This window comes from Methylocystis sp. B8 (assembly GCF_005771425.1).
Classification (GTDB): Bacteria; Pseudomonadota; Alphaproteobacteria; order Rhizobiales; family Beijerinckiaceae; genus Methylocystis.
The window spans coordinates 57672-114794 of record NZ_VBTZ01000008.1; the positions used below are offsets into that span (position 1 = coordinate 57672).

Genomic DNA, 57123 nt, shown 5'->3' on the forward strand with positions numbered 1-57123 from the left:
AAAACCAACAGGGTTCAAGCCACCAGCCTCCCTGAGAAGTCAAGCCGAAAGACACGCGCAAGACCCCGGAGCCGCGCGCTAAAGACCCTTGACGCCGATCCCACGGCGCCACGCCTCGTCGTTGGCGTGGGCGCCTCGGCCGGTGGACTGGAGGCGTTCACTCAATTGCTCAAATATTTGCCGACGGATGCCGGCATGGCTTTCGTGCTGGTACAGCATCTCGATCCCCATCACGAAAGTGCGCTCACAAATCTTTTAGGGCGCGCGACCTCTATGCCAGTCACGGAAGTCACGAACGGTTTGCGTGTAGCTCCTGATTGCGTTTACGTCATTCCTCCCAACGCCAACATGGTGATCGCAGACGGGGTTTTGAACCTTCGGCCGCGCCGTGCAACAGTCGGCGCCCAACATTCGATTGATTTCTTTTTTAGGTCGCTGGCGCAGGATCTGCGGGAACGCGCGATCGGCATCATCTTATCCGGCACGGCAAGCGACGGCACTCTGGGGCTCGAGGCGATCAAAGCCGAAGGCGGGATTACCTTCGCGCAGGATGATTCAGCCCGATATGACTCCATGCCGCGCAGCGCGATAGCCGCCGGTTGCGTGGATTTCATTCTCAAGCCGGAGACTATAGGCAAGGAACTGGCGCGTATTGCCCATCATCCCTCTGTCACGGAACGACGCCTCGATCAGCCGGAAGCTGATGGGGCTTTCACCACTGAACATGAGGACGATGAAACGCCTCTCCCCTCGGGGGGGCATGGAGCGCGGGCCATGAGCGTCAAACCGCGGAGCGCCGAAAAGGGAGCCAAGCACGGCAAGGCGGATGAGAACGGTTTCAAGAAAATCCTTCTTCTGCTTCGCAACCATTGTGGCGTGGACTTCTCACTCTACAAATCAGCCACCATCAGGCGCCGCATTACGCGACGCTTGGTATTGAACAGGAAGCGCTCGCTCGCAGATTACGAAGCTTTCCTACGCGGAAACGCCAGGGAGCTCGACGCGTTATATTCTGACGCACTCATAAGCGTGACGACTTTTTTCCGCGATCCGGAAGCGTTTGAGATCCTTAAGCGTCAGGTCTTTCCAAAATTTCTTGAGAAGACCGTACGGGAACCATTCCGGGTTTGGGTGCTTGGGTGCTCGACGGGCCAGGAGGCCTATTCTATCGCCATGGCCTTCGTTGAAGAGGCGGAGAAATCGCCTCACGCGTATAAGCTGCAGATATTTGCTACCGATCTCAATGACGCGCTGCTCGAAAAGGCGCGCCAAGGTCTTTACGCCAAGACTCTTGCGCAGGACGTTTCACCCGAACGACTGCATCGGTTTTTTGTCGAGGAAGAAGGCGGTTACCGGGTCCGCAAGCCCTTGCGCGAAATGGTCGTCTTCGCGAGACAAAATCTTATCAGCGACCCGCCGTTTTCGCGCATGGACTTGGTAAGCTGCCGTAATTTGTTGATCTATCTTGAGCCAAGTTTGCAGCACAAGCTGCTTCCCACATTCCACTATGCGCTGAAACCTGAAGGCTTTCTGTTCCTTGGCGCGTCGGAATCGATAAGCGGCTTTACGGACTTGTTTGATCCGCTAGACAAGAAACACAAGATCTATTCCAGGAAGGGTTCGCCGAATTCGAGAGCCCATGTCGCGGCGAAGAAAGATCGCGACGACTACAGGTCACATCCTCCACGCTCGTGGATTGGCGCGCCTCGTTCGACTCGTGAAGCGCAGGAAGAGCCAGATGGCTTTCGCGCTGAACTCGGCTCTTTGCGGGAAGCCGATCGCGTCACGCTCAATCGATATGCGCCTCCTGGCGTGCTCGTGAACTCTGATCTTCAAATCATTCAATTCCGCGGGTCGACCGGCCCATATCTTGAGCCGCCGACCGGCAAGGCGAGCTTCGATGTGGTGAAAATGGCCCGCGACGGCTTGATGCTGCCGTTGCGCGCCGCGATCGTCAAGGCAAAGAAAGAGAACAGCGTCGCACGCAGGGATAACATACCGCTCGAAGGGAATGGCGAGAAGCGTGAAGTTAATGTCGAGGTTATCCCGCTCAGGAATTTGCGCGAGAGCCATTTCCTAATCTTGTTTGAGGAGGCAAAAAAGCAAACCGGCGATGCCGCTCCGAGGCCGCTCGCCGGAGCGAAGCGTTCTGTCAGCGCTAACAAGAAGGAAGAAACCAGACGCCTCGTCAATTTGGAACGGGAGCTCGCCGAGACGCGCGAATATCTTCAATCCATCCAAGAGCAGAACGAAGCCGCCAACGAAGAGCTGCAAGCGTCCAACGAAGAGACCCAGTCGGCCAATGAGGAGCTTCAGAGCGTCAATGAAGAACTTGAAACGTCCAAGGAGGAATTGGAGTCGGCGAATGAAGAGCTGACCACGATCAATGACGAAATGGCCAGCCGCAACGTCGAACTCAGCCGTCTTAACAACGACCTCGTCAACTTTCAAAGCGCGACCGATCTCGCCGTCGTGCTTGTGGCGCGGGATCTGAGAATTCGCCGTTTTAGCGCCAAGGCCCAAAGGTCCTTCAACCTCGTGACTGAGGATGTCGGACGTTCGCTCGACGGCGTGCGTCACAATCTCGACATCAATGATTTGGCGGCTATTGTCCGCGAGGTCATAGCCAGTGTGCGCGAGCAGGAGCGCGAGGTTTGTGACAACTCGGGCCGCTGGTTTTCACTTCGCGTCCGACCATACCTTACGCTCGACAGCAAGGTGGACGGGGCGGTGTTGGTGTTGGTGGACATCGACGCGCTCAAGCAAACGCAACGGAGCATCGATGAAGCGCGCGAGCTCGCCGAGTCCGTTATCGAAACCGTCCCCGATCCACTCGTGCTTCTACAGGGAAATCTGCGCATCCACTCGGCGAATGGCGCCTTCTATGGGACCTTCCGGCTTTCGCCCGCGGAAATGGCAGGTCGGTCGATCTTTGAGATCGATGACGGCGCATGGGCGAACCCCGATCTGCGCGAGCGTTTAGAAAATGTCATAACCCGCCAGAAGGCCTTCAACGACTTCGAGGTCGTCTACAAATCGAAACGATTGGGTTCGCGAGTGCTCTTGCTTAATGCGCGGGCCATTCGGCAAAACGCCGACAACCCTAAGCTTATTCTTTTGGGCATGCGTGACGTTACCGAGCTCATGCGCTTACAGACAGTGACGCAAGAACTCGCCTCCATCGTTAAGTTTTCGGCAGATGCGATTGTCGGCGAGGATCTGGACGGCGCCATCACCAGCTGGAATCAGGGCGCCGAAAGGCTTTTTGGCTTCACGGCGCAGGAAGCGCTCGGTCAATCGGCCACGCTGTTCATTCCCCCTGAGGGCGTCGACGAAGAGAGAAATCTCCTTCAGCGCGTCCGGCAGGGAGAGTCGATCGAAGACCGCGAGACCGTACGCCGCCGCAAGAACGGCGAACTCGTGGCTATTTCGCTGACCGCCTCTCCTATTAGGAATACTCAGGGCCAGGTTACTGGCGTCGCGACGGTCTGTCGCGACATCACTGAACGCCAACTGGCGGCGGAGGCGTTGCGTTCTAGCCATGAAGTGCTGCTTTCATACTCCGAGGAACTCGTCCGATTCAATCGTGTTGCGGTGGGGCGCGAAACGCGCATGATCGAATTGAAGAAGGAGGTCAATGAACTATGTCAGAGACAGGGCGAACCAGCCCGCTACCCCCTCGAATTTGGACAGGGCGGGGATGACCTCGAGGAATGATGGCGGCCCGATCAGACAGCCTGAGCAGCTAGCGGGCCGTTCGGCCTTCCAGGGCGTGGGGGCGCCGAGCGGCGACGCCGAACTTGCTCAGCGTGCGGCTGAACTTCGGCAAATCAACGCTGAAGTCCGAGAATCGCGCCGCGCCGCGCTGAATCTTATGGAGGACGCTGTCCAGTCTCGTAAGGCCGTCGAAGCCCTTAATACGGCGCTTGCGGAAAGCAGAGACAGCCTGGCTCGCGAATTGGCCGCTACGCAACAGCTTCAAACGGCAAGTGCATCTCTAGTCCAGGGCGGCGACACGGGCGCGCTCTATCAACAGATCGTCGATGCAGCAGCGGCCATATTGCGTTCGGACTACGCGAGTATGCAGACGGTCGACGAGAGCAAGGACGTGCTTCGCCTGCTGGCGTACCACGGATTCGACCCCGCGTTCGGCAAAATCTTCGAATTCGTAGGACGCGATGCGGAGACCGCTTGCGGCGCCGCTTGGCGCGACGGCCGTCGCGTGATTGTGCCGGATATTGAAGTCTCTGGTATCGACATCAGCGCCCGCGCGCTGGACGACCAGCGCCGGGTGGGCATTCGGGCGGTTCAGTCCACGCCGCTGTTTTCCCGCGCCGGGCGTCTGCTGGGGATTATTTCTACACATTGGCGCGCGCCGCATGCACCGACCGAAATCGATTTACGTCAGTTTGATATCCTCGCGCGCCAGGCGGCGGACCTCATCGATCGCGTCGAATCGGTTCAAAGGTTGCGTGCCGCGGAACATCGCCTGCGTCTCGCCGCGGACGCCGCGCATCTAACCTATATCGACGCGGATTTCTCGCGCCGCTGCATCCGATCAGGGGAAAATTTCGCTACGGTCATGGGATACGCCCTTCCAACGCCATCCCCAGGGCAAGAGGTCGACCTCTCTGTCGCTGCATCCATTCTACGCCGACATGTCGTTTCCAATGACCGGACGAAAACGAGGGCCGCGGTCATGGAACTATTGCGCGGCAAGCCGAGCGGAAAGATCGAGTGCCGAGTGCTAGGCGACGACGGGATGGAACGCTGGATCGAAAGCATATGGTCTATCGAGACTGCCCACGACGGCTCACCCGTGTCCGCCTTTGTGACCGGCCTCGACATAACCGAAAGAAAGCGCACGGAGGAGCAAATTCGATTACTTATGAGCGAAGTCAATCATCGATCAAAGAATCTGCTCAACGTTGTGCAGGCGATTGCGCGTCTGACAGCTCGCGGCGGCGATCCTGCAACGTTCGTTGAACGATTGTCGCAGCGGATCGACTCGTTGGCGGCAAGTCAGGATCTCTTGGTCAAGAACGACTGGCGCGGGATTGATATGAGGGAGCTCGCCAAGGCGCAGCTCGCGCATCTGGGTGATTCAATCGCCCAAAGCCGGGTCCAAATGGAGGGGCTGAGCGTCCGTCTAACGCCCGCGGCGGCTCAAGGCGTTGGCATGGCTCTACATGAACTCGCGACCAATGCCGTCAAATATGGGGCGCTATCTAACGCTCGAGGACTCGTGCGCATAACGTGGCGCATTGCTCGCTCGGACCAACCTACGTTCCTAGTTGAATGGAGAGAAAGAGGGGGACCGAAAACTGGTCCGCCGACTCACAAGGGTTTCGGACATACAGTCATTGAGCGGATGGCGTCATCTTCTGTCAGAGGGACGGTCGAGATGAAATATCCTCCAAGTGGACTTTGGTGGCGACTATCGGCTCCCGCCGAAAACGTGCTCGAGGGGGGAGTTCGTTCGAAGACAGCGGAGCTATCGATCCCCTGATATTCAAAGCTTTGATGCGTGCGCGCCGCAGGGTCTCAGTGTGCGCAAGGTGGTGAAGGGGTCGGAATGGATGGAGTTGCGTGGATAGGTGTTGCGAGATGGCCGACGATCTAAAAACTTCGATTACGGATAACCCGCTGGTTCGCGCCCTATCCAGATGGGAGAACGAGGGTGGTCGAACCGATGCAGATCAGGAAAAGCGGGCTGATCTGGCAAAGGATGAAGAAGCACTTATTTTGCAGTGCTTGGGAGCGGCGGTCATCAGCCGCTGGAACAAACTACCCACGGAGATTCAGCGGGAACTTTTCTCGGGCGCGGTTTCTATCGGCGCGCCGCTCCCCACAACGGACCTGAAAGAACAAATCGCCCGTTTTCTGCACAGCCACAAAGATTTGTGACTGCCGTGATCGTTCGCTTTCCTCCTACTTAAATATTCTCCGACTTCTTTTTTGTCCGGTCCTCTCCATATGAGGTGCTCAATCTGGGCGAGGTCCCGGATACTGTGGACACGCTAAAGCCGCAGCCGTTGCACTGATAGGAATGGAAATCATGGATACCCAAACGCTCCTCCTAATTGTTATCGTTGTTCTCCTGCTTGGCGGAGGTTGGTACGGCAGGGGACGGTGGTTTTAGACGGCTGGCAGTTATCGCTGGGGGATCATATTCGAGCCTAAAACGACGCGCTGGGTAAACTGACGTTTTTGGACGCCCGTCTGAAAGCTGCAGTCTAAACGGTCGACGTCTGACATTGATGCTGAAACCATTCGAGATCGTCACGAACTGGAACAAATATCGGATCAAACCGGCCTTCTAAAAAGAAGCGGATCATTTCTGCTGATGCGTCCGGACCATTTGAATCCGTGTGCGAAGCCGCCGCGCAACCGCCTGACCAGGCATGGCCAAGACCTTCCACTAACCAATGTTCAGCGTGGGGCGCACAGCTGCCGTCAAAAATGGACGTGCGAAAATATCTTCGCCCCCGCCCCTCGCCGACAAATCTTGCGCTAGAGGTCGAATCAATACTGCAGGCCTGAGCAAAAATTGTGTTCGAGTTGCATGGATGGACTTGGCAGTCATCCGTTCCGTGAAACACTATCGTGCGCACCGGTTCCGCAAAGACTGATCGGCAGAAGTGTTTCGTGATTACATCTCCTCGCATCGCCCTCAGCGCCGACTCCAGGTCCACCGCACAACCATAGGGGAGCCCGGAATGAATGCCTGCCGCGGCGTACAATTCGGGATATGTGGCGGTTAGAACGGCGGCCATCGCGCCCCCGGCAGACAATCCCGCGATGTAAACGTGGTCGTGATCGATTTCGAAGTCTTGAATCACTTGACGCGTAATGCCGGCGATAATCGATGGTTCGCCAGAGTCCCGACGCTGATGCCCCGGCTTATACCAGTTCCAGCACCGCATTCGATTGGCGTCCAGAGCCTGACAAGGATAGGCGACGACGAACCCGTGTCTCTCCGCGAGAAGGTTCATGTTAGTGCCGCCGGAGAAATCGTGGGAGGTTTGGCCGCAGCCGTGCAGCATCACTATCAGCGCTGCGTTGGCCCGGATATGGTTTGGAAGGTAAAGTGAGTATTCTCGTGCTCCGTGCTCGCCATGAAATGTTCGTGTTGGGTAGGCACCGTTTGCGGGGGTGGATATAGAAGAAAACGACCGCTGGGCATCCTGATTAGGAGTGGCCAGAGCCGAGATATTTTGCAGCGGCCTCTTCCGACAGTTCTCGTCAAATTCCGTCATTCCCATCCGACCCAGCGTTGCTTGGACAGCAGCGATTGCTCCCCAACGCTCAACTGCTCCGGCGAAGACTTGTTCCTTTGTGTGAGAGCCGATGGATCGCGTCTGATCAGGAAGCGACGCTCCTCGCTTCGATTGATGAGATCTACAGTGAATGTTCGCCAACTCCGATTTGTTGGAGCAGGCCCAGAAGGTACGCTCTGCGCCCTCAACTGGGAGAGGGAGACGCAGGCGCCGCCGATAGCGCTGCGCAACCTCTGAAGCTCTGCCGAGCGGGTTGGCATGTCCAGGATCGTTCCAACTTTGGCGAGCCAAGCGCTCAACGTTCTACTATTACCGAAAGACACCCTGATCTAACGCGCGCCGCTTGCGCCCCGCAGGGTCGGAACATTGACCAACGCTTTGAGTTTTAGCCGATCCCTCAATCACAATCTCTGGCTCGATGGCGATGACACAATCGCGGCTAATGCCCAACGACGATTGCGACGGCTTCGCTTGGGACAGAAGAGGCTTTCGATGAAGATTCGCGCCGGCTATGAAATCTCCTATGACTGCCCCGCAGTCGACGCCAATGATTCTGACGCTCAGCGTTCATCCGTCACGCTTCGCAGATGTGCTGAGCGGATCGCATGCGCCTCGATCCGCACGTCACCGCCAACACCTATTACGATAGTTTTGGCAACTTTTGCCATGTCATCCGCGCTCCTGTGGGCCGGCTAACAATGTCCTCTGACTTTCTTGTGCAAGACAACGGCAAGCCTGAGCCAATCGCCGCGGAGGCCGAGCAGCATGCGCTCGAAGACCTGCCGGTGGAGGTTCTGATTTATCTGCTCGGCAGCCGTTACTGCGAGACCGATCGCTTGTCCGATTTGGCATGGTCGCTGTTTGGCCATGTTTCGAAGGGTTGGCCGTTGGTGCAGGCGATCTGCGACTATGTCCATGATCGCATCCGGTTCGATTACCAGCATGCGAGCGCAACAAGAACAGCATATGACGCCAACACAGAACAACGTGGCGTGTGCCGAGACTTCGCCCATCTGGCAGTCGCGTTGTGCCGCTGTATGAATATTCCCGCGCGTTACTGCACCGGCTATCTCGGGGATATCGGTGTGCCGGCCGACGAAGCCGCGATGGATTTCAGCGCCTGGTTCGAAGTGTATCTCGGCGGCCGTTGGCACACATTGGACGCCCGCCACAACAAGCCGCGGATCGGGCGTATTCTGATCGCGCGGGGACGCGATGCTACCGACGTCGCGATGGTAACGTCCTTTGGCCCGTGCACGCTCGCGAGCTTCAGGGTAATTTCGAAAGAGATCACTGCGTCGACGCCTGCGATGCCGTGACGCGGAAAGTCTTTATGAACTTCAGCAGAACTTTATTTCCGCCTGAGCTAAAGAAACCGAGCCGCTTCCAAACCCGTTGTGCGTTCATCACATAAGAGGGCGATCACTCAAGGCTCGAAGGACCAGTATTCTCGAGCTGTTGCTCGCGTGAAGAGGTCAGCCAAGCGAGCGTGAGAAATCCGGCCGCGGCCGAGGTGAGCGAGGCGCTAAAAACGCCAATCTTAACCGAGTCGACAAAGTGGGGCTCGAAAGCCAGTTCAGCAATGAAGATTGCCATGGTGAAGCCGATGCCAGTCAAAAGGCTGCCAGAGGCCAGCAGACCCCATGAGAGCTGGGGAGGACGGGTCGCAAGGCGCAGCGTCACGGACAGAAAGCTGAAAAGCACAATCCCGATAGGCTTGCCTACGACAAAGGCGGCAAAAACCGTGATTGCAAGAGTTTGGTCGAAGCTGACCGACGCCAAGGACACACCCGCATTTGCCAGGGCGAAGAGCGGCAAGATCATGAATGCGACCCAGGGATGAAGGGCGAACTCAAGGCGCTCGATCGGTGACACGGCCTCGCGGGCGGCAACCCCAGCCTGACGGAGGTCGCGCCGCGCCGCACCGTCATCGCTCCAGTCTTCGCGCGGAGGATAGGCGATCACACGGTCGAGAATCGCGTGAAGGCGCCGATCGCTCACCCAGCTCCGTGCGGGCGTCATCAATCCGAGGACGATGCCAGTGAGTGTCGCGTGGATGCCCGACGCATCGAGCGCCAACCAGATGCCGGCACCTACCGCGAAATATATGAGAACGCTGCGTATGCCAAGACGCGCAATCCCAGCCACGACGGCGAGTCCGAATCCAGCGAAGCCGATCGCGATCCAGTTCAAGGCTCCCCCATAGCCGATTGCCACCACGAGTACGGCTCCGATATCGTCAAAAATTGCCACAGAAAGCAAAAAGAGCCGCAAGCTTTGCGAAATGCGAGAACCGAGCGCTGCAAGGCACCCCATAGCAAAAGCCGTGTCTGTGGAGATAACCGCACCCCACCCGCCCGCACCAGGCCCACCGCGGATCAGCAGCAGATAAAGGCCAACAGGCGCCACCATGCCGCCAACAGCCGCCGCGAGAGGAAACGCCGCCATTCGTGGGTCGCGCAGCTCTCCCAGGATCAGTTCACGTTTCAGCTCAAGTGCAAGGACGAAAAAAAAGAGCGTCATCAGCCCGTCGTTGATCCAACTCTTCAACGAACGAGAGAACTCGATGTCTCCCAGCCTGAACCCAGCGTTGATATTCCACATCGCCATAAATTGCATGGACCACGCCGCATTGGCGAGCGCCAAAGCAACAAGCGTGCTTAGCAACAGTACAGCCCCGGCCATAGACTCAATACGCAGGAACCGCATCAACGGCTGCGTAAACCAGTCTGCTGGCACCTCGGGAAGACGCGTGCGGCTATCGCCCATTCCGTGAGACTTTCAGTACCGCCTTAAATGGGCATCGCCCGGAGTTACGCCATCTTTGCGCTTCCCCAGAAGAAACGGAGCTCGCGTTTTCGTATCCGTCTCCCGCGCGCGCGGAACCCTTGGTTATCCTAGACGAAGCAAATTGCCTTATTGCGTTTGCCGCGTTGGGCGGCGTGCACCATCTCAGCTACGATTAGGGCGCGACCGCTGCCGCGGCCCGCCGGTTGACCCGTTCCGACAACGCGCCGGTCCCTGCTCAATCTTCCCGGGACGATATAATCGAGTCTAACCGAGCCATTGCCTTGAGAAGGTAATCGCCAAAGGGCAAACCCCCGACAAATTGCTCCGTACGCTTGGGTTCTTTACCCCAAATGATGAGAAATCCCGCTAGCGCCAACAAGCACGGCGAGCAAAAATGATGTGAGGCCGGCGGAAACCGCAATCCCCAGGGCAATTCCCATCTTAGTTCTATAATTCATTATACCCCTTCCGATCCTCGGGAAAGACTAGCACAGCAGCCGAGCTGCGGCGCAGAACGCGGCAGTGTTGTCCACGCCGTTGCCTCATCTCGGCAAGCTCAGCCAGGACGAAGACGCTGAGCACGAGCTTGGGGAGCCGGGCCATATCGGAATGGCGAAAGTCGAACAGCAAGAACATTACTTTAGCTTTGGAAGAGCCCACGAATGCGTGGCTCATTAACTGCCAAACCTTTGGCTGGGCGCGGTGGTTTGGCGCTCGCCGGAAAAATATGCATGGCGCTCACCATTCACGCCAAGATCGAGGAAGAGATTTTCTATCCAGCAATGCGTAAAAGCATAAATGACGAGGACCTGCTCGACGAAGCCGAAGTTGAGCACGCGAGCGCCAAACAGCTTATAGCCGAGATCGTATCAATGTCTCCCAAGGACCATTTTTTCGACGCAAAGGTCAAGGTGCTCGGCGAATATGATGCACCATGTTCAAGAAGAGCAAGAAATGTTCCCCGAGGCGCGCAAGAGCGAAGTCGACCTAAAGGCCCTAGCTGTCGAACTTTCCCGTCGCAGAGCCGAATTAAAAAAAGCTGTCTAATCTAATGCCCCAATAGCGGCAGTCAGCTAGCAAAGCGTTTTCCAAGCGACTCTAATGTTGCAATTGCCTTTCGGCAACGAAGCAAGGGCCGTCACGCGTGGCGGGGCTCTAGTGGGCTGGTTCGCTAATCAAGGTATGCCGACTTCGCCGAGCCCCGTCGCGGAAGTGTCAAAAACCTGCACTCGCAACCTAGGAAACGGACGCATATGGAGGCGATCCACGTTGCCAGGCCCGTGCAATTAGGCCGACGCCCTTCGACGGCCGAGAGCTCGAATGCGTATCCTGATCGTCGAAGACGAGTTTGCTATCGCCATGGACAACAAGCTCGTGCTGGAAGATGCCGTATGCAAGGTTGACGTCGTCGCGGCCACAGTGCCAAGAGCCCCGGAACTCATCTAGGGCAACGGCCGAGACGCCGTTGTTCTTGATGCGAACCTTAATGGACTTAGTGCAGAGCCCGTAGCAGTGCCGTTGCACAACGCCGCATTCTATTTGTTGTCCTGTCCGGTTACAGTTCGGACCAAATGAGAGGAGCGTTCGCAGAGGCCCCGTTCCTTTCCAAGCCGAGTGTGCCGGAAACTTTGGTGTCCGCTGTCCGCGCGCTGCATCGGTTACCGCCACCCGCTTACTTTCCATCCAAGGTAAGTCGGATTGCTTTTAGAAAGCGTACGACGCCCGGCAGGTCGCGCGGCCTTGCGGTCAGAAATCTCAATCTCATATACGTCGCTTACAACGCTGTACTTCGACCTTTGCTGGCGCTCGCTACCCCGCAGCAGTGTGGTCAGTTTTTCTCATTTCTCTGTAAATTTGCAGTCGTCGCAAAGATCTTCCGTTAATGAGATCTTGGATAGCTGTTTCAACATGGCGAGCGCGCCCCTATAACTGGAATTGGCGATAGCGACTAAGGCAAGAATGTCCGCGCCAAGAAATCATAGAGGTTATCCATGGCCGATATCCAGATGGCGAAAGTCGAACAGCACCCAAACGGAATATTGCTTTTCAACGTTCGCGTTCAGGCCAGCGAGGGCAGAATAGAATTTCCAATCGGGGTACACGACGAAGGAACGACGGCGGGGAATGAAGTGGCCGTCCTTCGATCTACGCTTCGCTTCGCCGAGGAATTGGCCGCGGCCGTCCGGTTACGCCTCAGATCATGAGTTTCGGATCGAAGAAACAACTTTCGACGATTGCTCCCGGCCCAGTGGTTTTGCAAACATTTTCACTGGGGAGCGTGCCGTTGCTGTCTGCTTTCGCACGTTGTGGTTATGGATTTTTTGGCAAAGCGTTTGAAAAAATATGAGGGTTTCGTCGACGGATTTGATCCCTCGTTGACGCTTTGGATTTTCCTTTTGCTTCGCCGTCTTGTCCGGCGCATACGGCTTCTAATGCTGCGGCACAGCCGCGCGATCTTGAATGCAATTCCTCGACATCGAGAACACCATCCGCCACTCGCTCAAAGCCTTCGGCGTTCGGTTGAAGGGAACGTCGCGCGGCGATTTTGAGCAGGTTGTGCGCGAGTCTGTCGCCAATGATCCGCTCACCGGAGAGTTGATGGACGCCATGCTGACGGCGCGCGCAGCGCTGTGGAAGCAGTATTGCAAGCTGCACGATCTGGTCGTGAAGTTTGTCTCCCGCAGCGAACTCTGCCAGCGCTTCATGGCGATCCCGGGCGTCGGGCCGGTGACGGCGCTGAGCTTCATGACGGCGATCGACGATCCATCGCGATTCCGACGATCACGCGACGTCGCCGCCTATTTTGGCTTGACGTCGCAACGGCGTCAGTCCGGCACGTCGATCGACGTTCAGGGCCGCATCAGCAAGGCCGGCGATCCCGAGATGCGCCGCGCGCTGTACGAAGCGGCGAGCGCGCTGCTGACGCTTTAAGGGCAAGGACAAACTCAAATCATGGGGATTGACGTTGGCCAAGCGCGGCCGTCGTCGCAAGGCGACGGTCGCTGTCGCCCGCAAAATGGCGGTCGTCATGCATGCGATGTGGCGCGACGGCGCCCTCTATGTCGGCGATTCAACGGCGCGCCAGGCCGACGTCGCAGCGCGTGCGACCGTCAAGAATCGCAAGCTTCTGGGCGCGCACGCATGACGCCGCGACGCGCAAAGATTTTGCAGACGATCATGCCAAACATGATCGTCTTTTGAGCAAAGGAGCTCCGCGCAAGCGGATGAGAACTGGTGCAGACCAAGGACGACGGGAAGCACGCTATCTTGCCTGTGGCCGTTCACCCGGACCACGCCGGAATGCCTGTGACGCTGCCCCGTGAATCCGATGGCAATATGCGCCGCGACGGATCCGATGTCGTTTGGCTATTGCAGCCGAACGACGAAAAGTCAGCCGTCGATGAGCGCGGAAGAGCGCACGGCGCGCCAGAACTCTTGCCTGTCAAAGAGCTGCTTGCTGCTGAAAAGTTTAGAGAAGACTATCGTGCAAGATCGGAGAGACGACGATGTCGAAGAAGTCGACGAAAATGCGCCCGATTAAGAGGCCCGATTAAGATGCCCGCGTAATTGGGCTTGCTTCGAAGTTTGGGAAATTTGCAGCGGGAAAGGTGGCTGTCCTCCAGGATAGCGGTGCTGATTCGGGGTCGCCCAAGCGCCCCAAGCGCCAACGAAGGACAGCCATGGAGTATTTTGCCGGATTAGACGTGTCTTTGGAAGAGACTTCCATCTGCGTGATCGACAAGGAAGGCGGACTCTTGCGCGAAACCAAGGTTGAAACAGATCCGGATGCGATTTTCGTAGCGCTTAAGGCCTACGCTGGGCGATTGCGGCGCGTTGGTCATGAGGCGGGGTCACTGTCGCCGTGGCTGCAGGTGGAACTGAGCCAGCGCGGACTGCCGGCTGTGTGCCTTTAAACGCATCACGCGCGCTCCGCACTGAAAGCGATGCGTAACAAGAACATATTGTGCGCACGGGATGGTTCAAGCAGGTTCACGTGAAGAGCGCTGAGAGCTATCGGCTGCGGCTCCTGCTGACGCATCGGCGCAATTTGACGCGCAAGTTTTTGGACATTGAGAACGCCATCCGGCATTCGATCAAGACTTTCGGCCTAAAGCTTGGAGCCGTCAGTCGCGGCGCATTCGAGGCGCGTGTGCGTGAGCTTGTCGCTGGCGATCCACTGATTTCTGGAATTGCCGATTGCATGCTGCGGGCGCGTGCGGCGCTATGGCAAGAATATCTCCGGCTACACAAGATCGTCATCGCCACCGTAGCGCAGGACGAGGTGTGCCGGCGTTTTATGGGCGTTCCGGGCGTGGGACCGATTAGCGCCCTTTCATTCAAAACTTCGATCGACGATCCGCGGCGTTTTCGCCATTCGAAGACCATCGGCGCTTATCTCGGCTTGACGTCGCGACGCTGGCAGTCAGGAACGTCCATCGACGTTTCCGGTCATATCTCCAAGGCCGGTGACGGGGAAGTCCGACATCCGCTTTATGAAGCGGCGAACATTATGCTGACGCGCTTCAAAGGCTTTAGCAGCCTCAAGGCTTGGGGCATGAAGATCGCTCGAAAGCGCCGGTCACAAACGCGCCTCTGTGGCGGTCGCGCGCAAGCTCGCGGTGATCATGCACGCCATGTGGCGCGATGGTTCGACGTTCCAATTTAGAGCGCCGGCGGCGCAGAAAACGCCGCAAGGAAAGCGTGCGTTGAAGCCCCCTTGGCGCCGCCACGTGAAGCTCAATTTGCTGACTTGACGGCGGACTGAGACGATTTGAATCGAGGGAATCCGCGCGAGCGGAGAACAGTTCTGATGCAGACCAAGGGCGGCGGGAAGCACGATATCTTGCCTGTGGCGCGCATACGCGCGACCACGTTGATATGTCTGTGGATGATGCCCCGCGATCCCGATGCGGACATGTGCCGCAGCGTTTTTTTGACGTTGCTGAGCACAGAGGAGTGCACGGCGCTTCAGAGCTTTTCAAACGCGGGAGCGGTCCTGGCATGAGGACTTCAATAGTCCCCGCGATCAACCGAAAACGCGCGCCTTCGCGCGCGACATCACCCTTGCTTGCGATTAACCGATGGAGAAAGATATGGAGACGAAAAAGCCGGGACGACGCCCAATTAGGAGGGCAAGATAAAAGGGACAGCCTGCGGCGTCGTTTGGCGGTCAGTTTGTCGTTGCGCATCAATGCATTCACGCAGGCTGTCAATTCCATCCGCAGCCTGCCGAACACAATAACTCATTGCGCTCACACATTGATTTCCACCTCGCGCGACTGTTGAGATGGCCAGCGATGACGATATCCGCATTCGTCCCGGCCGCATTCGCGAGACGAAGCGGGGAAAGGGAAAGAGTTTCGTTTCGCGCGTGTTGGCGGCGACGCAGAAGGCGGGCGGACTATATCATTCGAGTCACGCTCGAAGGGGCGCGGCCCCTTCGGCCGCGGCCGCGCCGCGAGCTTCTCCGCGCTGTGCGGCCTGAGCAGGCAATCGCAGATCGCAAGGGCGCGTCGTTCGACATCGCGCCAGGTCATGGCGCGCCGCATCGTGGGTCCTAGCGGGCGAACCGCGAAGAAGGATGGCTTCATTGATCTCCGTTCGAATGCGGATCAGCGACCGACCTGGAGCGAAGTCTGCGGGGACAATGGATCTTCGCGGAGGCCGGCGAGCGCATAATTCCTGCGGAGGCACTAAATGACGGGTCGCTATGATCGATAATGATCCCGGCTGCAGTCTCGTCCCCTGGTCAGCTCGCTCAAAAGAAACTTGGATGACAAATGTTAGGCGGGATGGGCTCCCTGGAGGGCGTGGACTCGAGCTTCGGTCGCAAGAGAGAAATCGGGTTGTGGCGAATCGACTTTAGCAAGCTTGCTGGCGTGTTCGTCCGGGTATGGGCAGCGCTTTTCCGGTCTTTACGCGCCATGACCCGCGACGCTGCCACTCTTTTCAATGCACTTGCAACTACAAGAACTGGAAGCCCTCAGTTGGCGATTATGTCGGTGCACATTCTCGAATTCATCGCGCCCGCGGAGGAAAAATGTCATCGGCTACGTTTCTAGCCCCGCGCGGCGGCGGTCTACGTTCGAAAGGCGGGGCTGGTCGCGCTTCACGCGCCGTCCTCAAAAAATTCGAGGACAAATATCTGCGCCACTACCGCGCCGAACACGTCCTGTGCCTTGCGCCTATGCGTTCGCGCAAAAGCGTCGGCTTGACCGTTCCCGCGCCACTTGCTGGGCCCGGACCCCTTATCGTGCATGACTCGAGGGCGAAAACTGGTCCCTAACGGCCAGTTGCAGTCGCTTAATAGACGCGTGCTGCTGTTACATCCGACTAACGCGGGTCGACCATGCTTTCGTTTCCATCTATCTCCTACTCGTTCCGATCTTTTTGAGTCTTTCAAATAAATTGATGGTGCGGCATCCGATTTACGCGAAAGCCTATCCATTCTTTTGATGCGCGGGCCAATCAACTTCCAGCAACGAGAGAGCGTGGCCATAATCAAATTATGGACAATGCTGGATGCAGCATACGGTCGAAGAGGGCCTCTATCGCTGGTACGGTCTCCAAGCGAAGCGCGAACAAGCACTCATGTCCTACGAGGTACGAGGATTCGCGGCTAGATTTTCCTCGTCCACATCTTCAGCAAATGAGCGCAAATCAACTAGAAAAACAGGCCTTGCAAATCGAACCGGACGGCGCGATTCTTCGTCTTGCGCGCGCTCTCGCGCGCCAAGCCGCGCGAGAAGATCATGCACACGCGTGCGCTGACAGCGCCCGAGCAAATGAAACGTGCTGCGATCTACGCCCGCTTCTCGACCGATCTTCAGGATGAACGATCGATCGAAGATCAAATCAGTCTTTGCAAAAAATACGCGGAGCGCGAAAGCCTCGATGTTGTCGCGGTCTTTGATGACCGCGCCCGCTCTGGCGCGTCCATCCTCGGACGTGATGGCCTGCTCGCGCTTATGGACAAAGCGCGTGAGCGTTCATTTGACGTAATTCTCGTTGAGGCTTTGGACCGTCTTTCTCGCGATATGGAGGACCTTGCCGGCATCCACAAGCGCCTGTCCTTTCTAGGCCTCGAAATCCGCGCAGTTCACGAGGGCGTGGTCAACACTGTTCTGGTTGGTCTTCGCGGACTCGTCGGGCAGCTCTACCGCGAGGACAACGCACACAAGGTGCGAAGGGGGCAGGCGGGACGTGTCGGCAAAGGCCTTAATGCCGGCGGCCTCACCTACGGTTACAAGCCCCTGGCTGGAGATCCAGGAAAGCGCTCAATCGTCGAGGCAGAAGCGGAAATCGTGCGGCGGATTTTCCGCGAATATGTCGATGGTCGCACGCCGCGCGACATTGCCCACGATCTAAATGCGGAACGAATCATCCCACCTCGTGGTAGGGCGTGGAACGCTTCTACTATCAACGGGAACATGCTGCGCGGTAATGGGATTCTGAACAACGAGCTTTATGCCGGCCGGCTCGTTTGGAACAAGGTCCGCATGATGAAAGATCCTGATACGGGGAAACGCATCTCTCGCCCAAACGCGGAGAGCGATTGGCAAGCCACTGATGTTCCCGATTTAGCAATTGTCAGCCGAGAACTTTTTGAAGCTGCCCAGAGGCGGAAGAAGGCGCGCAGCGTCACGCATCCGAATCAGCAACGTCGGCCTCGCCATATCTTATCAGGATTGTTGAAATGCGCGGCGTGCGGCGCCGGAATGGCAAGCAATGGCAAGGACCCGTCTGGACGCATTCGTATCCGATGCTCGGCCGCGACGGAGAGTGGCATATGCCCTGATCCGAAGACCTTCTATCTCGACACCGTTGAATTGGCTGTCCTCAATGGACTGACCGCCGAACTCCGCCACCCCGAAGTCATCGCCGAATACATTCGAACTTACCACGCCGAACGCAAAAGGCTCGCCGCCGAGGCTGATCGCAAGCGTCTGCGGCTCGAACGTCGGCTCGGGGAGCTTAACCGAGAAATTGACCGTCTTGTCGATGCTATCGCGAAGGGTCAGGGTGACCCTGCCGTTTTGGGTCCGAAGTCGACGCTGTTGGACGGCGAACGCAAAAAAATATCCGCCGAACTCGCGGAGGCGGTACCGTCCACGGAGGCCGTCTCCCTGCATCCGGTCATGCTCGCCCGCTACCAGGAGCAGCTGACACGTCTCCAATCTGCTTTGTCGTGTGGAATCAGAGACGGCGACACCGAATGTTCGGAGGCGATTCGGGACTTGGTCGAGACAGTGACCGTGTTCCGGGACAAGACCCGCGCTGGCGGTGTCCGGGTTGAGATCACGGGCCGTTTAACGGCGCTACTTGGCGAACAAGCGTTCCCCAACAGGGTTCGTGGAGTGTGGGGTAAGGTGGTAGCGGAGGAGGGACTCGAACCCCCGACACAAGGATTATGATTCCTCTGCTCTAGCCGACTGAGCTACTCCGCCCCAAACCGCCTCGGCGGTCTGCAAGAATTTGCGATATAGGTTGCCGCCCTCGCGCAAGTCAAGGCGGCGCGGACGACCAAGGGACGTCCGTATCGTCCCTATTTACGTTGCCCGTCTTGACCGTCCGGCCGCTCGGGGAACGTCAGGCGGCGGCCGCTCCCGGCCTCAAGCGCGCAAGAGCGGGAGCCTTTCCTTTGCCGGCGTGGCATGCGACAAGCCGACAAGCCCCGCCGGTCGGCGGCCGACGCCGCAGGCCGCGAGTTCGCTTGAAGATTTCCGGTTCACGCGCCCATGTCGGTCAGACATCCGATCATCTCAATCACCGGCTCGTCGGGCGCCGGCACAAGCTCGGTCAAGGCGACGTTCGAGCAGATTTTCCGCCGTGAACGCATCGAGGTCGCCTATGTCGAAGGCGACAGCTTTCACCGCTTTGATCGCGAAGAGATGAAGGCGAAGTTGTCCGACGCGCACGCTGCCGGCCATCACAATTTCAGCCACTTCGGCCCTGATGCCAATCTGCTGCCAGAGCTCGAGACGCTGTTTCGCCAATATGGCGAGACGGGTTCAGGCCGCTATCGCCATTACGCGCATGACGAAAACGAGGCGGCGATGCTTGGCGTGCCGCCAGGCACCTTTACGGATTGGGAAGAACTGCCGCCCAATACCGACGTGCTCTTCTATGAGGGGCTGCACGGCGCGGTCGTCACCGACGAGGTCAATGTCGCGCGCTACGCCGATCTCAAGATCGGCGTCGTTCCGGTCATCAATCTGGAATGGACGCAAAAGCTGCACCGCGACCGGCATTCGCGCGGCTATACGACAGAGGCCGTCACCGAGACGATTCTACGGCGCATGCACGATTATGTGCATTATATTTGTCCCCAGTTCTCCGAGACGGACATAAACTTCCAGCGCGCGCCGACGGTCGACACATCGAATCCGTTCGTCGCCCGCTCGATCCCGACGCCCGATGAATCAATCGTCGTCATCCGGTTTCGCGATCCACGAGGGGTGGACTTCCCCTATCTTGTGTCCATGATCGCGGGAAGCTGGATGTCGCGCGCCAATTCCATCGTCATCCCGGGCAATAAGCTCGATCTCGCAATGCAACTGATCCTCACTCCGAGGATTCTCGAACTGGTCAGACGCAAGAAAGGCGTGACGTGAACGACACTATATTGACCGCGGCCCAGGAAACTTCAGCGCCGGCGGGCGCAAAATCCGATCCGCGGCGCTACGCCAACGCCATTCGCGCCTTGGCGATGGATGCGGTCGAAAAGGCGAAATCAGGCCATCCCGGCATGCCGATGGGCATGGCTGACGTCGCTGCCGTGCTTTTTCAGCGCTTCATGAAGTTCGACGCCAGCCGTCCGGACTGGCCGGACCGCGACCGTTTCGTGCTGTCGGCCGGCCATGGGTCGATGCTGCTTTATGCCCTGCTCTATCTCCTTGGCTATCCGGGAATGGGCCGCAAGGAGCTCGAAAACTTCCGCCAGCTCGGTTCGCCGACGGCTGGCCACCCGGAATATGGCCACGCCGCCGGCATCGAGACGACGACCGGTCCGCTCGGCCAAGGGCTCGCGACGGCGGTCGGCATGGCGATCGCCGAGAAGCTTGCGGCGGCGCGTTTCGGCGACGATCTCGTCGACCATTTCACTTATGTCCTCGCCGGCGACGGCTGCCTCATGGAAGGCGTCAGCCATGAGGCGATCGACCTCGCCGGCCATCTGAAGCTCTCAAAGCTCATCCTGTTCTGGGACGACAATTCCATCTCGATCGACGGGCCGACGAGCCTTGCAACCTCGATGGACCAGATGGCGCGTTTCGCCGCCGCAGGCTGGCAAGTCGCCCATATTGACGGCCACGATCCTGAGGCGATTGCGCAGGCGATCGCCGCCGCGCAGGCCGATCCGCGGCCTTCGCTCATCGGCTGCCGCACGCTCATCGGCTATGGCGCGCCGACCAAGCAGGGCAAGGAAAGCTCCCACGGCGCGCCGCTCGGCGCCGCCGAGGTCGACGCCGTGCGCGAGGCGCTCGACTGGCCGCACGCGCCTTTCGAACTGCCGGAAGAAATTTTACAGACCTGGCGTGCGGTGGGGCGGCGCGGCGTCAAGGCGCGAGAGGCCTGGGAGGCGCGGCGCGCAGCCTCACCGAAGGGCGCCGCTTTCGAGACCTTCATGAAAGGCGACGTTGCGACGGAGGTGGCGAAACCCCTTGCCGAGTTCCGGGCGGCGCTCGCCGCCGAAAAGCCGAAAGTCGCCACGCGCAAGTCTTCGGAAATGGCGCTCGGCGTCATCAACGCCGCGACGCAGGCGACGATCGGCGGCTCCGCCGATCTGACGCACTCGAACTTCACCATCACCAAAGGCATGGGCGAAGTCGCGCCCAACGATTTTTCCGGCCGCTACATCCATTATGGCGTGCGCGAATTCGGCATGGCGGCGGCGATGAATGGCATAGCGCTCTATGGCGGCTTCGTCCCCTACGGCGGCACCTTCCTTGTCTTCTCAGATTACGCCCGCGCCGCTATCCGCCTCTCGGCGCTCATGGGCCTGCGCGTCATCTATGTGCTCACCCATGATTCGATCGGCCTTGGCGAAGACGGGCCGACACACCAGCCGATCGAACATTTGGCGGCGTTGCGCGCCATGCCCAATCTCAACGTCTTCCGCCCAGCCGACGCGATCGAGACCGCCGAGTGCTGGGAGCTGGCGCTCGCCAGCCGCCACACGCCCTCAATCCTGAGCCTCTCGCGGCAGAATTTGCCGACGCTCGAGCGGCCCGTCGGCGAAAACCTTTCCGCCAAGGGCGCTTATGTGCTGCGCGAAGCGGCGGGAAAGCGCGACGTCACGCTGCTCGCGACTGGATCCGAGGTTGAAATCGCCCTTGCGGCGGCCGACATTCTGGGCGCGCAAGGAATAAAGGCGGCTGTCGTCTCCATGCCCTGCTGGGAGCTCTTCGAGGCTCAGTCCGAGACTTATCGCGCCGAAGTATTGGGCGGCGCCCCGCGTGTCGCGGTCGAAGCGGCGGCGCGGCTTGGTTGGGACCGTTGGATCGGCGAGCGCGCCGCCTTTATCGGCATGAGCGGCTTTGGCGCGAGCGGGCCAGCGGCCGACCTTTACAAGCATTTTGGGGTCACGGCGGAGGCTGTGGCTCAAGCGGCCCGGACGCTAGTTAAGGCTTAAGGCGTAAGAGATAGCGGAGGCGACGAATGGCACTCATTACCCTGCGGCAGTTGCTCGATCACGCCGCCGAGCACGACTACGGCGTTCCCGCGTTCAACATCAACAACATGGAGCAGGGCCTCGCGGTGATGGAGGCGGCCGCGTCGGTCGACGCGCCGGTCATCATTCAGGCGTCGCGCGGCGCGCGCGCCTACGCCAACGACATCATGCTCGCCAAGATGATCGAGGCGCTCGCGGCGATCTGGCCCGACATTCCGCTCGTCATGCATCTCGACCACGGCAACGCCGAATCGACCTGCGCCAGCGCGATCCGCTTCGGCTTCACATCGGTGATGATGGACGGTTCGCTCAAAGCCGATGGCAAGACGCCCGCCGATTACGATTACAATGTGCGCGTCACCCGCAGCGTCGTCGACATGGCGCATTGGGTCGGCGCCTCCGTCGAAGGCGAACTCGGCGTGCTCGGCTCGCTCGAGAGCGGCATGGGCGAGAAGGAAGACGGCCACGGCGCCGAAGGCAAGCTCTCGCACGACCAGCTCTTGACCGATCCGGCGCAGGCCGAGGATTTCGTCGCCCGCACCAAAGTCGACGCGCTGGCGATCGCGATGGGCACCTCGCATGGGGCCTATAAGTTCAGCCGCAAGCCTGACGGCGCGATCTTGGCGATGAAAGTCGTCGAGGAAATTCATCGTCGTCTGCCGAGCACGCATCTTGTGATGCATGGCTCGTCTTCCGTGCCGCAGGAATTGCAGGACGCGTTCAACGCCGCCGGCGGGCAGATGCCACAGACCTGGGGCGTGCCGGTCGCCGAGATTCAGCGCGGGATCAAATATGGCGTGCGCAAGATCAACATCGACACCGACAACCGCATCGCCATGACGGCGGCGATCCGCGACGTTCTCGGCAAGAACAAGGGCGAGTTCGATCCGCGCAAATATTTGAAGCCCGCAATGGAGGCGATGCGCGCCGTCTGCAAGCAGCGCTATGAGGAGTTCGGCACGGCGGGTCAGGCCTCAAAAATCAAGCCCATCCCGCTGTCTGAGATGGCCAAGCGCTACGCCAGCGGCGCGCTCGATCCGCAGTTCGCGAGCAAGAAGGCGGCGGAGTAGCGTCATGAATCACGGCGTCGTCATCGCGCCTTCGATTCTTTCAGCCGATTTCGCGCGGCTGGGCGAAGAGACGCGCGCGATGGCCGACGCCGGCGCCGACTGGATACATCTCGACGTGATGGACGGGCATTTCGTGCCCAATATCACCTTTGGGCCTGGCGTCGTCGCGGCGCTGCGGCCGGTGACGACGCTCACGCTCGACGTGCATCTGATGATTTCGCCGGTCGATCCTTATATCGCCGCCTTCGCCGAAGCCGGCGCCGACATCATCACCGTGCATGCTGAGGGCGGGCCGCATCTGCATCGCTCGCTGCAAGCGATCCGCGCGCTCGGCAAAAAGGCAGGCGTGTCGCTCAATCCGGCGACGCATGAAAGCGCGCTGCAATATGTGCTCGACGACATCGATCTTATTTTGGTGATGAGCGTCAATCCCGGTTTCGGCGGCCAGAGCTTCATCCACTCGCAGCTCGATAAGATTCGCGCCATTCGCAAAATGATCGGACGGCGCGAAATCCGCCTCGAGGTCGACGGGGGCGTGACGCCGCTGATCGCGCCACAAATCGTCGAAGCCGGCGCCGATGTTCTTGTCGCGGGCTCGGCCGCCTTCCGTGGCGGCCAGGTCTGCTACGCCGACAATATCGCTGCGCTGCGCCGCGCCGCGGCGAGCGCCGGCGCGATTGCCGTTTAAGCGGCCTTGGCGGCCGCGCCGCGGCAGTTGATTGTCGCGGCGCGGCGCGCTATCGCCTCACCAGCGCATTGGGGCGTCGCCAAGCGGTAAGGCAGCGGATTTTGATTCCGCCATACGGAGGTTCGAATCCTCCCGCCCCAGCCAGCGCCACTTCACGACGTCAAACACCGCTACCGGCCACCGTCCGCCACGGCGGCAGGCGCAATTAACTGCCACCGATGCCGGGGCAATGTGACCAACAGAAGCTGAAGCGGACTAAATTAAAAACGCGGCGCTACTCTTGATCGCCAGGAAAAATTGTAAGCCAAAATGAGCATGCGCATAAGCATAGAAGCTCGGGAGCGTGACTTTGAGCCTGCGTTGACTTGGATCGGCGGTCTGGTCGGCGCCGCTCTGGACAAGCGTGTTGCTGCTTTCCGGGCCCAGGAACTCAAGAACCCGCTTCTCGCTACTCATTTTCGCGAGACCTTCGCCTTGGAGTTCGCGCTCGTCAAAGCTCGCAAATACCGCCGGCAAACAGGCCGCCTGCCAAAGGGAGGCGAGTATGACCCACTTTACTGTTTTCTCATCGCGACCCAACGTATTCACGCAGCACTACCAGCGAACGTGCGAACGCCTTTCGAAGGCAGGTTACGTGATGCCTTGAATGGCGCCTATGGCCTCCGACCATTTGCCTACGAGATAAGCATTGCCACGCATCTCATGCAGCGAGGTTGGGACGTGGAATTCGCCGACTATGCCCAGATGGGACGTTTCGACTTTCTCGCACGCCAGGGCAGGCGCGAAATCGAAATTGAGTGCAAGAGCACGTCGGGCGACACCGGCCGGAAAATCCACCGCCAGGAAGTCAATCGACTTGCCGACCTGTTACTGCCGACTACCGAGCGGGTAGCGGACATCGCCGGATGTCATCGCATTTTGCTGACGATTCCTGACCGCCTCGGAAAATCGAGTGAGACACTATCGGGTGTCGCCTCGATCCTAGCGCAAGCTGTAGATCAGAAGGGTATAGCGTCGAGCGAGCTCGCGCGCGCCGAGTATACACTCGACAACATCGCCCATTGGCCGCAGCCGGGCCTGGACCCGGATGCGAAATCCTTCTTCGAAACGCGCTTTGGTTATTACAACTCGCATCTTCTGTTTCATGGCCGAAAGAATTTCTCCACTGTGGCCGTTATGATCCGAAGCGACAAGGCCGACACTGTTGTCGATGCGCTATCAAATGCCGCAAAGGAGGCGGCCGACCAATGCAGCGGAACAAGACCGGCGCTGATCGCAATGCACCTGATTGACAGAATCAGCCGGCCTGAACTCAAATCGCTGCTTGAGACAGGTAGCGGACTACACGCGGTTATGCATGCCTTGCTCCGGAGTGGAAAGCGGCAGCATATCGATTCGGTCGCCTTTACGGTTCCGCAATACATCCGACCGGATGGCGTCGGCGCTAGGCGGCTCTCCGGCGACTTGCTCGTCCTCAACAATCCGCAACCGCTCTTCCCCTGTGATGAAATCCGCTCGATATTTCGATCGCCTTAGTCCAGCGAGTAGAGCGTCGCCAAGCGGTAAGGCAGCGGATTTTGATTCCGCCATACGGAGGTTCGAATCCTCCCGCCCCAGCCAATACAATAATTAGCGCTAGCCCACCTTGCTGTCCTTCAGCAGGCCGACGAGCGGGTTTGGCGTCGGGGGCGCGATCCGCCGCAGGGTATTTGTGTCGTGATGGTTGAACGGCGGCGTGTTGCCGCGTAGGGCTAGATCCGTTCGCGTCAAATAGGTCCAGCTATCGTCGTCGTTGAAGTTGATGTCGATTCGGTAATAGTCGGTGCGAAACGCCTCTTCCAGGATGCTCGTGGAGCAAATGCCGAAGCGGCTGTCGCCACGCCGCGCCTCGACCGAAATGCGCGCGTCATCGGGCTTGGCCGTGCCGCCCGCCAGCACGACTTGTCCGCGCGGGATCGCGATGGTTTGCATGATCAGGCCCGTGGCCGGCTCCCAGAGCCAATAGCCTACCTGATCGTGAAAGGTGATCGCCTCCTCCGCAGTGTTGATATGGATGTGATAGCGCAGACCATAGAGGAGCTGAGGACCGTTCGTCTGCGGGTCGATCGGGTCCATCCGGATATGCTCGCGATAGGCGCGCGTTTCCGGACCCGCGGCCTTGGGATTGACGTCCATGCCTTGATCGGACTGCCACACGCCAGCCAGGCGGCGCAACGGACCGAGATTGGCGAGCGTGTCGGGGGAGAACTCAGGTTCGGTAAAAATATCTTCCGGAATGCTGCACACTTTCCGTGTCCTTTCTCGCTCATTTGAGCCGCTTGCGATTGAAAACTTGCTCGGACTGATTTCAAGCAACAAATTTGCCGATCTGGCGTCGGCGCTCGTCACGGCGGCTCGCTGCTGAGACATTCGTGATGCCGCCAATTTGCCGATTTCGAGAAGTTGCCGCGAGCGATATTCGCTAAGCGCGCTGCGACCATCGACGTGAACAGGCGACGGATTGACGGACCGCTGCGGACGTGAACCGCGACGAACGCACACGTGCGCGGGCGCACTGCGTCTTCCAATGAGACGCGCAATAGTCCCAACGTTGCAAAAACCCTTAGCTTTTCGAAGCGATCGGGGCCGGCTGCTAAAGCGCCGGCCCTTTTTTGCGCTGCCTACTCGGCCTCTTTTAACGAAGCGCCGGCTGCGAGCGATATCACCCGAATGATGGCTGATCTACAGCCGATCCGTTGCGTTGCGGCCGCATTTGTTCTCAAATCGCAATCCTTTACGCATCACGTCGGATCGCCCGCATGCTGACGGTTTTCTGCTCTCCCGCGAGATATGTTCAGGGTCGCGACGCGACGATGTCGCTCGCATCGGAGCTCTCGCGGCTCGGCATTGCGAAAAAGCCGCTGATCATCGCGAGTTCCGCCGCCCGTAAGGCGTTGGAGTCGACATGGCGCGCGACGTTTCAAGCCGCCGGATTCGACTACGCCATTATGGATTTCGGCGGGGAATGTTCCTTCGCGGAGATTTCGCGCGGAAAGGAAGAGGCGCGCCGTGTCTCCGCCTCGACGATCGTCGGCGCCGGCGGCGGCAAGACGTTGGATGCCGCCCGCGCCGTCGCCGCTGAACTCGGCCTGCCGGTCGCGTGCTGTCCAACGACCGCGTCGAGTGACGCGCCGTGCAGCGCGCTTTCGGTCGTCTATACCGAGGACGGGGTATTCGAGAAATGCCTCTACTATCGACGCAATCCTGATCTGGTTCTGGTCGACAGCACCATCATTGCGCGCGCCCCCGTGCGCTTTTTAATCTCCGGCATGGGAGATGCGCTCGCCACCTATTTCGAAGCGGACGCCGCGATCCGCGCCTATCGAAAGAATGTGGTTGGCGGCCTGAGCACGATCGCGGCCGCGGCGATTTCAGAACTCTGCTACAAAACGCTACTCAAGGATGGAACGTCGGCCATCGCCGCCGCGCGGGCTGGTTCGATCACGCCGGCGCTCGAACGCATCATCGAGGCGAACACGCTGCTCTCTGGACTGGGGTTCGAATCGAGTGGTCTTGCGGTGGCGCATTCGGTCCATAATGGGCTGACCGCCGCGCCGGAAACGCATGATCGGCTGCACGGCGAAAAGGTCGCCTTCGGCACGCTGACGCAGCTCGTGCTCGAAGGACGGCCGAGTTCGACAATTGACGAAGCTATGGGTTTTTGCCTCTCGGTCGGCTTGCCTGTGACGCTTGCCGAACTCGGCCTCCAAAATCTTCCGCGCGAGAAGGCGTGGGCGATCGCCGAACGAGCCGTTGCTCCCGGCGAGAGCGCCCACAACGAGCCTTTTGAGGTGACCGCCACGAATCTTATGGACGCAATTTATGCGGCGGACGCTATCGGCGCCGCCTTCAAGGCGCGCGCTTCGCAGTAAGCAATCGCGCATGGGCGACGGCGCCTACTCCTTCAAAGCGGAAGGCGGGTCTAAGTGGGTCTAAGTGCCGAGCTTGGCGAACACGCGATCGAGGAGACCATCGGTTGGATACGACCGCGAGGACGTGCACTACAAATCCTAAGTCCCAGCAGTCGACGCGCCGCGGGAGGCGTGGCCCCCTTTTCTGCCAGCTTGCGCCGCAAGTTCCCGGTTGACGGAAAAACTGCGTTTTGCCGCGCTCACCGCTAGACCGCCTTTGCGTCCCGCAGTCGAAGCAAGCTCCGGATTTTTGGCGAAGCTGCGCTGTTCGCTCGGCACGCTCTTGCCGCCTTTGCGCGCAATTTCACGTTGGCGCTCGGGCGTCATCAACGCGAATCCCCTTCGGGACTTGGCGGCCGCCTTAACTTTATTCATCAATTGCGCTCCAATTTGATTTCAATGGTCGCCGCAACGAAATGAGTCGCGGAAGATCGCTCAGCATCGCCGGAAGAGAAACCAAACAAGACAACCTTTCCAAAGGAACGGTCGAGCGAATTCATTTTCGCTGAGTTTAAAATGCTGCCAAGTCAGTAATTTTACGTATAAATTTGCATCGCTGGCGGCAATCCAAATCAGGGCATTTCATCGCGTGGCGAAGGCGTAAAACGACTCTAACCGCTCTCTAAAGTTCTTCTGAGCAAACTGCGATCCCGATCGACGTATGAAGTTCTGTTCTCCCGCTGCGGTCCTCCGGCCGGTGGCCCCACACGCCATAGACATGCGCGCGACTGCTAACCCAATACTCCAGAAATCAAAGGTCTAGGTAGGTCTACGAATTTTGCTTCGCGCGCGCGCGTGCTCTTATCTCCTCGCTGCCGATCTCTTTATGTACCTGAGCGCCAAGAGCGCCGTTGCAGCAAAACGCCAAAGGGCAATGGGAGCGTCCAATGTTGTGCGCGTCGCGCTGCCTCGAGCGATCGGGTCTCGGCCCGCGAGGAATGATTGCTGGCGTCATACTCTCCCTCAAACAGCAACGGTTGCTCGCCAGCTATCTGCTCAACCTGCAAAGGGGCGAGCGCTTCGTGTTCGAGACGATGATCGCTGACATCCACAGGCTAGCGGACCTCGGCGCATATGAACTCGCCACAGACGTGTTTGTCGCTCTTTGTATCTTCATGCGGGACCGACCGCGATTCAGCGCCTACGGGCGGCGCAATCGCGCGTTTAGGAGCCTGTATGGGAAGAGATCGATGCGAGCGCTCGACTCGCATCTCATCGCCAATGGCGCAAGACGGACAGCCGATTCAATACGCCCTTGAGAGGAACAAGTCCTGGGCGTGGACTTTGCCATTTCGGCATAGGATCGCCTCGGATGGGCCAAGGAGATCGAACTCCGCCTTCCGAGCGTTCCCCAACGCAATTTCGAGAATAGCGCTTGTGCTAAGACTGAGATGCGCCCAGCGCAAATGGAATGGCGTCCTGCGCTCAGCGCTGATACGCTTGCAGCGTCACAGATCGTAAGCTGCCGGGCCTTGGCGCTCGGCGCATGCGAGCGATAGCAGCACGGGCAGACTGGATTTCACACTTGAATCAATAGGATTTCATTCAGTGGACGATGAAAGTCCCGATGTTTCCGGCGTCAGTCGGGGAGAGCTCGAACGCCTGAGAACGATCAGCGGAATGGTTGCGACTCTCGCCCACAACATCAATCAGCCGCTAACGGCGGCAAGCGCTTATCTCAGGGCGGCGCAGCGCCTGACAGGAGGACTTCCGAAGGAGCCCGCAACGCCGATCGTGGAAACGCTCGACAAGGCTGTAACGCAGATCGTACGCGCCGCCGAGGCCGTCCGCGCTCTCAGCGAGCTTTTTACGGACAGCGGCCCAGAAAAGACGCCTGTCAGCCTCAATTTACTAATCGAGGAGACGCTTTCTTTCATCGCCAGCGAGGCTGCCGATGCTGGAGTCTCCATTAGCAAGCGACTTACGAAAGATGACGATTGCATCGTCGCGGACCGGTTTCAGATCAAGCATGTTCTGATAAATCTTATTCAAATTGCCATGGAGAGGATGCAGAAAACGCCGCGACGCGAGCTGTTCGTTTCCACGACAACGGAAGCTGCAAGCGCGATACGCCTCACAATTCAAGACGGCGCCGGCGGATCAGGCGAAGGCGAGGACGCCGATCTCTTCGCGTTTTTTGCGGCGCAAGAAAAAGGAATGGGGATCGGACTGTCGATTTCGCGCACAATCGTCGAAGCACATCATGGCCGACTTTGGGCTAGGGCCAACCCCGAACGGAGCGCTATATTCTCCTGTGACCTTCCCTTACGAGGGCAAGAGTCCAAGGGATGAGCTCGAGAACGATCTACATCGTGGACGACGATTCGGCGGTGCGAGAAGCCCTTCAGCTTCTGCTCGAATCCGAGGGTTACGCCGTGTCGGGCTTTCCATCGGCGTCCGCTATGCTGTCGTCGTTGGGGCCGGAAAGCGCCGGATGCGTTATCGCCGACGTCCGGATGCCGGGACTAAGCGGGCTCGACCTTATCGTCGAGATGAAGAGCCGAAATCTTCGTTTGCCGATCATTATCATTACGGGCCATGGCGACGTGCCGCTGGCGGTCGAAGCCATGAAGCGGGGCGCCGTAGATTTTCTAGAAAAGCCATTCGACGACGAAGCGCTCTTCGCGGCAGTCAAGCGCGCGCTATTACCGGACGCGACCGCACAGGAGAATCGTACCGAAGAGTCGCACGCTCCTGAAAGATTTATGTTGCTGACCAAACGCGAGCGCCAAATTCTGGAAAGGCTCGTGGAAGGCCGCTCGAACAAGGTCATTGCGCACGACCTCGACATCAGTGTGCGCACGGTGGAAGCGCATCGCGCGAATGTCATGGCCAAAATGCGCGTCAAGAATCTCGCGGAACTCGTTAGAATGTTCCTTAATGGTCGGAATATTTTGGTTTCTGAAAATAACTTGGAGGATCCTTCTCAAAAATCCTCGTCGTCAATCATGCGTCGCGACTAGGCCGCGGGAGAAGCGCCACAAGTATAGACTATCCGTCAGCGCAACTGTTATTCTGTCAAGGAAGAGAGAACGGCGCCGGAGGCGCGAAGCGCGAGCGCGGCGATCGTCAGCGTCGGATTTGCGGTTCCGCCGGTCGGGAATGCGGCCGCGCCAACCAGAAAAAGATTCCGGTGACCATGGGCGCGTAGGTCCTTATCGACGACCGACGTCGCCGGATCATCGCCCATACGCGCTGTGCCCATGATGTGTCCGGCGGCCTCGGCGCCATCCTTGTGCCAAAAGCCCTCCACGCCGATCCTTCTAAACATGTCTTCATGCATATTTTTCGCATTGGCGAGCGCGCGGTCGGTATAGCTGTCGAGTTGATAGAAGATTGCCGCGCGCGGAAGGCCGGTCCTCTCGATCTGCGTTGAATCGAGCGTCACTCTGTTGCTGGCCAGAGGAAGCTGGTCCGTCAATGCGGCGACGCGGATATGCCGCGCCGTCTGTTCTTTGAGAGCTGTGTCGAGCGCCTTTGCGCGCAAGCCGCCGAGCGCCAGCTCGCGCGCCGTCGACTCGGGCGCTCCCTTCGGCCAGCTCCACCCTTCATTGCCGATTTCAAATCTCAACGCCGAATTGACGTTTCGATCCTTCAAGTCTCGAAAATTTTCGATTCCCGATGTCGCTCCCGGCCCACGATAAGGCCAGACGGGTTGACGCGTGAGCGCCCAACTGAGCTGGATCGGATGATCCATCAGATTTCGCCCGAGCTGGTCAGAGCGGTTTGCGACGCCGCCCGGAAACGCCTCGCAGATCGACGCCAGAAGGAGCCGCGGGGTTTCGACGCCGTTGGCGGCGACGACGACGATGCGCGCAAAGACGCGCCCTGTAGATCCATCCGATCGCACGAACCTGACCGCTTCGACGCGCCCGTCTTGGCGGCATTCAACGAAATTGGCGCAAGTCTCGTTCAGAAGCATCGCGCCGAAAGATTGCGCGCGCGCGACGTGAATGGTCGCGTCATATTTCGCTTGGATCGGACAGATGGGAATGCAACTGGCGCTGCCGTGACAAGATGGTCGATCGCCAGACGGCTTTGAGAGTCGCGCCTGTGGAGTCGGGCGGACTTTGTAGTTTGATTCATCCAAGGCGTTGCGCCATGCGAGATCAAGAAAGCTTTGCGCAATTGGCGGCATTGGGTAAGGCGCGGAGCGCGGAGAGCCGAGGTCGTCCCTATCGTCTCCGGCGACCTCTAGCTCTTGTTCAGCCTGGCAATACCATGGCTCGAGATCGGCATAGGAGATCGGCCAATCAACGCCAAGGCTGAACAGCGATTTCATCCGGAAATCGGCGGGAACCAGGCGAATGGCGGAGCCCAGCCAATGCCATGTCGTGCCGCCGACCTGGCGCAAATAGGTCGAATTGAAGGGATGGGAGCCTTTCTGCGCATAGAACGCATAGGGCTTGTCCGTTTCCGGGTGCGGCGTGAACTCGGATTGTGCGTAGGCCGACTCCGGGGTCTTTGGAAAAGCGTTCTGGAATCGTCTCACCGAGTCGACGCGGTCGACTTGAGGGCCAGCCTCCATGATGATGACTTTCGCGCCCTTGCGCGCGGTGCGATATGCGACCAACGCGCCGGCGACCCCGGAGCCTATGACCAACACGTCGGCGTGAAGATCCATGGAGAGCGTCACTTCTCGATTGGAGCGAGCGCCCAACTCGCGGCTTCGCGGAGAACGCCGCCTGGCCGCGCAAATCCGATTGCGTCCCACATGAGCGCGCCCGTGTAATCGACGCAAATCATGCGTCCAGAATCGACGGTCTGACCAGAATACCAGTCCGCCACAATTCTACGAGCAAGACGATCCGAGTCTTCTTTGTTCAGACGGCCGAAGTCGGCGCGCGAGCCGCTGCGATCGAGTTCAAGAGCATGCAGATAAATCCGAGCGGTATCGACGGAAAGATGCGAGCGCCCGGTAAGTTTGACGCTGAGGCGAAGAAAGTCGGCGAGACCCGAGGTCTTAGCGAAAACTGCCCGGTCTATAATGCAGGGCATGAGCGCGCCGAGCGCGCAGCCGATCATAAGCTTCCGACGTGAGAATTCATGACCCCTTGCGCGCATTCCATTCTCGCTTGCGAACGCCATTCGGCGGGAGGAATTTCATCCCTTCAGCATTTCAATTACGACCTTCTCGTCAAATCCTTCGATCGCTTCCTGCGATAGGGAGGATGTGAGCAACTCGTCGATCACCGCAGGCGGCGCCGTGATGTCGCGACTATATCGAAGTCCGACTTCAACGGTTTGTCGATCAGCAAAGCTTGCAAGCAATAAGGTTCGTTCAGCGCTCTTGACGATCGCAGCGATGGTTTCGAGCAGCCGTTCCCAATCTCTTTCAAGCCGCATGAGCCTGCCGAGATATACCGCGACGCCGTCCGCGCCGGCCTCCATCGCGACATAGGCCTGCGTCGCCGTGAAAACGGCCGTGACCAGGGAGGCGCAGCCCATTTCCTTCAGCGCTGGACAGCAGGCGAGGCTTGTTGGCGTCGGCGCAAGTTTTACCCAAAGCCTTTTGTCGTGCGCGGCTTTCAGCTCATCGAGATAGAGCGTCGCCTGGCTCAGCGTCTCGTCTCTACCTCCAACCGCCTGAATCATCAGATGCTGAATCGCGCCGATGTCCGCCGACATTTTGCAGAGCTTGCGCGCGGCGGCAATATAGTCATCCAACGATAAGGTTTCCGCGCCAGCGGCGCGCGCCATTAACGTCGGATTGGTGGTGAACCCTTGTACGCCCGGAAATTCGAGCGCGTTCAGAATCGCCTGCTGGTCTGCCGTATCGACGAGAAGCATCGCGTCCTCATATCGGAAATTCTTTCACTACCCACGACCCTTCTTACACAGCCTTTCTTCGCGCGCTTAATACAATGCTTTTTGGATTGTCGAGGATCGCCTTCCAGAATTCTTCGCCATAACGCTCAATGCCCTGTTGGGAGACAGCGAAGGGCGTCCATTGGACGTCAGCAAACCCGGCCTGCTCCAGCGCGCTATCATATGCGAAACGGCTCCACTGCGTGAACTCGATCGAGAATTCCTCTGCGCCGACAAAAGTCATGCGAACGCGCAAATGCATCGGGCCTTTGCCGATCTCTTCAAGGAAGAATCCATAAGGAAGCGTATCTCTTCGACCATTGATGAAATCCGGATTGGGCACGACGGCGACCAACCTAGCGTCCGGCTTGATGTTCGCCGCGACGGACTGGAACATTCGATTGAGCGTCTGCTCATCCTCGGCGTAATTGAACAGAAAAACGGCGGTGGCGACGTCAAATGATCCGAAAACGGCCATCGTTGCGGCGTCAGCGACTTTGTAAACAATCCCTAGCGATTTTTCGTTTTCTTCCTGTCGCGCAGTTTCTATCATCGCGGGCGACAAATCCACGCCGAGCACATTCCTTGCGCCAAGTCTTTTTAAGAGCCGAGAGTAGTGGCCAGTCCCGCACGCGTAGTCGACGGCGCTCGCGCCTGCGACATCGCCGAGCGCCGATTGGACCGATGGCGTCTCAAGAAAATTCGTAACGTCGTCTTTTCGCGCGTGCGAATATTGCTCGCTGATTGTTTGATATTGATCCTTCATGAGCCGCCTCAAAAAGTCGTCAAGGTCAAGTTTTGAAACACTTGCCGGCGCTGGCAATATGGGCGGCGTAGCGGTTATAGGACAAGCCCGCCGGGTCGAGTTGATCGTGGCGAACCGGGCGCTGACATTTCAATGTCATAAAACAGTCGGAAGCATGTCCGATCCTTGCGACTGGAATCGGATGATCAAATGATTGACCTGAAATTCTTGGCGCTTATGGACTTCGTCGCTTGGTTGCGCGGACAATATCCGAGGAACGTCGAGAGCGGGGGCGCAGAAGAATTTGTGCCCTACGAGGACGCCCGCCAAGGGAAAGCGGAAAAGACCGACGCGTCTGGCGCTTATACCTCAGCGTCGACGTCTGTCGACGAGGCGGGCATGAGCGCGCACAGGGACGAGCCTAAGTAAGCTACGCCTCCTTAGGACGACTCGCCAGACGACAGCCCCGGGGTCCTGCTTGTCTCACATCCCCTGGACGACGGGGTTGCCGGCGTTGAGCCAGGCGAGAATGCCGCCGCCGAAATGCGTGTTCGCGTCGCGCCGGCCTAAAAGCCGCGCCTGCTCCATCGCGGACACGGAGCGCTTGCCGGAGCGGCAGTAGATCACGACCTGCTGGCCCTCGCCTGGGACCGGCAGCTTGCTCGGATCGAATTTCGATAACGGATTGAACAGCGCGCCGGCGATGTGGCCCGCCGCATATTCATCAGCCTCACGCACGTCGACAAGCAAGACTCGCCCCGCCGCGAGGCCGGACTTCAACTCTTCCAGGCTGATGTCATTGAACTGACTGCCTACGCTCATGACTCACAATCCTTTCGATGATCTCGCAGATGTCCTTGGCGCGCCCGCCGAGGACCCGTCATTTACCTATCCCGTATTGCGCAGGCCCGCAGCAATGCCGTTGATCGACATTAAGATGCCTTCACGAATGTCTTCGCCGCGCTCTCCCGCACGGTGACGGCGGATCAGCTCGACCTGCAGATAGTTGAGCGGCGCGATATAGGGGAAGCGGTGCCTGAGCGAGCGCGCGAGCGTGGGATTGTCGGCAAGCCGCTCCTTGGACCCGAGAATTTTTTCGAGCGCTTCATTGGCGCGCCCATGCTCCGCCTCGATCATGCCGAAGATGCGCGCCGCCAGCGCTTTGTTCTCAACGAGACCGGCGTAATGATGCGCGATCGACATGTCGGTCTTGGACAGGATCATGTCGATATTCGAAAGCAGCGCGCGGAAGAACGGCCATTCCTCGCTCATGCGGCGCAGCAGCGCGAGCCGCGGTTTCTCGTCCTTTTCGATGAAATGTGCGATCGCCGAACCAAAGCCGTACCATCCCGGCAGCGCCACGCGCGCCTGCGCCCAGGAAAAGCTCCACGGAATCGCGCGCAGATCTTCGATGCGTCGCGAAGGTTTGCGCGAGGCGGGACGCGATCCAATGTTGAGCGAGGCGATTTCCGAAATCGGCGTCGACGAAAAGAAGAAATCGACGAAGCCTTCGGTCCCGTAAACGAGGCCGCGATAGGCCGCCATGCCGGCCTCAGACAATTCTTCGGCCGCATCCAGAAACTCCGGCGCCGGCGTTTTTTGCTCCGAGAGCAGCGTTGCTTCGAGCGTCGCCGCGACAAGCAGTTCGAGGTTGACGTGGCCGATTTGCGGATTGGCGTATTTCGCCGCGATGACTTCGCCCTGCTCCGTCAGACGGATTTGCCCATTCACCGTGCCCGGCGGCTGCGCGAGAATGGCGTCGTAGCTCGGTCCGCCGCCGCGCCCCACGGTTCCGCCGCGCCCATGGAAAAGACGCAGCGTCACATTCGTCAAGGATGCGAAAAATTCCGCGAGCGCGGTCGAGGCGCGATAGAGCTCCCAGATGCTCGTGAGAATGCCGCCGTCCTTGTTGGAGTCGGAATAGCCGAGCATAACGTCCTGCTGCCCGCCGGAATTGACCACGAGCTTCAAGATGCCAGGAAGCGCATAGAATTCCCGCATGATCGGCGCGGCGTTGCGCAAATCTTCGATCGTCTCGAAGAGCGGAACGATGATGAGATCGGCGATGACGGTCTGTGCGTCGCGCGGATCGAGCGTGCCGCGCATCAGCCCGCATTCTTTCTGCAGCAGCAGCACTTCCAGTAGGTCGCTGACCGTTTCGGTGTGGCTGATGATGTAATGGCGGATCGCTTCGTCGCCATAGAGACGGCGCATCTCGAGCGCGCGCTCCATGATCGTCAATTCACTCGTCGCGCGATCGCTATAGGTCACGCCCGGCAGGCGCACCGGCCGCGGATCGCTGAGCAGCTTCAGCAGCAGCGTCTGCTTTTCCGCTTCCGTCAGCGCGGCGTAATCGCCGACGACGCGCGCGACGCTAAGAAGCTCGCCAATCGTCTCCTCATGCCGATCGGAGCTTTGCCGCAGATCGAGCGTCGCAAGGTGAAAGCCGAAGACTTCAACGGCGCGGATCAGCGGCTCGAGCCGTTGCGTGGCGATGATCTCGCTGTGATGCACCCGCAAGGATTCATCAATGGTGACGAGATCGGCGAGGAGCGCCCATGAATTGGCGTAAGGCTCGCCCGGCGCGACGGCGTGGCGCGCCGCCTGGCCGCCGGTCAGCTTCTCCAGCGTGCCGGCGAGGCGCGAATAGACGCCGATGAGCGCACGTCGATAGGGTTCGTCATCCCGGTGTGGATTGTCGTCGCCCGAGCGCGCCGCAAGCTCTTCGAGCGCTTTGGTGCACCCCGCGTAGCGGCGCGAAATCGAAAGTTCGGCGCCAAGCTCGTGCACTTCGACGAGATAGAAGCGCAGCGCCGTTTCACATTGCATGCGCATGGCGGTCGAAAGCGAGTCCGCGGTGACGTTCGGATTGCCGTCGCGGTCGCCGCCGACCCAGGCGCCCATGCGCAGGAAAGGCGGCACGCGCAGCCCTTCAAGACGCTGTTCGATGTCGGCGTATAGCCGCGGGATCTCGCGCAGGAAGGTGCTGCGATAATAGCTCAGCGTATTCTCGATTTCATCGCGCACCGTCAGTCGCGAATGACGCAACAACTCAGTCTGCCAAAGCTGTGAGACGCGGGCGCGAAGCTGCATCTCATTTTGCGCGCGCTCGGACTTGCCGCGCATATGTTCGCGCGCGGCGAGGAGCTTGAAGATTGCATGTTCGGCGTCGAGGAGGCTCTTGCGGCGCACTTCGGTCGGATGCGCGGTCAGCACCGGCGAAATCCAGCCGCGCGCCAACGCCTGAGCGATCTTGCCAGCGCCGACGGAGGCCTTGCGCAGATGCGCAAGCGTGGTGGCGAGGCTTGGCGCGCCAGTGAAGGCGCCGCTCGCCTGGGCGCGGGCGCGCTGCTGCAGCGGATGCAGATCCTCGGCGATATTGGCGAGGTGCGAGAAATAGCTGAAGGCGCGGATCACGGTGCGCGCTTCTTCGGCGGTCAGCGAACGCAGCAGCGCGTCGAGATTTCTGTCGGCTTCGGCGTCGCCATTGCGGCTCGCGGCGACGGAGAGCCGCCTGATCGTCTCGATGCGCTCGAAGGCGCCGCTCCCCTCATGTTCGCGCACCGCGTCGCCAAGCAGGCGTCCGAGAAGGCGAATGTCCTCGATGAGGGACTCGTCGCCTTTTGTCGCGTCGGGCTCCGCCGGAGCGAGCGTGACGGGCTTTTCCTGCGCCTGAACCTCAAGCTGCATGCTGTCGCGACCTTTGAAATTTTCCGCGCCTCTGCGCGCCTCGAGGGCAGCTATAGCAGGCTTCGAACGGCTTTTCGATGCGGCGCTTGTTCGAGACCGCCCGCCCGCGTATAGACTTCGGCGCAGTGACGCCTCATTCCGCAAATTGCGGCGCAAATGGTCAAGTGATGCTCGACACTACGGAAATAGCTATCTTCGCCGCAGTCGGCGTGGTCTTTGCCTTGGGACTTATCGCGCTTTGCCGCTGGTCGGGCGTCGCCGCGCAGCGGATCGCCGCCTATGCGCTGATTGCGCTCTCCTTCCTATACGTCGGCTTCGCCTTTCGCGCCGAAGAGCCCGGCGCCTGGGTCGGCGTCGAGATGACCGGGGTCGCCGTTTTTGGTTCGCTCGCCGGCATGTCGATCATTGGCTCGCCCTGGTGGGTCGTCGCAGGCTTCGCGCTGCATCCGCTCTATGCGATTTACTTTCACTATATCGGCGCCGGATCGCAATTTGCGCCACCACCCTTCGCGATCGCCAACGCGGCTTTCGACGTCGCGATGGCGCTCTTCGTCGCTTATGCCGCCTTGCGCGGCGCCGGCAGGAAGACGACGGGCGCTGCGGACGCGCCTGCGCCGCAGCGAAAACTTGCGGCGCGCTCTCAGCACCGTTCGCAAAGCCGCGACGCTGGAGGTCCGGCGTGAACGCGCCTGTCGACGTCGCGCTTCGCTATGACTGGCGCGTCGAAGAGATTGTCGTGATCCATGACCAGCCGCTGCTCGATCTTATCGCGCAGGCCAACGCCGTCCACCGACGCTTTCACGACGTCAACGACGTGCAGAAGGCGGCGTTACTATCGATCAAGACCGGCGGCTGTCCGGAAGACTGCTCCTATTGTCCGCAGTCAGCGCATCATCGCGAAGTGAAGCTCGACCGCGTCGATCTCATGGAGACGGCGGAGGTGCTCGCCGCCGCGAGAACTGCGCGAGAGGCCGGCGCCGATCGCTTCTGCATGGGCGCCGCCTGGCGCTCGGCGCCTGAGGGCAAGCGCTTCGACGCCGTGCTCGATATGGTGCGCGGCGTGCGCGCGCTCGGCATGGAGGCCTGCGTTACGCTCGGCATGATCAACGAGTCGCAAGCCAAGCGCCTAGTCGATGCGGGGCTCACCGCCTACAACCACAATCTCGACACCGGCCCCGAATTTTACGGAGAGATCATCACCACCCGCACCTATCAGGACCGTCTCGAGACGCTGAAAGCCGTGCGCGGCGCTGGATTAGAGATGTGCTGCGGCGGCATCATCGGCATGGGCGAAAGCGTCAACGACCGCGCCGGCATGCTGCAGACGCTCGCGTCTTTCGATCCGCATCCCGAGAGCGTGCCGATCAATGCGCTCGTCGCCGTCGAGGGCACGCCGCTTGCGGGACGCGCGCAGATCGATCCGCTCGATCTCGTGCGCATGATTGCGACGACGCGCATCGTCATGCCGAAGTCGCGGGTGCGTCTTTCGGCCGGACGCTCTTCGCTGTCGCGCGAAGCGCAAATTCTCTGCCTCGTCGCGGGCGCCAATTCGATCTTCTACGGCGAGAAGCTGCTGACGACCGACAACGCCGGCGTCAATGAAGACGATGCGCTCTTCGCCGCTCTCGCGGCGCGAGAGGCGCCGGCGACCGCCGCGTCTTAAACCAACTCAGTCGGGCCGAAGATCGCTTCAAAATTTTTGCGTAGAGCAGCGTCGACGGCGTGCATTTCCGCCGTCACGCCGAGGTCCGCCAGGCTTGTGACGCCAAGATGCGCCTCGCGCACGCCGCAGGGCGCGATGCCGGAAAAATGCGTCAGATCCGGCGCGACATTGAGTGCGACGCCGTGAAAGCTCACCCATTGCCGCAGGCGTATGCCAATCGCGGCGATCTTGTCCTCCGCCATCTCGCCGCCCGGCCCTTTTAGCTTATCCGGCCGCTCGACCCAGACGCCGACGCGCGCGGCGCGCCGTTTGCCCGTAACGCCGAGGTCGGCGAGAGTCGCGATAATCCAGGATTCAAGCGCGCAGACAAGCGCCCGCACGTCGCGCCGGCGGCGCGTCAAATCGAGCATGACATAGGCGACGCGCTGTTTCGGTCCATGATAGGTGAATTGCCCGCCGCGTCCCGTGCGATAGACCGGAAAGCGCGCGTCGAGGAGATCCTGCGCCTTCGCCGAGGAGCCGCCGGTATAGATCGGCGGGTGTTCGATGAGCCACACGCATTCGCGCGCCGCGCCCGAGGCGATGGCCGCGGCGCGCGCCTCCATGAAGGCGACCGCCTCTTCATAGTCGACCAGACCTTCGCCGACGCGCCATTCGACGGGCGGCGCGCCCCCGGCCGCGCGCATCGCCGCTGCGTCCGAGGCGCGCACAGGGGAATAGGCGGCTTCGCTCATCGCATGATTTTACACCAATCTAAGGGCGAAGCGTTCCGCCGCTTGTCATCCCTAAGGCGATTTGTTAGACGCAGCGCGCCGGCGCTTCGCCTTTAAGCGGAGCGCCCTTGCGGCCGTGGCGGAATTGGTAGACGCGCTAGCTTGAGGTGCTAGTTGGGCAACCAGTGGAGGTTCGAGTCCTCTCGGCCGCACCAAGGTTAGCGCCCCAAGAGCGCCCGATGATTGCGGCGCCGCAGCGGGCAAACATCAGCCACATTTCCAATCCCACTATGCTTACGCTGGCGCTCGTTAACACGAGCGACCTGCTCAGGCTCGTCCTGCGGCGCGAAAGCGCGCCGACGCGTGAGACCCTGAGCGTGTTCGACGCCGGCTCTTTTCGTTCGCGCCCGGAGAGCGAAGCATTGGCTGTATCGTTAAGAGAGCGCGGAGCATTGGCCAAAGAAACGATTGAAACACGCGCGCGCGCTGCATGGCAGGATATAGAAAACGATTGGCGCTTAACGGCATTGCGCCCGATCGGGTCGCCCCTTCAGGCCTATGCAGCCAAGTCCGATCGCAACTTTGAAAGGGTCGAGCGCTTTTTCTACGTCGGCGCCGGAGCGCTCGTCGTCGTCGGAACCGCGATCGTCATCACTTCGGCGTTCTGGGGAGACACGCCCAAGACAATCGATCCAGCGGACGCGCCGACGCCTCAAATGATCGCCTCTCCTTTGCACGGCGCGACGCGCCTCGGCGGCTCCGAAGCGGCGCTGACCAACTTGCGATCGCACGAACGGGCGTCGATCATCGCCGGTCCCGTGGAGCCGACGTCGAAGCAAGAGCGCGCCGCATCTCCGCAGGAAAGCGCAGGCGCCGCGCCCACCGCCCAAGCGTCAAATTCTCTGACTTCGTCGATCGCGAATCTCGACGTCGCTCCCGACTTCCTCAACGAGGACATTGCGGGAGGACGAAGGAAGGCGCGGCGCGCAGTGGAGGATAGCGCGTCTGCGACGACCGAGTCCGACGCGCGGACGGACAAATGCTACGTCAGGATCGCAGGACGCGTCCTCAGCAGCGGCGACTGTCAAATCTCGCAAAAAGGCGGCGACGTCAGCTTCCAATATTCGGGTCAGACCCTGACGATTTCTCCGGTCAAGGGAAAGACCTGGTCCTTGACGCTCGACGGCAAAAATCTCGGAAACGTCTATAAGAGCGGTTCCTGCTGGGCTTCGAGAAGCACATATATCTGCGATCGCAGCTGAGCGGCGGGCTTTCCCTCAGTTACGGCGCGCCGGCTTTCGGCGCCTCCGTGGCGCCCTGCGCCGGCGGTTGCTGCTCCGGCTTCATCATCCCGCCGCCGCCCTTTCCCCGAAGAGACTTTGCTCCAAGAGACTTTGCTCCAAGAGACTTTGCTCCAAGAGTCTTGGCGATGATCGGCTCTGTCGTTGACGTCCAATCCGGACCGGCGGCGACGATCGGCGTCGGCGAATCGCCCGGCGCAATATGCACGAGCGAATAGCCGCGCTTTTTCAGTTCGCGAAGAAATTCAGGCAGCATTTGCGCAGTGATCGCCTGCGAATCATGGAAGAGCACGATGCCTTTGCGGTTCTTTTCGAGCCGCGACAGCACGAGTTCGAGTTCGGCCTTCGCCGTTATATGCGACCAGTCTGAGGCCCATAGATCGGAGCCAAAAATCGTGTAGCCGCGCGCCGTCAAGTCGGCGACCAGAGCCGGCGTATCGGCGAAACCAGGAAAGCGGAAGAAGGGCGCAGCCGTCGCGCCCAGCGCCTTGTTGACGGCGGCGATCCCCTTCTCGATGTCCGCTTTGGCGGCCTCCTCGCTCATGAGTCTCAGCGTCTTATCGGGATGGCTATAGGAGTGGTGGCCGATTGTGTGGCCCTCCGCGGCGGCGCGTTTCACGAGGGCGGGGAGGCCTTCGGCATTCCGGCCGATCAAAAAGAAGGTGACGCGGGCGCATTCCTTGGCGAGCGCATCGAGAACCTGTGCGGTCGTCGCGGCGGGACCATCGTCGAAGGTCAAAACCACCTCATGATCACGCAGGTCGAGCGTGCGCGGATAGCTTTGCAGGCCGATCGCCGTTCCCTTGGAGCGATCGATTTCAATGACGCGCGAAGTTCCGAGCGCGTCTGGACCACAAGTCCGCTCCTCGGCGGCCGTCGTCGGAGCGGAATAGAAGCCAGCCGTGGATAACAGGATCGCCAGCAGCATGGGCGCAAGCCGCCGGTTGAGCGCTCCGGCGACAGGCCTTTCGGATCTTTTTAAAGTGGGCAAATTCGCGGTCATGGCGGCCTGGCGGTTTGACTTCTCGCGCGCGCGGGTTAAGAGCGCGACCATAACATAGCGCGGGACTGCCTATGCCGCTCGACCATGAAGATACGGCGCCCGCCGCCGAGGACTTCCGCGACGGCGGGACGGCCTCTTTCAGCCGGGAATTCATTCTGGACGTCGAAGGCGCGATCGCGCTTGGCGACGCGGAGCGGGTTCGTGAACTCGTCGGCGACCTCCACGAAGCCGACCTTGGCGGTCTGCTGGAGCTCTTAAGCCACGATGCGCGGCCGCGCCTCGTCGAACTGATGGGCGCCGACTTCGACTTCACGGCTTTGATGGAGGTCGGCGAAGCGACCCGCGAGGAAATCCTCGAAGAGCTGCCGGTCGAGACCCTCGTCGAGGGCGTGCGTGAACTCGAAAGCGACGACGCCGTCGCCATTCTTGAAACTCTCGAGCCGAAAGAGCAGGCGGAAGTTCTCGAAGCGCTGCCGGCGCAAGAGCGCATCGTCCTGCGCCGCTCGCTGGATTATCCCGAAGACTCCGCGGGCCGTCTGATGCAGACGACTTTCGTCGCCGCGCCTCCATTCTGGACGGCGGGACGCGTGCTCGATTTCTTTCGAGAGAGCGGCGAAGAAAACCTGCCGGAGAACTTCTTCGAAGTTTTCGTCGTCGATCCGAGCTACCACTTGCTCGGCACGGTTTTCCTCGACGCTCTGGTGCGCGCCAAGCCCAGCGTGCGGCTCGACGAGATTATGCAAGAGGATCGGCGGCGGGTGAAAGCGACCGAGGAAGGCGCCGAGGCGGCGCGGCTCTTCGAGCGCTACAATCTCGTCTCCGTCCCGGTCGTCGATGAGTCGGAACGGCTCGTCGGCGTGCTCACCATCGACGACATCGTCGACGTCATCCAAGAACAGGCCTCCGACGAAATCCTGGCGCTCGGCGGCGTTAACCCCGAAGAAGAGCTGACCGACGATTTCTGGTGGATCGCCAGGAGCCGGTTCACTTGGCTCTCGGTCAATATGCTGACCGCCTTCATCACCTCTTCGGTGCTCAAGACCTTCCAGTCGCAACTGGAGCAGATGGTGGCGCTTGCGGTGCTGGGTCCGATCATCGCCGGGCAAGGCGGGAATTCGGCGACTCAGACCATGACGGTCGCCGTGCGGGCGCTCGCGACCCGCGAACTGACCCGCGCCAACGCTTTTCGCATCATTTTGAGGGAGCTCGCCATCGGCGCGGTCAATGGCGCGGCCTTCGGCATGGTGACCGGCATTGTCGCGGCGAACTGGTTCCATAACGTCGGACTTGGGCCGGTTATGGCCTTGGCGATGTTCACCAATCTGGTCGCCGGCGCCCTGGGAGGCATCGTCGTGCCGCTCGCGTTCGAAAAGCTCAAGTTCGATCCAGCGGTCGCCTCCGGCCCTTTTGTCACGACGATCACCGACGTGATCGGCTACGGGTCTTTCCTTACAATCGCCAGTTTGTGGTTCCATTTGGGCTGAGGCGCGTCGGCGCGTTTACGCTCCGTTACCGTCTGCGGAGATAATTTGACGAAATGCGCTCGTTGAAATTTTTTACTTCACTTTCCACTGCCTTCGTAGGCGCCGCGCTGGCCGCGGCGACGCTCGCCGGCTGCGGCAGCTCCTATGATCCGATGTTCTCGCGCCGGCCGCGTTTCCAGACCAGCGCGCCGCTGATCAACCCCAAGCGCGACCCGAGCTTCCTCGCCTATGCGGTGCCGGAGACGGAACTTCATAATTTCCCGGCGACGCGCAGCGCCGAATTCGCCGTCCACGGCATCGACGTCTCGAAATACCAGGGCGACATCGACTGGCGGCAGGTGAAGGAGGCTGGCGTCTCCTTCGCCTTCATCAAGGCGACTGAAGGCGCCGACCGGGTCGACTCGAAATTCGCCTATAATTGGGCGGCGGCGAAAGCGGCGGGCGTGCCGCGCGGCGCCTATCATTTCGTCTACTGGTGCCGTCAGCCGCAGGAGGAAATCGGCAATTTCAGAAGCGTCGCGCCAAACGAGCCGGACGCCCTGCCGCCCGTTCTCGACGTCGAGGCGACGCCCACCTCGCGCAGTTGCAAACGCACGCTCTACCGCGAGGAAGTGCTCCGCGACATGAAAGCGATGCTCGTGGAAATGGAGCGCCACTACGGCAAGAGGCCGATCATCTATTCGTCGGTCGACTTCTATCAGGCGATCCTGCACTCGGACGCTCTGTCCGAATATCCGATCTGGGTGCGCTCGACGAAGTATCACCCACAGGTGCGTTACGGCGACCGCAAATGGACGTTTTGGCAGTATCGCTCGGACGGCCGCGTGCCGGGCATCACCGGCGCGGTCGACCAGAACACGTTCAATGGATCCGCCGATCACTGGCGAAGCTGGCTCGCGCATCAGACCGGCCTGACGGCTGCGCCGATCGCGGCGCGCCCAGTCGACGACCGTGGGACGAAACAGCTCATCGAGGAAGACCCGGCGATGGTCCCCCAGGGAAGGGACGGCGGCTTGACGCCGCCCGCAGCAATAGAAGGCGGTCCAACCGCGCAGGACAGGCAGGGTTAGCAAGGGGTAGCCATACCGGGCGAATTGGTGTATTCGCGCCCATCCTTTGAATTTTCGTCCCGCGCGCTAAGACGCCGGCGGGACGCCCCGGAGTAAGAGAAAATGGCCGTTCCGAAGAGAAAAACCTCGCCGATGAAGCGGGGCTTCCGTCGCTCCGCCGACGCCCTCAAAGCGCCCACCTATATCGAGGATAAGGATTCGGGCGAGCTTCGCCGGCCGCATCACGTCGACCTGAAGACCGGCATGTATCGCGGCCGTCAGGTGCTGAAGCCGAAATCCGTCGAGGAATAATCACTCGACGGTCAAATAATGAAAGCGAGCGCTGGACTCGCCCAGGACTACGAAATCCCCCCGGCCTGAGCCGGGGGTTTTTTAGTGGCGCAACTCGAGAGCTGCGCCGATCCTTTCATTAGGCGGCCCTGCGGTTGATGCGCCCTTCGGCGAGCGAAGACAGTTTTCTGTCGGCGTTCTTCTCTTCAGCGAGCGTTTCGGAAAGAAGCTGCGCGCAATCCTCGCGGCCAAGCTCCTTGGCCCAGGCGATCAGCGTCCCGTAGCGCGTGATCTCATAGTGCTCGACGGCCTGAGCGCTCGCGATCAGCGCGGCGTCCAGCACTTGATTGTCGGCGGCCTCGCCGGAGACTTCGTCTGCCTCCTCTAGAATGCCGTCGATCGCCGGACAGTTGATGCCCTTCGGCGCGACGCCATGCATCTGAAAAACTTTCTCGAGCCGCCGCACCTGGTTTTCCGTCTCGCCGAGATGCTGCTCGAACGCCTCCTTGAGGCGCGGATCTGAGGCTTTCTCGACCATGTCGGGCAACGCCTTCAGGATCTGGTTCTCGGCATAGTAGACGTCGCGCAGCGTGTGCACGAACAGATCGTCGATCGTCTTGATGTCTTTCGAAAAGAATCCCATCGTTCCGCTCCGGTTTAGCGATGTTTGGGGGCCCGCGCCTCAGGCGTGCATTGGAACGCCATCGCATAGCGAATGTTCCTCTCCTAGGGGCAAGAAGCGCCCTAGCGGCAAGAAACCCCAACGGCTCTGCTTCGCTTCCTGCCGCGTCGGGGCGCCGCACGTTCTCCTGCGCTCAAGGCGTTGCCCAATGGCTTCCGCTCGTTTAGCATCAGCTTCGCGGGCGGCTTCACGCGCGCATCAGCAAGAATCGGGAGGAGCCAGATGGCGAGCTTGCGCACGCCCATGGAGTCGAACGGCGATTGGGCCGAGCACGTAAAGACTTACAAGACATTTCTGTTGCTGCTGAAGATCGGGGCGGCGAGCACCGCGGCGGTGCTGCTCGCGCTGTATTTCTTCATCGCCCGATAGGTCCGCGTCTCCTGCCATCAACCGCTGGCGGCGACGCTGGCGGCGACGGTTTTTCCGCAACCGGAGTTCGTCATGCGCATCGCCGTTTTGGCTGAAACGGATAAATCCGAGCCGCGCGTCGCGGCGACGCCCGAGACCGTCAAAAAATACGTCGGACTTGGCGCCGATGTCGCCGTTGAGGCCGGCGCAGGCGACGCAGCCGGCTTTTTCGACGCCGATTACGCCGCAGCCGGCGCGACGATCGCCAAAAACGCGGCGGCGGCGCTGGCGGGAGCCGATATCGCGCTACGCGTGCGCCGCCCTTCGGCCAAGGAGCTGTCGGGCGCCAAAACCAATCTCGCGGCGATCGCGATCATGGATCCGTTCGGCGCGGGGGCGCAACTCGCCGAACTCGCCAAGACGGGCGCCGTCGCCTTCGCCATGGAATTGATGCCGCGCATCACGCGCGCGCAATCCATGGACGTCTTATCGTCGCAAGCCAATCTCGCCGGCTATCGCGCCGTCATTGACGCGATGGCCGAATATGGCCGCTCATTCCCGATGATGATGACCGCCGCAGGCACCGTCCCGGCGGCGAAAGTTTTTATAATGGGCGTTGGCGTCGCAGGTCTGCAGGCGATCGCTACGGCAAGGCGCATGGGCGCGATCGTCAGCGCCACCGACGTGCGCCCCGCGACGAAGGAGCAGGTTGAATCGCTTGGCGCTAAATTCATCGCCGTCGAGAACGAAGAATTCAAACAGGCCGAGACTTCGGGCGGCTACGCCAAGGAAATGTCACCCGAATATCAGAAGGCGCAGGCCGAACTCGTCGCTTCGCACATCGCCAAGCAGGACGTCGTCATCACCACGGCGCTCATTCCCGGCCGGCCGGCGCCCAAGCTCATCTCGGCGCAGATGGTGCGCTCCATGCGGCCAGGCTCAGTCATCGTCGATCTTGCGGCCGAGCGCGGCGGCAACTGTGAACTGACGAAGCCCGGCGAAACGGCGGTGGTCGACGGCGTCAAGATCATCGGCGCGCTTAACCTCGCCGGACGCATGGCGTCGACGGCGTCGAGCCTCTACGCAAAAAATCTGCTCGCCTTCATCGAGACGCTTGTTTCGAAGGACACGAAGCAGCTCGCCATCGATTGGGACGACGAACTGGTCAAGGCGACCGCGCTGACGCGCGACGGCGCCGTCGTGGATGAACGTTTCAAATAACCGCCTGCCTGCACATTCAACAAAGGGGCGTTAAGCGATGACCGACTCTACGCAACAATTGCTTGAGAAGGCGCAGGCGGCGGCCGAGGCCGCACGCCATCTCGCCGAACAGGCGCAGCAATATTCCGACGAACTTGCGCATACCGCCGCCGCGGCCGCCGCGCACGGGCTCGCCGGCGGCGCGATCGATCCTTTCGTCTTTCGCGTGGCGATCTTCGCCATGGCGGTCTTTGTCGGATATTACGTCGTCTGGTCGGTGACGCCAGCGCTGCATACGCCGCTAATGTCGGTCACGAACGCCATTTCCTCCGTCATCATCGTCGGCGCGCTGCTGGCGGCGGGCGTCGAAGGAATGACCGCCGCCGAAGCTTCGGGCTCCTGGTGGGCGAATCTGTTCGGCTTCGTCGCCGTCACGCTCGCCAGCGTCAACATATTCGGCGGCTTCCTCGTCACCGAACGCATGCTCGCCATGTATAAGAAGAAGGGCTGACGCCATGAGCGCCAATATCGCAGCCCTTCTCTATCTCGTCTCCGGCATTCTGTTCATCCTTGCGCTGCGCGGTCTCTCGTCGCCGGCGACGTCGCGGCAAGGCAATCGCTACGGCATGATCGGCATGGCGATCGCCGTTGCGACGACGCTGCTGACGCATTTCCCCTCCTTCGGCGGCCTGCTGATGATCATCGTCGGCGCCGCGATCGGCGGCGGAATCGGCGCTTACATCGCCCAGCGCGTCCCGATGACGAAGATGCCGGAGCTTGTCGCCTTCTTCCATTCGCTGGTCGGCTTAGCAGCGGTGCTTGTCGCTGGCGGCGCCTTCTTTGCGCCGCGCGCTTTCGGCATCGGCGACGCGAATGAGATTCACGCCGGCAGCCTCGTCGAAATGTCGCTTGGCGCGGCGATCGGCGCGATCACCTTCACCGGATCGATCATCGCCTTCCTGAAACTCTCTGAACGCATGACGGGCAAGCCGATCCTGCTGCCGGAGCGTCACACCATCAACATCATGCTCGGTGTCGCGATGCTGGCGCTGACCGCGCTCTTCGTCGGCACTCAGAGCGGCGCTTGGCTGTTCCTGCTCATCCTCGCTTCATTGGCGCTTGGCGTGACGCTGATCATCCCGATTGGCGGCGCCGACATGCCCGTGGTCGTCTCCATGCTCAACTCCTATTCGGGTTGGGCCGCGGCCGGCATCGGCTTCACGCTCGGCAATCTTGCGCTCATCATCACCGGCGCGCTTGTGGGCTCGTCGGGCGCGATCCTCTCCTACATCATGTGTAAGGGGATGAACCGCAGCTTCATCTCCGTCATTCTCGGCGGTTTCGGCGGAGAGGTGGCGGGGCCCGCGGGCGGCAAGGAGACGCGCAACGTCAAACAGGGCTCGGCCGAAGACGCAGCCTATATCATGCAGAATGCCGGCAAGATCATCATTGTGCCGGGCTATGGCATGGCGGTCGCGCAAGCGCAGCACGCGCTGCGCGAAATGGCCGATATGCTCAAAGAGGAAGGCGTCGAGATCAGCTACGCCATTCACCCCGTGGCCGGGCGCATGCCGGGCCATATGAACGTGCTGCTCGCCGAGGCGAGCGTCCCCTATGACGAGGTGTTCGAACTTGAAGACATCAATTCGGAGTTCGGACAGGCGGACGTCGCCTTCGTCATCGGCGCGAACGACGTGACAAATCCGTCCGCGAAGACCGACAAGACCTCGCCGATCTATGGCATGCCGATTCTCGATGTCGAGAAGGCGAAGACGGTTCTGTTCCTGAAGCGCGGCATGGGGTCAGGCTATGCCGGCGTCGAAAACGAGTTGTTCTTCAGGCCCAATACGATGATGCTCTTCGGCGACGCGAAGAAGACCGTCGAGTCGATCGTCAAGTCGCTAGGCCATTAAGCTCTTTTACGCGCTCTAAGTAAAACGCCCGGGAATTTTCTCCCGGGCGTTTCTACATCTGGCCTTCTCGACAGCGGGCGAAGCGCGCAATTGTTCGCTTCGTGTTGAAGGATCACCAATTCCAAGCGACTGGCTGGAGCCATGCGCCCACATCGGGCCAGCCGCCTTCGTTGCCCGTATAGAACAGACCTGGCTCGCCATGCGTTTCGCCGAATTGATAGCGCCCGGCGACATAGAAGGTTCTTTGCGGGAAGGGATGGAACAGGAAGTATCTCCAGTTGCCGATGTTATCGACGCCGAAATCGAAGGAGAAACGATCGTTCCATTTGTAATGGATCTTGGTGTCCACGACGAAGAACGGATCGAAGGCAAAATAGATTCCGTAGGCGCGATCATTGTTCGCCAAAGTGCGCCACAGCTTGCTCTGATAGCGACCAGCGAGCGTGAACGCCCAGTGATCGTCCGGCCGATAGGTGAAAGCGAGCGTCCCGCGCCATTGCGGAACATTCGGCACGGTCTTGCCGGCGACAGACGTGGCCCAGGGAAACTCGAAGTTTCCAGTGCTTGGGATCCAGGTCGGGTCGGAAATGACGCGGGCGTTAAGCCAGGTCGCGCTGCCGAGCACTTCAAGGCCCCTGTACCCGAAGTTGTCCTTCTGAAACGCCACCTCGACGCCGCTGTTGCGGATGCGCTCAATATTCGTCGGCGTTTGCACCGGTATGCCTGCTGATCCGGGCACAAAGACAACCTGATTGATGATCGCGTCTCGCACTTCCTCATCAAACAAGGAAACGCGCGCGGTTCCATCGAGTCCAAGCCTGCGCTCGAACGTTAGCTCTTTGCTGATCGCTGACTCAGGCCGCAAATTTGGATTTGGATTCGTCGCGACGCCGTTCGTCGCGACGGTCGCAAGATTGTAGAGCTCGCGCACTGTCGGAAAACGGTTCGCCATGCCGATCGAACCCACCACTCTCCAATCCTCGTCGAACCGATATTCGAGCGATCCTTTGGGCGAGAAGCGGGTGCTATAGAGATTGGGCTGGTAGACCGGCAGCCATGAGGCGACCGATCCTGTCAGCGCGGTCCCGAAATTGTTGACGCCCGCCGCTTGGTTGTAACCGTCTGACGCCTGCCAATGCTCTCCGCGAAGCCCGCCGGTGAGCTTGAGGTCGGGCGTGAGGAAGAATGCGTCCTGGAACCAGAGCGCCTGTGTGCGGGTCGTGCCCTGAGCGATCGAGATCGCCGCGCCGGTGCTCGCCGCGGTCCCCGATGTCCAATTTGTCGTGAGCCAAACGGGATCGTTCAGATGGAACTGATCGCCATGCACGCCAAACGAAATGTCGTGGCCCTGCAATATTCCATCCGGCGGCCGAACGATTCCCTTCGCGTCGAAAAGCGTCCAGTAAGTGCCGGTGAAGACCGTGTTGCGGCCGGTCTGCGTATAGCCGCCGAAGGGGATTGCGGCAGACCAGGGCGAGACCTGATCGGATTGCAGATAGGTAAAATTCGAAGCCGAAACTTCGAAGTCGAAAAGGCCCCCGCTGTTGGAGCGCACCGCGGCGGCGTTGACCATGATCTTTTCCTGGATCCGGTAACGACCCTGTGTCGCAAAGTTCTGGAGAATACTATTGCTCAGGCCCGGTGACGCCGCGTTGCTGAGCGTGTTTGACGAGGTCGTTACGCCCCAGAACGGGCCATTGCCCGCATAAAGAAAGTTTTCTGGATAAGACTGCCCGTCATTGGACCAGAATCCAAAGGTATAGGTGCCTCGAATCGTGTTGGTGAAGTCATAGGCGAATTTGAGTTTGGCGTTGATTTGATCATTGGCGAGATTGCCGGTGGAGCCGATGACGTTTGCGAATGTGGTGCCATAAACATTCGTCGCCAAATAGGCCGTGGGGTAGAAATTGGGCGTCGTCACGTAAGTGAGCGGCTGCTGCGATCCGCGCTGCCAGTTACCGGAGACCGTCCATAAGAAGTCGCCGACTTTATCGCCGACGAAAAAAGCTGTTACGTTGTTGACGAAGCCTCGCGACGTTCCCCACTGAGAGAAGTCTTGCACCGTGGTGGTGTTTCGGACGGAGACTTCGAGCTTCTCGGGCATGCGCGTGGTGATCTTCAACACGCCACCGAGCGAGTTGCCGGGATATTGCGCTGCGAAGGGTCCGTAAAGGAAATCCACGCGTTCGATTTCTTCTGGAGCGACCAAACCCCAGCGCGGCGCGCCAATCGTGTTGTCGTTGCCGATCAGCGCGGTCAGCAGCAGATCGTCGGCATAGACGAGACTGCGCGCCGAGGAGCCTATACCCCAGGTGCGGGTCTGCAAGACCGCCTGCGTGTCGCCGCTGTTGCGTTTTCGCACGAAAAGGCTCGGCATGTATCTGACCGCATCTTCGGTGTCGACGATGTTGATTTTGCGCTCGATCTGCTTTCGCGTGACGCTCGCGACCGTGTTGGGCAATTGCCACTTCTCGACGAAGGCCGGCCTGCCGTCGGGAAGCGTCGCCGACCAGACTGACGGCGGCGAGTCAGAAACCGGCCCAGGCGCGACATTCGTCGCCGCGCCAGGACCAGCGACATGTTCCGTTCCGCGCCGAGCGCCGCGACGATGACCGCCGACATCGATCGTCGGGAGCGATTGCTGCGCGGCGGCAGGCGTCGCCCATAGTTCGGAAAGCGCAAGGACGGTGAGAGCGCCGACGGAGACGCCGCGCAAGAGCGAGTAACGAGACATATCGAGTGTTCCTTCTAGCGCCGACCAAGGGCGGCGCGACTGATCTCAGCGGCTGAAGCCGCCGTACGCTTCGTCGATCAGATGAAGGAAGGGGGACCGCGCGCAGGGGCGCCGCGGCTCGGGCGCGACAGGATAAGCGCCTGCGCGGGCGGCGCCCGCGGCGCGAGGTGGTATTCTAAGCTACCGATTAGAAAGAGATTGTCCGCTGGCGGCAGCGTGCTCCAGCCAATATGGCAGAGCGCGCAGGAGCAACCATCGTGATTGAGTTGGCCTGAAGGCGCTTGATTGGATTCGCCCGGCGTCAGAGTCGACGTCTTCGTGAAGAGATGACACTTAGCGGTCGAAGTATTGGGCGCGCCGACCGATATCGCCTCCGCCTCGCAGGGCGAGACGAGCTTCGCGACAAGCGCAAAGAGAATAAAAAAAGTGGCGAGTCGGCGAATGCCCATGCAGTCTTGGCGTATCCCGCGCCGTTAACTGTAGCGGCGCCAGAGGCGGACCATGGACCGGTAAACCGTGCCTTTCCAAGCCTGCGCGCGTTGTCAAAGGTTAAAAAATCAACTAAGAGACATTTATGTCACAGTTGCGCGCCATGCGTCGGGAGTTCCGTGCGGCATTTGCCGTCGCCGCCGCTTGCGCGCTGATGTTCTCCCTACTTTTGTCGGGCGCGGTTCGATCGGCGCATGCCTTCGCCGATGCGCGCGGCGTCGATTGCCAGCATTTTGCAGATCTTGCTGCAACGCATCCAGCCGCCGCACAGAAGGAAAGTGCGACGCAGCGCGACCCTGCGCCCACGCATCCTGCGCATAGATGCCCGGATTGTTGCCTCAGCGCGCATGCCGCGCCCGCCGTTCTTCCCGAGCGTATCGTTTCGGTGACGCGGCCAGCGGCCGAGCAAAGCGCCACGATTCATCATGGCGCCGCCGCCGCGCGGGCGCCGGAAGGTTTCGTCTCTAATGGCGCGAATGGGGCTCGCGCGCCGCCTTCAATTTAAGTTTTCCGAATTTGGGCCCAGAAGTCCGATGCGCGTAGCGCATGGCTCTGGCCGCGGCTTTCGCCGCGCGGGCGGCCCTTACGCGCGACAATACAAAACCATAACTGACGCTCCACCTGCACGATCGCCGCAAGCGCGTCTTCAAGAAACGAGTGAGTGAAATGGATTACAATACGCTTTCCCCCCTCGCCATGTTCCTTAACGCCGGTCCCGTCGGGAAGGTCGTCATGGCGCTGCTGCTGCTCGCGTCGATCTGGACGTGGGTGCTCATCGTCGAAGGCGTCGTCGCCGTCAACCGCATCGCAAAGTCGGCGCGCTCCGCGCGCCAGGGTCGAGACGTTGGCGTGCTCGCGCCCGTGGCCGAAGCCGGCCGCGAGGCTTTTGCGCTCGATCTTCCTGACGAGACGATCGGCGACAAGCGCGCGCGCATCGCTGATCATATGAGCCGCGCCGCGCGCGAGTTCCTCACCAAGGCGGAAGGCGGTCTGCCCAACCTCGCGGTCATCTCCTCGGTCGCGCCCTTCGTCGGTCTCTTTGGCACGGTATGGGGCATCATGACGAGCTTTGCCGGCATCGCCCAATCGCAGGACACGAGCCTCGCGGTCGTGGCGCCGGGCATCGCTGAAGCGCTCGCGGCCACGGCTTACGGACTCGCCGCGGCGATCCCCGCCTCGGTCGGCTACAACCGCATCGGCGCCGCCTTCGCGCGCGTCGGCCAGCAAGTGGCGCATTATATCGAAGACGAGTCACTTCTCATGTGCAGTGGCCATCAGGCGCGCGCGCGTCGCGATCGGGAGGCTGCATAATGGGCATGCCCTCACGCCAGCGCCAAAGCGCAACCGAAGGCCTCTATCAGCCACTCGCCGAAATCAATGTGACGCCGCTTGTCGACGTCATGCTCGTTCTGCTCATCATCTTCATGGTGACGGCGCCGCTGCTTGCCAAAGGCGTCAAGGTCAACCTGCCCCAGGCGACGACGGCCATGCCGCTCAACCAGAAGGACCCGATCGTCGTCACGGTGGGCAAGGAAGGCAAGGTCGCGCTTGGCGCGGATGAGATCGCCATTGAATCGCTTATCGAGAACATCCGAGTGATGATGGGCGAAGACCGTGGCCGAGTCGTGCACATTCGCGGCGACACTGAAGCGGTCTATGGCGAAGTCGTCGCGGTGATGGACAGACTTGCGACGAACGGCATCACGCATATTGCGATCATGACCAACTCGCGGAGCAAGACCGGCCCCGCGACGAAAGGCGCTGCTGGCCGCGCCCCTGCGCATCTGGGCGCGCCACCAGCGCCAGCTCCGGCGGCGGCGCCCGCGGGAGCGGCGAAATGACGGATCTCGCGCTCAGTCCGCAAGGGATGGCGCGAGAGGAGCGCCCCCCTCCCGGCGTGGAGCCGATCAAGCCGTCGTGGCTGCGTTCGGTGACGACCGTGGCGGTGATCGCGGCCCATGTGCTCGTCTTCGGCATATTGGCTTACACGACGAAGCCGACCGCGATCTCGCTTGACTCAGTCAGCATGGACCTCGTGCCTGAAGGCGATTTCGTCGAACAGGAGGAAGTCGCGGAGGCGAATGACACGCCCCCGCCCGAAGCGATCGAGGAGCCCGAGGTCGCATTGCCGCCTCCCGTGGTGATGGCACCCGACGCGGTGCCTTTGCCCGCCAAACAGGAAGAGAACGACAAGATCAAGAAGAAGGTCGAGGAGCAGCAGCAGGTCCAGCGCGCGCAGCAACGCCAGGAGGCGCAGGCGCGTCGGCGCGCAGGCGCGCCTGAAGGGCAGTCGGGAAATTCCGGCGCGTCTCAGGCGACGTGTCTTGCCCATATCGCGGCGGCGCTACGTCGGCATACGCCGGGCTCGACGAGCCTTGGACCCGGCCATGCGACTGTGACGTTCCACGTCAATCCGGGCGGCGGTCTGTCGGGCGTTTCGGCCTCTGGATCGAGTCCGGCGCATGCGGCGCTGGCGCGACGGATCGTTTCGTCTGCGCGCGGCCCCAACATGTGCGGCTCGGCCTTCCTCACGCAAGCGTTCGCCTTCCACTGACGCGAAGCATGGCGGACGCCCGCGCCCGCCATGTTTGATTGTTCCGGATCATTCGAGGGCACCATGAAGCTCGCGCGACTCGTTCCCCTCGCTGCGGCGCTCGCCGTATGCGCAGCGCATGCGGAGGACCCCAAGCCGGCGCCGACTCCAACGCAAACTCCTGCGCCCGCGCGCGCCGCGGCGCCAAAGCCGGCCGCTCCGGCGCCACAGGCGACCGCGCCAACGGGTGCTCCCGCGATGTCGGAGAGCAAGTTTCTTGGCGCGCTCTACACTGCAATCGCCAAGAAAACGCCTGCGGAGAGCCCCGCGGGCGAAGGCGAAGTGACAGCGAGCTTTCACGTCAATGCGCAAGGCAAGATCGACAAAGTGACGATCGACAAGACGACGAGTCCCGCGCTCGCGGAGACGGTGAAAAAGATTTTATCGAGCGTCGAAGCGCCTGCGCCGCCTGGCGGATCAATGGACGTGGGGCAAACTTTCAAGTTTCGCGCGACGCCGAAATGAGTCGCTCTAATTCGGTCCGTCGCCGGTGATCCACGCGCATGAGGCCAGCGCATTTTATAGAGGAGGAAAAGATGCGGCATATTTCTCGACTGACGCTAAGCCTTTCTGCAATAGCGCTCGCCTGTGCGCTCGGCGCAAGCGGGCCGGCGCGCGCGCTCGATGAGGCGCCGAAGCCGAAAGTCGAGGAAAGCGCCGAGCCGAAGCGCGAAGAGAGTAAGGATACGAAGCGAGAGGACAAAACAGAGAAGCGCGAGGACAAGGCCGGCGCGCAGAGCGAAGAGAAGCAGAAGTCGGCGCGTGACGAAAAGGCCGCCGCCGAGAAAAAGAGCAAGGCCGACAGCGCCGCCTATCTGCGCAAGCTCGCACAACTCATACGGGCACGCTCGCCGGGCGCGACAAATCTCGGCGAGGGAAGCGCCGTCATTCGTTTTCGCCTCGGCGCCTCTGGCGCGCCGAGTGGCGTCACCGTCGTTTCCGCGTCGACGCCCAAGCATGGCGAATTGGCGCGCTCTATCGTCTCGGGTCTGCGTGCGCCGCCGCCGCCCGGCGGCTCCTATGACGGCGTGCAGAGTTTTAGATTCCACTGAAGACCAGGGGCCTTTCGCGGCCTTGCCTCGGCGTCGGACGCCTAAAACAGGAGAGAAGAATGAAGCGCATCGCCTTTGCCTTGCTCACTGTTTGCGCGCCCGCCGGGCTCGCCGCGGAAGAATCGCCGGCGCCGGCGCCTGCAAATGTCGAGAAGGCTGCAGCGCCCCCGGCGCATAATATGAACCACCCTGCCTCCGCCTGCGCCGAGGCGAAGGTCAAGTGCGCCACGACCGCCGTTCCGGCCTTCGCCAAAGACGGAAGGCTGTGGGTGGCGTTTGCCGTCGGCAAGACAGTTTACGCCGCCGCCTCGTCGGACAATGGCAAGACCTTCTCCGCGCCGACAACGATCGCGACGGTCGCCGACGGCGTCATCGATGCGCATGGCGACGCGAGACCGAAAATCACGGCGCTCAGCGATAGAACGCTGCTGGCGACTTATACGACTCGGCCCGACAAGCAGATGATCGGCACGATCTTCACGGCGCGCTCGACCGATGGCGGCAAGACGTTCTCCACGCCGCAGCCGCTTCTGACCGAAGGGGGTCAGCGATTTGATAGCATCGTCGTCAATCGAAAGGGCCGCATCTATGCGGGTTGGCTCGACAAGACGCATGCGCTCCAAGCCAAGGCCGAAGGCAAGGAGTTCCTCGGCAGCGGCGTCGCCTTCGCCTATTCCGACGACGGCGGCAAGACTTTCAACGGCAAATCAATCCTGATCGATCACGCCTGCGAATGCTGCCGCATGTCAGGCGCGCTCGACAAGGACGGAACGCCGGCCTTCGCCTGGCGGCAGGTTTTGGATGGCAATGTTCGCGACCATATGGCCGCGAAACTCTCTGCAGACGCGACGAAAGCAACCGCGACGCGCGTTTCGGACGATGATTGGTCAATCAATAGCTGTCCGCATCACGGACC

At 60.4% G+C, this 57123-nt stretch carries 48 protein-coding genes, 4 tRNA genes and 3 pseudogenes (1 of these 55 cut by a window edge); 39 read left to right on the plus strand and 16 right to left on the minus strand.

All coding sequences use genetic code 11. From position 1 onward, the window contains the following. The first annotated feature begins 126 nt into the window (after nt 1–126). From FEV16_RS13140 to FEV16_RS13150, 3 genes are all read left to right on the plus strand, one after another. On the plus strand, nt 127–3717 hold the full coding sequence (locus tag FEV16_RS13140) for a chemotaxis protein CheB (protein ID WP_210234888.1): 3591 nt from the start codon (nt 127–129) through the stop codon (nt 3715–3717). Then, on the plus strand, nt 3701–5509 hold the full coding sequence (locus tag FEV16_RS13145; RefSeq protein WP_171015230.1) for an HWE histidine kinase domain-containing protein: 1809 nt from the start codon (nt 3701–3703) through the stop codon (nt 5507–5509). Before FEV16_RS13140 ends, FEV16_RS13145 begins: the two co-directional genes overlap by 17 nt. 98 nt (nt 5510–5607) lie before the next feature. Next, on the plus strand, nt 5608–5907 hold the full coding sequence (locus tag FEV16_RS13150; protein ID WP_138168094.1) for a hypothetical protein: 300 nt from the start codon (nt 5608–5610) through the stop codon (nt 5905–5907). A 329-nt stretch (nt 5908–6236) separates the two neighbouring features. Here the strand turns inward: FEV16_RS13150 and FEV16_RS13155 are convergent, their stop codons facing one another. Continuing rightward, nucleotides 6237–7259, minus strand: a complete 1023-nt coding sequence (locus FEV16_RS13155; protein WP_171015231.1) for a PHB depolymerase family esterase — start codon at nt 7257–7259, stop codon at nt 6237–6239. Between the two features lie 513 nt (nt 7260–7772). Here FEV16_RS13155 and FEV16_RS13160 point away from each other — a divergent pair. After that, a pseudogene (locus tag FEV16_RS13160) lies at nt 7773–8599 on the plus strand (transglutaminase family protein). Between the two features lie 103 nt (nt 8600–8702). On the opposite strand, the gene nhaA reads toward FEV16_RS13160, so the two are convergent. After that, nucleotides 8703–10049 carry a Na+/H+ antiporter NhaA gene (nhaA, locus tag FEV16_RS13165; protein ID WP_138168096.1) on the minus strand — a complete coding sequence of 449 codons (1347 nt, stop codon included), beginning with the start codon at nt 10047–10049 and terminating at the stop codon, nt 8703–8705. A 683-nt stretch (nt 10050–10732) separates the two neighbouring features. On the opposite strand from nhaA, the gene FEV16_RS13175 reads away from it, so the two are divergent. The 6 genes and pseudogenes from FEV16_RS13175 (at nt 10733) to FEV16_RS13195 (ending at nt 18484) form a co-directional block, all read left to right on the plus strand. Continuing rightward, complete coding sequence (locus FEV16_RS13175) at nt 10733–11122, plus strand: hemerythrin domain-containing protein (protein WP_246657323.1); 390 nt, start codon at nt 10733–10735, stop codon at nt 11120–11122. A gap of 268 nt (nt 11123–11390) precedes the next feature. After that, nucleotides 11391–11516 carry a hypothetical protein gene (locus tag FEV16_RS17470; protein WP_281404858.1) on the plus strand — a complete coding sequence of 42 codons (126 nt, stop codon included), beginning with the start codon at nt 11391–11393 and terminating at the stop codon, nt 11514–11516. A 1005-nt stretch (nt 11517–12521) separates the two neighbouring features. Beyond that, nucleotides 12522–13215: pseudogene (locus FEV16_RS13180) on the plus strand (IS110 family transposase); the annotation flags it as partial. Between the two features lie 535 nt (nt 13216–13750). Continuing rightward, nucleotides 13751–14824 (plus strand): annotated as a pseudogene (locus FEV16_RS13185) (IS110 family transposase). A gap of 1286 nt (nt 14825–16110) precedes the next feature. Beyond that, nucleotides 16111–16356, plus strand: coding sequence for a type IV secretory system conjugative DNA transfer family protein (locus FEV16_RS13190; protein WP_138168097.1), 246 nt, complete (start codon nt 16111–16113; stop codon nt 16354–16356). Nucleotides 16357–16855: 499 nt separating this feature from the next. Beyond that, nucleotides 16856–18484, plus strand: coding sequence for a recombinase family protein (locus tag FEV16_RS13195; RefSeq protein WP_138168147.1), 1629 nt, complete (start codon nt 16856–16858; stop codon nt 18482–18484). Here the strand turns inward: FEV16_RS13195 and FEV16_RS13200 are convergent. After that, nucleotides 18441–18517: transfer RNA gene (locus FEV16_RS13200), tRNA-Met, on the minus strand. The two genes, FEV16_RS13195 and FEV16_RS13200, sit on opposite strands and share 44 nt — an antisense overlap. A gap of 291 nt (nt 18518–18808) precedes the next feature. Between FEV16_RS13200 and FEV16_RS13205 the strand changes: the two genes are divergently transcribed. The 7 genes from FEV16_RS13205 (at nt 18809) to FEV16_RS13235 (ending at nt 25119) form a co-directional block, all read left to right on the plus strand. Continuing rightward, nucleotides 18809–19684 (plus strand): phosphoribulokinase, encoded by an 876-nt coding sequence (locus tag FEV16_RS13205; protein ID WP_138168098.1) that lies wholly within the window; start codon nt 18809–18811, stop codon nt 19682–19684. An 11-nt stretch (nt 19685–19695) separates the two neighbouring features. Beyond that, the gene (gene tkt / locus FEV16_RS13210) at nt 19696–21702 is read left to right on the plus strand and encodes a transketolase (RefSeq protein ID WP_138168148.1); all 2007 of its coding nucleotides are present in this window, start codon (nt 19696–19698) and stop codon (nt 21700–21702) included. Nucleotides 21703–21728: 26 nt separating this feature from the next. Further along, the gene (gene fba, locus FEV16_RS13215; protein ID WP_138168099.1) at nt 21729–22811 is read left to right on the plus strand and encodes a class II fructose-bisphosphate aldolase; all 1083 of its coding nucleotides are present in this window, start codon (nt 21729–21731) and stop codon (nt 22809–22811) included. Nucleotides 22812–22815: 4 nt separating this feature from the next. After that, entirely contained in the window at nt 22816–23499 is a 684-nt protein-coding gene (rpe, locus tag FEV16_RS13220) for a ribulose-phosphate 3-epimerase (RefSeq protein ID WP_138168100.1), read from the plus strand. A 69-nt stretch (nt 23500–23568) separates the two neighbouring features. Next, nucleotides 23569–23643, plus strand: a tRNA-Gln gene (locus FEV16_RS13225). 165 nt (nt 23644–23808) lie between these two features. Next, nucleotides 23809–25035 carry a hypothetical protein gene (locus FEV16_RS13230; protein ID WP_138168101.1) on the plus strand — a complete coding sequence of 409 codons (1227 nt, stop codon included), beginning with the start codon at nt 23809–23811 and terminating at the stop codon, nt 25033–25035. Between the two features lie 9 nt (nt 25036–25044). Then, a tRNA-Gln gene (locus tag FEV16_RS13235) sits at nt 25045–25119 on the plus strand. 15 nt (nt 25120–25134) lie between these two features. On the opposite strand, the gene FEV16_RS13240 is transcribed toward FEV16_RS13235, so the two are convergent. Next, complete coding sequence (locus tag FEV16_RS13240) at nt 25135–25785, minus strand: heme-binding beta-barrel domain-containing protein (RefSeq protein WP_138168102.1); 651 nt, start codon at nt 25783–25785, stop codon at nt 25135–25137. 512 nt (nt 25786–26297) lie between these two features. Here FEV16_RS13240 and FEV16_RS13245 point away from each other — a divergent pair. Further along, nucleotides 26298–27410: a glycerol dehydrogenase gene (locus FEV16_RS13245; RefSeq protein WP_138168103.1), complete on the plus strand. Its 1113-nt coding sequence runs from the start codon at nt 26298–26300 to the stop codon at nt 27408–27410. 138 nt (nt 27411–27548) lie between these two features. Here FEV16_RS13245 and FEV16_RS13250 read toward each other — a convergent pair whose 3' ends face one another. Then, a complete protein-coding gene (locus FEV16_RS13250) occupies nt 27549–27824 on the minus strand; it encodes a general stress protein (RefSeq protein WP_138168104.1) in 276 nt (91 codons plus the stop codon). Between the two features lie 1173 nt (nt 27825–28997). On the opposite strand from FEV16_RS13250, the gene FEV16_RS13260 reads away from it, so the two are divergent. Together FEV16_RS13260 and fixJ are read left to right on the plus strand one after the other, a co-directional pair. After that, nucleotides 28998–29741, plus strand: a complete 744-nt coding sequence (locus FEV16_RS13260) for an ATP-binding protein (RefSeq protein WP_246657324.1) — start codon at nt 28998–29000, stop codon at nt 29739–29741. After that, nucleotides 29738–30412 (plus strand): response regulator FixJ, encoded by a 675-nt coding sequence (fixJ, locus tag FEV16_RS13265; protein ID WP_138168105.1) that lies wholly within the window; start codon nt 29738–29740, stop codon nt 30410–30412. The genes FEV16_RS13260 and fixJ overlap by 4 nt, the downstream gene beginning before the upstream one ends. A gap of 47 nt (nt 30413–30459) precedes the next feature. On the opposite strand, the gene FEV16_RS13270 is transcribed toward fixJ, so the two are convergent. From FEV16_RS13270 to FEV16_RS13285, 4 genes are read right to left on the minus strand one after another with little or no spacing between them, the layout of a single operon-like run. Then, complete coding sequence (locus FEV16_RS13270; protein ID WP_246657325.1) at nt 30460–32085, minus strand: GMC family oxidoreductase; 1626 nt, start codon at nt 32083–32085, stop codon at nt 30460–30462. After that, entirely contained in the window at nt 32082–32513 is a 432-nt protein-coding gene (locus FEV16_RS13275; protein ID WP_246657326.1) for a sorbitol dehydrogenase family protein, read from the minus strand. Before FEV16_RS13275 ends, FEV16_RS13270 begins: the two co-directional genes overlap by 4 nt. Nucleotides 32514–32552: 39 nt before the next feature. After that, complete coding sequence (locus tag FEV16_RS13280; RefSeq protein WP_138168107.1) at nt 32553–33239, minus strand: transaldolase family protein; 687 nt, start codon at nt 33237–33239, stop codon at nt 32553–32555. A 43-nt stretch (nt 33240–33282) separates the two neighbouring features. Further along, nucleotides 33283–34023, minus strand: coding sequence for a class I SAM-dependent methyltransferase (locus FEV16_RS13285; protein ID WP_138168108.1), 741 nt, complete (start codon nt 34021–34023; stop codon nt 33283–33285). Nucleotides 34024–34212: 189 nt separating this feature from the next. Between FEV16_RS13285 and FEV16_RS13290 the strand changes: the two genes are divergently transcribed. Beyond that, complete coding sequence (locus FEV16_RS13290; protein ID WP_138168109.1) at nt 34213–34431, plus strand: hypothetical protein; 219 nt, start codon at nt 34213–34215, stop codon at nt 34429–34431. Between the two features lie 54 nt (nt 34432–34485). Here the strand turns inward: FEV16_RS13290 and FEV16_RS13295 are convergent, their stop codons facing one another. After that, nucleotides 34486–34824 (minus strand): rhodanese-like domain-containing protein, encoded by a 339-nt coding sequence (locus FEV16_RS13295; RefSeq protein ID WP_138168110.1) that lies wholly within the window; start codon nt 34822–34824, stop codon nt 34486–34488. Between the two features lie 66 nt (nt 34825–34890). After that, a complete protein-coding gene (gene ppc / locus FEV16_RS13300) occupies nt 34891–37692 on the minus strand; it encodes a phosphoenolpyruvate carboxylase (protein ID WP_138168111.1) in 2802 nt (933 codons plus the stop codon). A 167-nt stretch (nt 37693–37859) separates the two neighbouring features. On the opposite strand from ppc, the gene FEV16_RS13305 reads away from it, so the two are divergent. Together FEV16_RS13305 and bioB are read left to right on the plus strand one after the other, a co-directional pair. Then, entirely contained in the window at nt 37860–38375 is a 516-nt protein-coding gene (locus FEV16_RS13305; RefSeq protein ID WP_138168112.1) for a PTS sugar transporter subunit IIA, read from the plus strand. Then, complete coding sequence (gene bioB / locus FEV16_RS13310; RefSeq protein ID WP_138168113.1) at nt 38372–39355, plus strand: biotin synthase BioB; 984 nt, start codon at nt 38372–38374, stop codon at nt 39353–39355. Before FEV16_RS13305 ends, bioB begins: the two co-directional genes overlap by 4 nt. Here bioB and lipB read toward each other — a convergent pair. After that, nucleotides 39352–40041: a lipoyl(octanoyl) transferase LipB gene (gene lipB, locus FEV16_RS13315; RefSeq protein WP_138168152.1), complete on the minus strand. Its 690-nt coding sequence runs from the start codon at nt 40039–40041 to the stop codon at nt 39352–39354. The two genes, bioB and lipB, sit on opposite strands and share 4 nt — an antisense overlap. Before the next feature lie 157 nt (nt 40042–40198). Here lipB and FEV16_RS13320 point away from each other — a divergent pair. Then, a tRNA-Leu gene (locus FEV16_RS13320) sits at nt 40199–40283 on the plus strand. Nucleotides 40284–40307: 24 nt separating this feature from the next. Beyond that, on the plus strand, nt 40308–41330 hold the full coding sequence (locus FEV16_RS13325; protein ID WP_246657327.1) for a hypothetical protein: 1023 nt from the start codon (nt 40308–40310) through the stop codon (nt 41328–41330). Nucleotides 41331–41349: 19 nt separating this feature from the next. Here FEV16_RS13325 and FEV16_RS13330 read toward each other — a convergent pair whose 3' ends face one another. Further along, complete coding sequence (locus FEV16_RS13330) at nt 41350–42297, minus strand: polysaccharide deacetylase family protein (RefSeq protein WP_246657328.1); 948 nt, start codon at nt 42295–42297, stop codon at nt 41350–41352. 146 nt (nt 42298–42443) lie between these two features. Between FEV16_RS13330 and mgtE the strand changes: the two genes are divergently transcribed. The 3 genes from mgtE (at nt 42444) to rpmF (ending at nt 45217) form a co-directional block, all read left to right on the plus strand. Continuing rightward, nucleotides 42444–43856, plus strand: coding sequence for a magnesium transporter (gene mgtE / locus FEV16_RS13335; protein ID WP_138168115.1), 1413 nt, complete (start codon nt 42444–42446; stop codon nt 43854–43856). Nucleotides 43857–43909: 53 nt separating this feature from the next. Further along, nucleotides 43910–44926, plus strand: coding sequence for a GH25 family lysozyme (locus tag FEV16_RS13340; protein WP_138168116.1), 1017 nt, complete (start codon nt 43910–43912; stop codon nt 44924–44926). A 102-nt stretch (nt 44927–45028) separates the two neighbouring features. After that, nucleotides 45029–45217 (plus strand): 50S ribosomal protein L32, encoded by a 189-nt coding sequence (gene rpmF, locus FEV16_RS13345; protein ID WP_138168117.1) that lies wholly within the window; start codon nt 45029–45031, stop codon nt 45215–45217. Between the two features lie 118 nt (nt 45218–45335). Here rpmF and FEV16_RS13350 read toward each other — a convergent pair whose 3' ends face one another. Then, on the minus strand, nt 45336–45839 hold the full coding sequence (locus FEV16_RS13350) for a ferritin-like domain-containing protein (RefSeq protein WP_138168118.1): 504 nt from the start codon (nt 45837–45839) through the stop codon (nt 45336–45338). Between the two features lie 261 nt (nt 45840–46100). Here FEV16_RS13350 and FEV16_RS13355 point away from each other — a divergent pair, with 261 nt between their 5' ends. From FEV16_RS13355 to FEV16_RS13370, 4 genes are all read left to right on the plus strand, one after another. Next, nucleotides 46101–46247 carry an aa3-type cytochrome c oxidase subunit IV gene (locus tag FEV16_RS13355; RefSeq protein ID WP_138168119.1) on the plus strand — a complete coding sequence of 49 codons (147 nt, stop codon included), beginning with the start codon at nt 46101–46103 and terminating at the stop codon, nt 46245–46247. A 72-nt stretch (nt 46248–46319) separates the two neighbouring features. Then, nucleotides 46320–47447 (plus strand): Re/Si-specific NAD(P)(+) transhydrogenase subunit alpha, encoded by a 1128-nt coding sequence (locus FEV16_RS13360; protein WP_138168120.1) that lies wholly within the window; start codon nt 46320–46322, stop codon nt 47445–47447. Between the two features lie 37 nt (nt 47448–47484). Next, on the plus strand, nt 47485–47937 hold the full coding sequence (locus FEV16_RS13365; protein WP_138168121.1) for an NAD(P) transhydrogenase subunit alpha: 453 nt from the start codon (nt 47485–47487) through the stop codon (nt 47935–47937). Between the two features lie 4 nt (nt 47938–47941). Then, entirely contained in the window at nt 47942–49339 is a 1398-nt protein-coding gene (locus FEV16_RS13370) for an NAD(P)(+) transhydrogenase (Re/Si-specific) subunit beta (protein ID WP_138168122.1), read from the plus strand. Between the two features lie 112 nt (nt 49340–49451). Here FEV16_RS13370 and FEV16_RS13375 read toward each other — a convergent pair whose 3' ends face one another. Both FEV16_RS13375 and FEV16_RS13380 read right to left on the minus strand, forming a co-directional pair. After that, nucleotides 49452–52073, minus strand: a complete 2622-nt coding sequence (locus FEV16_RS13375; protein ID WP_138168123.1) for a TonB-dependent receptor — start codon at nt 52071–52073, stop codon at nt 49452–49454. Between the two features lie 77 nt (nt 52074–52150). Then, nucleotides 52151–52522, minus strand: coding sequence for a DUF2946 family protein (locus FEV16_RS13380; protein WP_138168124.1), 372 nt, complete (start codon nt 52520–52522; stop codon nt 52151–52153). 125 nt (nt 52523–52647) lie between these two features. Between FEV16_RS13380 and FEV16_RS13385 the strand changes: the two genes are divergently transcribed. From FEV16_RS13385 to FEV16_RS13415, 7 genes are all read left to right on the plus strand, one after another. Beyond that, on the plus strand, nt 52648–53067 hold the full coding sequence (locus FEV16_RS13385; RefSeq protein WP_138168125.1) for a hypothetical protein: 420 nt from the start codon (nt 52648–52650) through the stop codon (nt 53065–53067). 161 nt (nt 53068–53228) lie between these two features. Further along, on the plus strand, nt 53229–53873 hold the full coding sequence (locus tag FEV16_RS13390; protein ID WP_138168126.1) for a MotA/TolQ/ExbB proton channel family protein: 645 nt from the start codon (nt 53229–53231) through the stop codon (nt 53871–53873). After that, nucleotides 53873–54403: a biopolymer transporter ExbD gene (locus FEV16_RS13395; protein ID WP_138168127.1), complete on the plus strand. Its 531-nt coding sequence runs from the start codon at nt 53873–53875 to the stop codon at nt 54401–54403. The genes FEV16_RS13390 and FEV16_RS13395 overlap by 1 nt, the downstream gene beginning before the upstream one ends. Beyond that, entirely contained in the window at nt 54400–55116 is a 717-nt protein-coding gene (locus FEV16_RS13400; protein ID WP_138168128.1) for an energy transducer TonB, read from the plus strand. Before FEV16_RS13395 ends, FEV16_RS13400 begins: the two co-directional genes overlap by 4 nt. Before the next feature lie 30 nt (nt 55117–55146). Continuing rightward, nucleotides 55147–55620: an energy transducer TonB gene (locus tag FEV16_RS13405; protein WP_246657329.1), complete on the plus strand. Its 474-nt coding sequence runs from the start codon at nt 55147–55149 to the stop codon at nt 55618–55620. Between the two features lie 71 nt (nt 55621–55691). Further along, nucleotides 55692–56207: a hypothetical protein gene (locus tag FEV16_RS13410; RefSeq protein WP_138168129.1), complete on the plus strand. Its 516-nt coding sequence runs from the start codon at nt 55692–55694 to the stop codon at nt 56205–56207. Nucleotides 56208–56266: 59 nt separating this feature from the next. Further along, nucleotides 56267–57123, plus strand: the 5' portion of a protein-coding gene (locus FEV16_RS13415; RefSeq protein ID WP_138168130.1) for a sialidase family protein. Its footprint extends 421 nt past the window's final position; only the first 857 of its 1278 coding nucleotides appear in the window; the start codon lies at nt 56267–56269; its stop codon lies off the right edge, out of view.

What these genes read in the sequence shown, in the direction of transcription:
- FEV16_RS13145 (WP_171015230.1), top strand. Translation starts at nt 3,701, where the DNA reads ATGACCTCGAGGAATGATGGCGGCCCGATCAGACAGCCTGAGCAGCTA.
- FEV16_RS13150 (WP_138168094.1), top strand. Translation starts at nt 5,608, where the DNA reads ATGGCCGACGATCTAAAAACTTCGATTACGGATAACCCGCTGGTTCGC.
- FEV16_RS13155 (WP_171015231.1), bottom strand. Translation starts at nt 7,259, where the DNA reads ATGACGGAATTTGACGAGAACTGTCGGAAGAGGCCGCTGCAAAATATC.
- nhaA (WP_138168096.1), bottom strand. Translation starts at nt 10,049, where the DNA reads ATGGGCGATAGCCGCACGCGTCTTCCCGAGGTGCCAGCAGACTGGTTT.
- FEV16_RS13175 (WP_246657323.1), top strand. Translation starts at nt 10,733, where the DNA reads ATGCGTGGCTCATTAACTGCCAAACCTTTGGCTGGGCGCGGTGGTTTG.
- FEV16_RS17470 (WP_281404858.1), top strand. Translation starts at nt 11,391, where the DNA reads ATGCGTATCCTGATCGTCGAAGACGAGTTTGCTATCGCCATGGACAAC.
- FEV16_RS13190 (WP_138168097.1), top strand. Translation starts at nt 16,111, where the DNA reads ATGTCATCGGCTACGTTTCTAGCCCCGCGCGGCGGCGGTCTACGTTCG.
- FEV16_RS13195 (WP_138168147.1), top strand. Translation starts at nt 16,856, where the DNA reads ATGAAACGTGCTGCGATCTACGCCCGCTTCTCGACCGATCTTCAGGAT.
- FEV16_RS13205 (WP_138168098.1), top strand. Translation starts at nt 18,809, where the DNA reads ATGTCGGTCAGACATCCGATCATCTCAATCACCGGCTCGTCGGGCGCC.
- fba (WP_138168099.1), top strand. Translation starts at nt 21,729, where the DNA reads ATGGCACTCATTACCCTGCGGCAGTTGCTCGATCACGCCGCCGAGCAC.
- rpe (WP_138168100.1), top strand. Translation starts at nt 22,816, where the DNA reads ATGAATCACGGCGTCGTCATCGCGCCTTCGATTCTTTCAGCCGATTTC.
- FEV16_RS13230 (WP_138168101.1), top strand. Translation starts at nt 23,809, where the DNA reads ATGAGCATGCGCATAAGCATAGAAGCTCGGGAGCGTGACTTTGAGCCT.
- FEV16_RS13245 (WP_138168103.1), top strand. Translation starts at nt 26,298, where the DNA reads ATGCTGACGGTTTTCTGCTCTCCCGCGAGATATGTTCAGGGTCGCGAC.
- FEV16_RS13250 (WP_138168104.1), bottom strand. Translation starts at nt 27,824, where the DNA reads ATGAATAAAGTTAAGGCGGCCGCCAAGTCCCGAAGGGGATTCGCGTTG.
- fixJ (WP_138168105.1), top strand. Translation starts at nt 29,738, where the DNA reads ATGAGCTCGAGAACGATCTACATCGTGGACGACGATTCGGCGGTGCGA.
- FEV16_RS13275 (WP_246657326.1), bottom strand. Translation starts at nt 32,513, where the DNA reads ATGCGCGCAAGGGGTCATGAATTCTCACGTCGGAAGCTTATGATCGGC.
- FEV16_RS13280 (WP_138168107.1), bottom strand. Translation starts at nt 33,239, where the DNA reads ATGCTTCTCGTCGATACGGCAGACCAGCAGGCGATTCTGAACGCGCTC.
- FEV16_RS13285 (WP_138168108.1), bottom strand. Translation starts at nt 34,023, where the DNA reads ATGAAGGATCAATATCAAACAATCAGCGAGCAATATTCGCACGCGCGA.
- FEV16_RS13290 (WP_138168109.1), top strand. Translation starts at nt 34,213, where the DNA reads ATGATTGACCTGAAATTCTTGGCGCTTATGGACTTCGTCGCTTGGTTG.
- FEV16_RS13295 (WP_138168110.1), bottom strand. Translation starts at nt 34,824, where the DNA reads ATGAGCGTAGGCAGTCAGTTCAATGACATCAGCCTGGAAGAGTTGAAG.
- ppc (WP_138168111.1), bottom strand. Translation starts at nt 37,692, where the DNA reads ATGCAGCTTGAGGTTCAGGCGCAGGAAAAGCCCGTCACGCTCGCTCCG.
- FEV16_RS13305 (WP_138168112.1), top strand. Translation starts at nt 37,860, where the DNA reads ATGCTCGACACTACGGAAATAGCTATCTTCGCCGCAGTCGGCGTGGTC.
- lipB (WP_138168152.1), bottom strand. Translation starts at nt 40,041, where the DNA reads ATGCGCGCGGCCGGGGGCGCGCCGCCCGTCGAATGGCGCGTCGGCGAA.
- FEV16_RS13325 (WP_246657327.1), top strand. Translation starts at nt 40,308, where the DNA reads ATGATTGCGGCGCCGCAGCGGGCAAACATCAGCCACATTTCCAATCCC.
- FEV16_RS13330 (WP_246657328.1), bottom strand. Translation starts at nt 42,297, where the DNA reads ATGCTGCTGGCGATCCTGTTATCCACGGCTGGCTTCTATTCCGCTCCG.
- mgtE (WP_138168115.1), top strand. Translation starts at nt 42,444, where the DNA reads ATGCCGCTCGACCATGAAGATACGGCGCCCGCCGCCGAGGACTTCCGC.
- FEV16_RS13340 (WP_138168116.1), top strand. Translation starts at nt 43,910, where the DNA reads ATGCGCTCGTTGAAATTTTTTACTTCACTTTCCACTGCCTTCGTAGGC.
- rpmF (WP_138168117.1), top strand. Translation starts at nt 45,029, where the DNA reads ATGGCCGTTCCGAAGAGAAAAACCTCGCCGATGAAGCGGGGCTTCCGT.
- FEV16_RS13350 (WP_138168118.1), bottom strand. Translation starts at nt 45,839, where the DNA reads ATGGGATTCTTTTCGAAAGACATCAAGACGATCGACGATCTGTTCGTG.
- FEV16_RS13355 (WP_138168119.1), top strand. Translation starts at nt 46,101, where the DNA reads ATGGCGAGCTTGCGCACGCCCATGGAGTCGAACGGCGATTGGGCCGAG.
- FEV16_RS13360 (WP_138168120.1), top strand. Translation starts at nt 46,320, where the DNA reads ATGCGCATCGCCGTTTTGGCTGAAACGGATAAATCCGAGCCGCGCGTC.
- FEV16_RS13365 (WP_138168121.1), top strand. Translation starts at nt 47,485, where the DNA reads ATGACCGACTCTACGCAACAATTGCTTGAGAAGGCGCAGGCGGCGGCC.
- FEV16_RS13370 (WP_138168122.1), top strand. Translation starts at nt 47,942, where the DNA reads ATGAGCGCCAATATCGCAGCCCTTCTCTATCTCGTCTCCGGCATTCTG.
- FEV16_RS13375 (WP_138168123.1), bottom strand. Translation starts at nt 52,073, where the DNA reads ATGTCTCGTTACTCGCTCTTGCGCGGCGTCTCCGTCGGCGCTCTCACC.
- FEV16_RS13380 (WP_138168124.1), bottom strand. Translation starts at nt 52,522, where the DNA reads ATGGGCATTCGCCGACTCGCCACTTTTTTTATTCTCTTTGCGCTTGTC.
- FEV16_RS13385 (WP_138168125.1), top strand. Translation starts at nt 52,648, where the DNA reads ATGTCACAGTTGCGCGCCATGCGTCGGGAGTTCCGTGCGGCATTTGCC.
- FEV16_RS13390 (WP_138168126.1), top strand. Translation starts at nt 53,229, where the DNA reads ATGGATTACAATACGCTTTCCCCCCTCGCCATGTTCCTTAACGCCGGT.
- FEV16_RS13395 (WP_138168127.1), top strand. Translation starts at nt 53,873, where the DNA reads ATGGGCATGCCCTCACGCCAGCGCCAAAGCGCAACCGAAGGCCTCTAT.
- FEV16_RS13400 (WP_138168128.1), top strand. Translation starts at nt 54,400, where the DNA reads ATGACGGATCTCGCGCTCAGTCCGCAAGGGATGGCGCGAGAGGAGCGC.
- FEV16_RS13405 (WP_246657329.1), top strand. Translation starts at nt 55,147, where the DNA reads ATGTTTGATTGTTCCGGATCATTCGAGGGCACCATGAAGCTCGCGCGA.
- FEV16_RS13410 (WP_138168129.1), top strand. Translation starts at nt 55,692, where the DNA reads ATGCGGCATATTTCTCGACTGACGCTAAGCCTTTCTGCAATAGCGCTC.